The 57,671-nt window shown below is 65.4% G+C and carries 46 protein-coding genes and 2 pseudogenes (1 of these 48 running past the window's edge); 23 read left to right on the top strand and 25 right to left on the bottom strand.

What is annotated here, in order from left to right; translation table 11 throughout:
* Positions 1 to 351: pseudogene (locus J7024_RS02620) on the top strand (tyrosine-type recombinase/integrase); its annotated part reaches 173 nt to the left of the window's first position; the annotation flags it as partial.
* Positions 352 to 385: 34 nt separating this feature from the next.
* On the opposite strand, the gene J7024_RS02615 reads toward J7024_RS02620, so the two are convergent.
* From J7024_RS02615 to J7024_RS02605, 3 genes are all read right to left on the bottom strand, one after another.
* Positions 386 to 865, bottom strand: a complete 480-nt coding sequence (locus tag J7024_RS02615; protein ID WP_124897790.1) for an RES family NAD+ phosphorylase — start codon at positions 863 to 865, stop codon at positions 386 to 388.
* Positions 862 to 1,317, bottom strand: a complete 456-nt coding sequence (gene parS, locus J7024_RS02610) for a type II RES/Xre toxin-antitoxin system antitoxin (RefSeq protein WP_124897789.1) — start codon at positions 1,315 to 1,317, stop codon at positions 862 to 864. Before parS ends, J7024_RS02615 begins: the two co-directional genes overlap by 4 nt.
* A 280-nt stretch (positions 1,318 to 1,597) precedes the next feature.
* A complete protein-coding gene (locus tag J7024_RS02605; protein ID WP_175761635.1) occupies positions 1,598 to 2,239 on the bottom strand; it encodes an HD domain-containing protein in 642 nt (213 codons plus the stop codon).
* 223 nt (positions 2,240 to 2,462) lie between these two features.
* Here J7024_RS02605 and J7024_RS02600 point away from each other — a divergent pair, with 223 nt between their 5' ends.
* The 3 genes from J7024_RS02600 to J7024_RS02590 all read left to right on the top strand — a co-directional run bounded on the left by J7024_RS02600 (position 2,463) and on the right by J7024_RS02590 (position 5,208).
* Complete coding sequence (locus tag J7024_RS02600; protein ID WP_234744775.1) at positions 2,463 to 3,428, top strand: GlxA family transcriptional regulator; 966 nt, start codon at positions 2,463 to 2,465, stop codon at positions 3,426 to 3,428.
* A 466-nt stretch (positions 3,429 to 3,894) separates the two neighbouring features.
* Positions 3,895 to 4,206, top strand: a complete 312-nt coding sequence (locus tag J7024_RS02595) for a DUF4148 domain-containing protein (RefSeq protein ID WP_124897786.1) — start codon at positions 3,895 to 3,897, stop codon at positions 4,204 to 4,206.
* Positions 4,207 to 4,494: 288 nt separating this feature from the next.
* Complete coding sequence (locus tag J7024_RS02590; RefSeq protein ID WP_124897785.1) at positions 4,495 to 5,208, top strand: dienelactone hydrolase family protein; 714 nt, start codon at positions 4,495 to 4,497, stop codon at positions 5,206 to 5,208.
* A 102-nt stretch (positions 5,209 to 5,310) separates the two neighbouring features.
* Here J7024_RS02590 and J7024_RS02585 read toward each other — a convergent pair whose 3' ends face one another.
* The 3 genes from J7024_RS02585 to J7024_RS02575 form a co-directional block, all read right to left on the bottom strand.
* On the bottom strand, positions 5,311 to 6,282 hold the full coding sequence (locus J7024_RS02585; RefSeq protein ID WP_124897784.1) for an aliphatic sulfonate ABC transporter substrate-binding protein: 972 nt from the start codon (positions 6,280 to 6,282) through the stop codon (positions 5,311 to 5,313).
* Between the two features lie 339 nt (positions 6,283 to 6,621).
* Positions 6,622 to 7,563 (bottom strand): LysR family transcriptional regulator, encoded by a 942-nt coding sequence (locus J7024_RS02580; protein ID WP_124897783.1) that lies wholly within the window; start codon positions 7,561 to 7,563, stop codon positions 6,622 to 6,624.
* A gap of 247 nt (positions 7,564 to 7,810) precedes the next feature.
* Positions 7,811 to 9,100 (bottom strand): adenylosuccinate synthase, encoded by a 1,290-nt coding sequence (locus J7024_RS02575; protein WP_124897782.1) that lies wholly within the window; start codon positions 9,098 to 9,100, stop codon positions 7,811 to 7,813.
* Between the two features lie 141 nt (positions 9,101 to 9,241).
* Between J7024_RS02575 and gcvA the strand changes: the two genes are divergently transcribed.
* Positions 9,242 to 10,144: a transcriptional regulator GcvA gene (gene gcvA / locus J7024_RS02570; RefSeq protein WP_124897781.1), complete on the top strand. Its 903-nt coding sequence runs from the start codon at positions 9,242 to 9,244 to the stop codon at positions 10,142 to 10,144.
* A 241-nt stretch (positions 10,145 to 10,385) separates the two neighbouring features.
* Here gcvA and J7024_RS02565 read toward each other — a convergent pair whose 3' ends face one another.
* Entirely contained in the window at positions 10,386 to 10,700 is a 315-nt protein-coding gene (locus J7024_RS02565; RefSeq protein WP_124897780.1) for a DUF4148 domain-containing protein, read from the bottom strand.
* Between the two features lie 2,549 nt (positions 10,701 to 13,249).
* On the opposite strand from J7024_RS02565, the gene J7024_RS02560 reads away from it, so the two are divergent.
* Positions 13,250 to 14,566: a replication initiation protein gene (locus tag J7024_RS02560; protein ID WP_098553041.1), complete on the top strand. Its 1,317-nt coding sequence runs from the start codon at positions 13,250 to 13,252 to the stop codon at positions 14,564 to 14,566.
* Between the two features lie 88 nt (positions 14,567 to 14,654).
* On the opposite strand, the gene J7024_RS02555 is transcribed toward J7024_RS02560, so the two are convergent.
* The 3 genes from J7024_RS02555 to J7024_RS02545 form a co-directional block, all read right to left on the bottom strand.
* Positions 14,655 to 15,689 carry a ParB/RepB/Spo0J family partition protein gene (locus J7024_RS02555; RefSeq protein ID WP_124897779.1) on the bottom strand — a complete coding sequence of 345 codons (1,035 nt, stop codon included), beginning with the start codon at positions 15,687 to 15,689 and terminating at the stop codon, positions 14,655 to 14,657.
* Positions 15,682 to 16,377 carry a ParA family protein gene (locus tag J7024_RS02550; protein WP_105784933.1) on the bottom strand — a complete coding sequence of 232 codons (696 nt, stop codon included), beginning with the start codon at positions 16,375 to 16,377 and terminating at the stop codon, positions 15,682 to 15,684. The genes J7024_RS02555 and J7024_RS02550 overlap by 8 nt, the downstream gene beginning before the upstream one ends.
* A gap of 1,763 nt (positions 16,378 to 18,140) precedes the next feature.
* Complete coding sequence (locus J7024_RS02545) at positions 18,141 to 19,265, bottom strand: MBL fold metallo-hydrolase (protein WP_175751558.1); 1,125 nt, start codon at positions 19,263 to 19,265, stop codon at positions 18,141 to 18,143.
* An 83-nt stretch (positions 19,266 to 19,348) separates the two neighbouring features.
* On the opposite strand from J7024_RS02545, the gene J7024_RS02540 reads away from it, so the two are divergent.
* Both J7024_RS02540 and J7024_RS02535 read left to right on the top strand, forming a co-directional pair.
* Positions 19,349 to 19,984 (top strand): TetR/AcrR family transcriptional regulator, encoded by a 636-nt coding sequence (locus J7024_RS02540; RefSeq protein WP_124897462.1) that lies wholly within the window; start codon positions 19,349 to 19,351, stop codon positions 19,982 to 19,984.
* 153 nt (positions 19,985 to 20,137) lie between these two features.
* Complete coding sequence (locus J7024_RS02535; protein ID WP_124897463.1) at positions 20,138 to 20,629, top strand: flavodoxin family protein; 492 nt, start codon at positions 20,138 to 20,140, stop codon at positions 20,627 to 20,629.
* A 134-nt stretch (positions 20,630 to 20,763) separates the two neighbouring features.
* On the opposite strand, the gene J7024_RS02530 is transcribed toward J7024_RS02535, so the two are convergent.
* A complete protein-coding gene (locus J7024_RS02530) occupies positions 20,764 to 21,348 on the bottom strand; it encodes a DUF2889 domain-containing protein (RefSeq protein WP_124897545.1) in 585 nt (194 codons plus the stop codon).
* A 673-nt stretch (positions 21,349 to 22,021) separates the two neighbouring features.
* On the opposite strand from J7024_RS02530, the gene J7024_RS02525 reads away from it, so the two are divergent.
* Positions 22,022 to 22,684, top strand: coding sequence for a ProQ/FinO family protein (locus J7024_RS02525; protein WP_175751565.1), 663 nt, complete (start codon positions 22,022 to 22,024; stop codon positions 22,682 to 22,684).
* Positions 22,685 to 23,336: 652 nt separating this feature from the next.
* Positions 23,337 to 24,398 carry a DMT family transporter gene (locus tag J7024_RS02520; RefSeq protein ID WP_124897464.1) on the top strand — a complete coding sequence of 354 codons (1,062 nt, stop codon included), beginning with the start codon at positions 23,337 to 23,339 and terminating at the stop codon, positions 24,396 to 24,398.
* A gap of 109 nt (positions 24,399 to 24,507) precedes the next feature.
* Here J7024_RS02520 and J7024_RS02515 read toward each other — a convergent pair.
* The 9 genes and pseudogenes from J7024_RS02515 to J7024_RS02475 form a co-directional block, all read right to left on the bottom strand.
* Positions 24,508 to 24,890: pseudogene (locus J7024_RS02515) on the bottom strand (bleomycin resistance protein); the annotation flags it as partial.
* An 81-nt stretch (positions 24,891 to 24,971) separates the two neighbouring features.
* Positions 24,972 to 25,562, bottom strand: a complete 591-nt coding sequence (locus J7024_RS02510; protein ID WP_124897465.1) for a nitrogen fixation protein NifQ — start codon at positions 25,560 to 25,562, stop codon at positions 24,972 to 24,974.
* Positions 25,563 to 25,648: 86 nt separating this feature from the next.
* Positions 25,649 to 26,074, bottom strand: coding sequence for a TOBE domain-containing protein (locus J7024_RS02505; protein ID WP_124897466.1), 426 nt, complete (start codon positions 26,072 to 26,074; stop codon positions 25,649 to 25,651).
* A 268-nt stretch (positions 26,075 to 26,342) separates the two neighbouring features.
* Entirely contained in the window at positions 26,343 to 27,842 is a 1,500-nt protein-coding gene (locus J7024_RS02500) for an efflux transporter outer membrane subunit (RefSeq protein WP_234744774.1), read from the bottom strand.
* Complete coding sequence (locus tag J7024_RS02495; protein ID WP_234744773.1) at positions 27,839 to 28,801, bottom strand: efflux RND transporter periplasmic adaptor subunit; 963 nt, start codon at positions 28,799 to 28,801, stop codon at positions 27,839 to 27,841. Before J7024_RS02495 ends, J7024_RS02500 begins: the two co-directional genes overlap by 4 nt.
* Before the next feature lie 2 nt (positions 28,802 to 28,803).
* A complete protein-coding gene (locus J7024_RS02490) occupies positions 28,804 to 29,016 on the bottom strand; it encodes a DUF1656 domain-containing protein (protein ID WP_124897469.1) in 213 nt (70 codons plus the stop codon).
* A 34-nt stretch (positions 29,017 to 29,050) separates the two neighbouring features.
* Positions 29,051 to 31,192 carry an FUSC family protein gene (locus tag J7024_RS02485; RefSeq protein WP_234744772.1) on the bottom strand — a complete coding sequence of 714 codons (2,142 nt, stop codon included), beginning with the start codon at positions 31,190 to 31,192 and terminating at the stop codon, positions 29,051 to 29,053.
* Positions 31,189 to 31,668 carry a MarR family winged helix-turn-helix transcriptional regulator gene (locus J7024_RS02480; protein ID WP_234744771.1) on the bottom strand — a complete coding sequence of 160 codons (480 nt, stop codon included), beginning with the start codon at positions 31,666 to 31,668 and terminating at the stop codon, positions 31,189 to 31,191. The genes J7024_RS02485 and J7024_RS02480 overlap by 4 nt, the downstream gene beginning before the upstream one ends.
* 555 nt (positions 31,669 to 32,223) lie before the next feature.
* Complete coding sequence (locus tag J7024_RS02475) at positions 32,224 to 33,120, bottom strand: LysR family transcriptional regulator (RefSeq protein WP_124897472.1); 897 nt, start codon at positions 33,118 to 33,120, stop codon at positions 32,224 to 32,226.
* Between the two features lie 110 nt (positions 33,121 to 33,230).
* Between J7024_RS02475 and J7024_RS02470 the strand changes: the two genes are divergently transcribed.
* From J7024_RS02470 to J7024_RS02455, 4 genes are all read left to right on the top strand, one after another.
* Positions 33,231 to 34,559: an MFS transporter gene (locus tag J7024_RS02470; protein WP_390679401.1), complete on the top strand. Its 1,329-nt coding sequence runs from the start codon at positions 33,231 to 33,233 to the stop codon at positions 34,557 to 34,559.
* A 129-nt stretch (positions 34,560 to 34,688) separates the two neighbouring features.
* A complete protein-coding gene (locus tag J7024_RS02465; protein WP_175751552.1) occupies positions 34,689 to 35,579 on the top strand; it encodes an amidohydrolase family protein in 891 nt (296 codons plus the stop codon).
* Between the two features lie 7 nt (positions 35,580 to 35,586).
* Positions 35,587 to 36,474, top strand: coding sequence for an isocitrate lyase/PEP mutase family protein (locus J7024_RS02460; RefSeq protein ID WP_175751550.1), 888 nt, complete (start codon positions 35,587 to 35,589; stop codon positions 36,472 to 36,474).
* 85 nt (positions 36,475 to 36,559) lie between these two features.
* Positions 36,560 to 37,879 carry an MFS transporter gene (locus J7024_RS02455; RefSeq protein WP_124897476.1) on the top strand — a complete coding sequence of 440 codons (1,320 nt, stop codon included), beginning with the start codon at positions 36,560 to 36,562 and terminating at the stop codon, positions 37,877 to 37,879.
* An 83-nt stretch (positions 37,880 to 37,962) separates the two neighbouring features.
* Here the strand turns inward: J7024_RS02455 and J7024_RS02450 are convergent, their stop codons facing one another.
* Together J7024_RS02450 and J7024_RS02445 are read right to left on the bottom strand one after the other, a co-directional pair.
* Positions 37,963 to 39,672 (bottom strand): dihydroxyacetone kinase family protein, encoded by a 1,710-nt coding sequence (locus tag J7024_RS02450; protein WP_124897477.1) that lies wholly within the window; start codon positions 39,670 to 39,672, stop codon positions 37,963 to 37,965.
* Positions 39,673 to 40,339: 667 nt separating this feature from the next.
* The gene (locus tag J7024_RS02445; protein WP_124897478.1) at positions 40,340 to 41,494 is read right to left on the bottom strand and encodes a sigma-54 interaction domain-containing protein; all 1,155 of its coding nucleotides are present in this window, start codon (positions 41,492 to 41,494) and stop codon (positions 40,340 to 40,342) included.
* 508 nt (positions 41,495 to 42,002) lie between these two features.
* On the opposite strand from J7024_RS02445, the gene msuE reads away from it, so the two are divergent.
* Positions 42,003 to 42,563: an FMN reductase gene (gene msuE, locus J7024_RS02440; protein WP_124897480.1), complete on the top strand. Its 561-nt coding sequence runs from the start codon at positions 42,003 to 42,005 to the stop codon at positions 42,561 to 42,563.
* Positions 42,564 to 42,598: 35 nt separating this feature from the next.
* Complete coding sequence (sfnG, locus tag J7024_RS02435; RefSeq protein ID WP_124897481.1) at positions 42,599 to 43,702, top strand: dimethylsulfone monooxygenase SfnG; 1,104 nt, start codon at positions 42,599 to 42,601, stop codon at positions 43,700 to 43,702.
* 164 nt (positions 43,703 to 43,866) lie between these two features.
* On the opposite strand, the gene J7024_RS02430 is transcribed toward sfnG, so the two are convergent.
* The gene (locus J7024_RS02430; protein WP_124897482.1) at positions 43,867 to 44,514 is read right to left on the bottom strand and encodes a LysE family translocator; all 648 of its coding nucleotides are present in this window, start codon (positions 44,512 to 44,514) and stop codon (positions 43,867 to 43,869) included.
* Between the two features lie 106 nt (positions 44,515 to 44,620).
* Between J7024_RS02430 and J7024_RS02425 the strand changes: the two genes are divergently transcribed.
* Positions 44,621 to 45,472 carry a LysR substrate-binding domain-containing protein gene (locus J7024_RS02425; protein ID WP_124897483.1) on the top strand — a complete coding sequence of 284 codons (852 nt, stop codon included), beginning with the start codon at positions 44,621 to 44,623 and terminating at the stop codon, positions 45,470 to 45,472.
* Between the two features lie 33 nt (positions 45,473 to 45,505).
* On the opposite strand, the gene J7024_RS02420 is transcribed toward J7024_RS02425, so the two are convergent.
* Positions 45,506 to 46,396, bottom strand: a complete 891-nt coding sequence (locus J7024_RS02420; protein ID WP_234744770.1) for a LysR substrate-binding domain-containing protein — start codon at positions 46,394 to 46,396, stop codon at positions 45,506 to 45,508.
* 152 nt (positions 46,397 to 46,548) lie between these two features.
* Here J7024_RS02420 and ydiJ point away from each other — a divergent pair, with 152 nt between their 5' ends.
* The 6 genes from ydiJ (at position 46,549) to J7024_RS02390 (ending at position 56,588) form a co-directional block, all read left to right on the top strand.
* Entirely contained in the window at positions 46,549 to 49,599 is a 3,051-nt protein-coding gene (ydiJ, locus tag J7024_RS02415; protein ID WP_175751544.1) for a D-2-hydroxyglutarate dehydrogenase YdiJ, read from the top strand.
* Positions 49,600 to 49,902: 303 nt separating this feature from the next.
* Complete coding sequence (gene aldA, locus J7024_RS02410) at positions 49,903 to 51,327, top strand: aldehyde dehydrogenase (RefSeq protein WP_124897486.1); 1,425 nt, start codon at positions 49,903 to 49,905, stop codon at positions 51,325 to 51,327.
* 211 nt (positions 51,328 to 51,538) lie between these two features.
* Entirely contained in the window at positions 51,539 to 52,843 is a 1,305-nt protein-coding gene (locus tag J7024_RS02405; RefSeq protein ID WP_124897487.1) for an MFS transporter, read from the top strand.
* A gap of 52 nt (positions 52,844 to 52,895) precedes the next feature.
* Positions 52,896 to 54,146, top strand: a complete 1,251-nt coding sequence (locus J7024_RS02400) for a mandelate racemase/muconate lactonizing enzyme family protein (RefSeq protein WP_124897488.1) — start codon at positions 52,896 to 52,898, stop codon at positions 54,144 to 54,146.
* Between the two features lie 6 nt (positions 54,147 to 54,152).
* Positions 54,153 to 55,766 carry a GMC family oxidoreductase gene (locus J7024_RS02395; protein WP_124897489.1) on the top strand — a complete coding sequence of 538 codons (1,614 nt, stop codon included), beginning with the start codon at positions 54,153 to 54,155 and terminating at the stop codon, positions 55,764 to 55,766.
* Positions 55,767 to 55,811: 45 nt separating this feature from the next.
* The gene (locus J7024_RS02390; protein WP_124897490.1) at positions 55,812 to 56,588 is read left to right on the top strand and encodes an IclR family transcriptional regulator; all 777 of its coding nucleotides are present in this window, start codon (positions 55,812 to 55,814) and stop codon (positions 56,586 to 56,588) included.
* 110 nt (positions 56,589 to 56,698) lie between these two features.
* Here J7024_RS02390 and yddG read toward each other — a convergent pair whose 3' ends face one another.
* On the bottom strand, positions 56,699 to 57,634 hold the full coding sequence (gene yddG, locus J7024_RS02385) for an aromatic amino acid DMT transporter YddG (RefSeq protein WP_175751540.1): 936 nt from the start codon (positions 57,632 to 57,634) through the stop codon (positions 56,699 to 56,701).
* Between the last annotated feature and the right edge of the window lie 37 nt (positions 57,635 to 57,671).

Here is a 57,671-nt window from a genome sequence, read left to right as displayed (position 1 = left end):
GACGATCGCACTCGCCGCGTTCGCGCGGGCGCCGCTCGCCGCATGGCGATCGATGTCGACCGATGCGCACGCATCGGGACGACTGTTTCCTGCCCCCGCGGTGGTGGCGCAATGAACGACATGTTTCTGCTGCTCGTCGTGCGCGATGCGCTGACTGCGATCGGCTTTCATGCGACGGACATGAGCCCGCGCGTGCTGCGCAATACGTATGCGCGCCGGCAGTTGCTCGATGGCCATCCGCATGCCGCCGTCAGCGCGATGCTCGGCCTGGCCAGCTCGCGAACGGTCACGCGGATTGGTCAGACGCTGGCGCCCGATGCGGCTGCGGATCGCGCCGCACGCGAACGCTGATCGCGCTGGGGCACACGGCGATGCGTCGCAGCGCCTATTCGCCCGTGTTCGACTGGACAAGCCGCAGGATACGGCTGTCGTACGGCGGCTGCATGACTTCGGCGATGCGGATTACGGATGCGTCCGGGTGCAGCGGATTCAGCAGGAAATTGTGCGCATGCGGCACGACGACGCTCGGTACGCGCAGCAGTGCACTCGGCTGCGTGTGCAGCCATTCGGTGCCGGCGCTGCGAGTCCAGTCGAAGTTGGTTCGCCAGTCGGCCGGCGCATCGCCTTCCACGATCTCGGCGACGTCCACCGATTCGGGCGCCTCGATGCGAAGCAGCTGGTAACCGCTCGGCAATTGCGCAACGGTGGTGATTTCGAAGTGCACGAGCGTCTCGAGCAGCGCGAGCGCCGGGTGCTCGGCAAGATAGACGACGGGCTGCCCGGCAAAATGCCAGCGCCCGCCGGCACGCAATCCGCCGATGCCTTTGAGGTCCGCGTAATTGCTGATCCGCCACAACGTCGTCAAGCGAAGTACCCCTCGTCAACCTGCGTGAGGACCTCTTCGACGAGTCGCGCGCCATGCTCGGTACTCGACATGTCGAGCGACGTGCGGCCGCCGAAGCGCTGGAGCCCGGTGCGCAGCCACGCCATCGCCTTGTCCTGGTCGCCGAACGTGGCCGTCGCCTGCGCGACGATGCGCGCAAGACGGATCGCCTTGTCGGACTCTTCCGGCGACAGGCGCTCGTGCGCCTGACGACGATGACTCAGCGTGCGTCGCGGGATGATGAACGCGAGTTCGTCCGACTTCAGGCCATGCTCCGACAGCCGGTCGATCACCGCGACGTCGACCCGAGAGCTCGCCAGCTCGGCAAGATCGGCGCCCGAGCGGACGCGAATCGCGAGCAACTGCTCGAGTATCGTGAATTCGGCCTGACGCGGATGCGCGACGCCCGAAGGATGGAACGCAATAGTGCTCATAACCCCTCTCCGGCAATTTGCCCAATCATTATAGGCGTTTTGCCGAAAAGGACGAGGATGTGTCCGGTGCCGGAGGACAGCAGCATCGGTGGGCCGTTGCCTGCCGGTGCTGGCAGGTCGTTCCCCGTCATGTTTCGTCGGGGTTGTGCGAATCGGAGATTCGCCCAAGAGGGCGATTCCTGAAATTCAGTATATAAAGTCGATGCCAACGTCACGCCGTTGTCACGTAACAAATTTTCTAACGGATAAACGCTTCTCTCAGTCCCCCGGCCCACCGTCGTCAACCCGGCCACGCCGACGATCGAATCACGCTGCAGAAGTTGCCCGCGTGGAAATGCGGATCCTTGTCGGCCAGCACGTCAGCCTTCACATTACCGAACGTCGTATCGGGCTTATGACGGATGCCGTCGTAGAACGCCTGGATGATGTCTTCCTTGAAGCGCGGCGTCCGCGGATGCGCACGGACGACCGCGTCGCGCTCGACGTCGCTGTACTCCGCATGGGTCAGCCCCAGTACGTCCATCTCCACCCCGGCGGTCACGAGCGCGACGACCGGATGCATGTGCTGCGGAATGCCCGGTGTGGTGTGCAGCGCGATCGAGGTCCATACGACGTCGATGTCCTGCTGCGAAATACCCCTGCTCGCCAGGAACTCGCGCGCGGCGTTGGCGCCGTCCACTTCGAATCGCTCGCATGCGCTGCTGTGCCGATGCGTGAGCCCCATGTCGTGAAACATGCAGCCGCAATAGAGCAGTTCCGGATCGAACTCGAGTCCGCGGCGCCGGCCAGCCAGTGCACCGAAGTAATAGACACGGCTGGAGTGATGAAACAGCAATTCGGACTCGGTATCCCGGACGAGCTCGGTGATCTCGCGAGCCAGTTGGCTATCGGGAATGGCGATGCCGGCAACGTGCATAGTCATGATCGACCTCCATTGAAGACAGCATCGAGTTTCCGGAGTCCGACATGCGGCATCAATCGACGTAGTACGCCAAATTCTGCCATTTCGCTCGCACGACGGCCATGAGTGCCGAAACCGTGAAAACGCACCCGCGACACACGCGGACGACAGCGCATCGCGTCGTGCCGCGCGTCTATACTGCTACGCGTCACGTTCGACACATCGATACAACCCGCAACCGATCATGCCGAAGGTCGTTGGTATTCTCGCGGTACCGGGCGTACAACTGCTCGACGTCGCCGCTCCACTCGACGTATTCGCACAGGCAAACGCCGAATGCGGCAAGCCGTTCTATACGACACGGATCATCGCGACCGGGTCCGGTCCGATCCGCTGCTCGTCGGGCGCGCAATTGCTGGCCGACTGGACCGCGCCGGACATCCCCGATCGCATCGACACGCTGCTCGTCGCCGGTGCGCCCGGCGCGCCCCGCATCGTACTGCGGACCGACGTTCTCGCATGGCTCAGATCAGCCGCCGTGCAAAGCAAGCGCTACGGGTCGATCTGCACGGGCGCATTCATCCTCGCAGCGACCGGGCTGCTGAAAGGACGACGCCTGACGACACATTGGGCCGCCGCCGACGCGCTCGCCGACGCCTATCCGTCGCTCACTGTCGAAGCAGACGCGCTGTACGTGCGGGACGGCAAGCTGCGTACCGGTGCCGGCGTCACGGCCGGCCTCGATCTCGCGCTCGCGCTGGTCGAAGAGGATCTCGGCCGGGAAATCGCGCGGCGCGTCGCCGCGCAACTGGTCATGTTCTTCAAGCGCCCAGGCGGGCAACTCCAGTTCAGCCGTAGCGGCGAGGCGCGCCCGGCCGGGCGCTCGGTCCTGCAGGAAGTCCAGCGCTGGATCTCCGGTCATCCGGAACTCGAACACTCGGTGGCCGAGCTCGCGAAGCATGCGGGGATGAGCCCGCGCCACTTTGCGCGACTCTTTCGCGCGGAGGTCGGGATGACGCCCGCCGCCTGGGTCGAAACGACTCGCATCTCGGCGGCTCGCCAGTTGCTCGAAAACGGACATGACACGCCGAAGCAGGTCGCCGCGAAATGCGGCTTCGCGAACGTCGATACGCTCCGAAGAGCGTTCGTCCGGCATGTCGGGATCACGCCGGCCGAATACCGGAAACGGCAGCCGGTCGTTGAAGCGTGATCCGGCGTGGGGCGGCGAGACGGTATGACCGTTCCGCTTCATGCGTGAAGGTAGGCAATGCGATTGTGTCGGGACATTTCCGCTCCCTATTGCAATTCTTCGTTATCCGATTCAATTTAACGTCGTGTCGACCCTACTCGGCATGCGATCACGATACGCCCCTGCCCCGAATCGCACCGGCAGATCGCCAACGCGCAATCCGGGCGCTTCGCCACCGGGCACGAGAAGTGAATTAAGTCGCGCCTCGGCAATCGCGCATGCAAGCATGCACCCCTCGCAAGATCCCGATTGCCCTTCACCCCCTTTAATCATCAGACGAAATCCCGCGCGCCATTCCAATCGTTTACCCAGTTGCAATAATCATTCGCTGGAACGCCTATTTCCGACCGGCAACGCGATCGCTACGATGCAATCAACCGCTGAACGCAACGAGCGAAGCGCGAAATCTACTAAACCGGAGGTCACCATGAAGTCGTTCATCTACGCAGTCGCCGCTGCCACCGCCCTCACCGCATCCTTTGGCGCGTTCGCCCAATCGAATCCGTCGGGCGAGCTCACGCGAGCCCAGGTTCGTGCGGAACTGGTTCAGCTCGAACAGGCCGGGTACAAGCCGGAAGTTTCCGACGCTCACTACCCGAATGCACTGCACACCGCGCAAGCACGCGTGACGAACAACGACGCAACCGGTTACGGTGCACAGGCTGCGGCCAGCGTGCGTGCCGGCCGCGCGATCGCGGTCAAGCAGGACGCTCGCGACTCGATCTATTTCGGTCAGTAAGTCCCACGCACGCGGCGCGTATCCCGTCACGCCCGCTGCCTACGAAACACCCCGCTCCCGTTCATCGGGGCGGGGTGTTTCGCTTTCGGTGCATGAAACCGCCGCGCCACGACCGGCGATCGACGCGCCACACCGTTCACGCAGACCGCGGGCGTTTGCGCATAGAATGGCCGCGTGGTCGGCGCCGGCCAAAGCGAACGCGAGCGACGCCTCGAATCACCGGGCATACCGCACTCACTGGCCGACCCGATGCCGCACTCATCGCATTTTTCGAAAAGGAGCGGTTTCATGTCTCAAACATCCGGTTCCATGATCAAGTTTCGCCGCCCGGACGGCCAGGAACTGCAGGGCTACCTCGCCACGCCGGAAAAGACCGAAGGCGCGCCCGCGGTCGTCGTCATCCAGGAATGGTGGGGATTGAACGACCAGATCCGCGGCGTCGCTGACCGGCTCGCGCGCTGCGGCTACTTCGCGCTCGTGCCCGACCTGTATCGCGGCAAGTCGACAGTCGAGGAGGAGGAAGCGCACCATCTGATGACCGGGCTCGATTTCGGCGACGCCGCGTCGCAGGACATCCCCGGCGCGGTGCAATACCTGAAGACGCGCGCGTCGCGCGTTGCCGTCACAGGCTTCTGCATGGGCGGCGCACTGACGCTGCTGTCGCTGCAGTTCGCCGACGCGGACGCCGGCGTCACGTGGTATGGCTTCCCCCCGCTCGATTACCTCGATCCGTCGAAGATCAAGGTGCCGCTGATGGGCCACTGGGGCACGCAGGATGCGTTCTTCTCGATCGATCAGGTCGATGCGCTGGAGAAGAAGCTGACCGATGCCAAGGTCGACGTCGAGTTCCACCGCTATCTCGCGCATCACGCGTTCGCGAACGAAACAGCCGTCGGGCCCGGCCGCATCGGCGGCACGCAGTTCGATCCGGTGTGGTCGCAGTTCGCATGGGATCGCACGCTCACGTTCTTCGGGCGCACGCTCTGGGGCTCGCAGCGCTGATGCGGTGCTCTTCGCTGCACACGACTTCCATGCAGCGGGGCACATAAAGCAAGACGCCACGGATTTACGTCCGTGGCGTTGTCGTTTACCGGAAAGGATTCGTCACGCGAGCGTGGGCGGCGCTGCCTGGCTCACGTCGACACGCTTCGGCAAAATCCCCGCCTGGTAGAACACGTCCGCGATGCGCTGCTGGTACGCAAGCGTGTCGCGCGTCACGGGTTCGACGCCGAAGCGCGCACGGCTGAATGCGAGCGCGACCGCCGGCTCAGGAATGCCCCATAGTTTCGAGAACTCGGCCGCGCCCTGCGCGCGATTCGCGTCGAGCCATCGCTGGACGGCCGTCAGCTCGGACACGGCCACGCCAAGCACGTCGGCATTGCGCTGCGCATACGTGCGCGACGCGAAGTAGTAGCTGCGGTTCTCGACGAGCCCCGAGCCGTCCGCGACGATGCGCGCACCCAGCGTCTGCTGGACAACCGCGAGAAATGGATCCCAGATGATCCACGCATCGACCGAGCGGCTTTCGAACGCGGCACGCGCGTCGGACGGCGACAGCCAGACCGGCGTGACATCCGCATACCGAAGCTTCGCCGCCTGCAGCAACCTGACCAGCAGGAAGTGCGTGTTCGATCCCTTCACGAGCGCGATGCGTTTGCCGCGCAGATCCGCGAACGTCTTCACTGGCGAGTCCTTGGCAACGACCACGGCCTCGGTCGTGGGGCCCGCCGGCGTCTGCGCATAATAGACGAGCGGTGCGCCCGCCGCGAGCGCGAAGATCGGCGGCGCCTCGCCGACATCGCCGAAGTCGATCGACCCCGCGTTCAGCGCTTCGAGTTGCGGCGGCCCCGACGGGAATTCGGTCCACGTGACGTTGACGCCCAGCGGAGCGAGCTTGCCCTGCAGCGAGCCCCTCGCCTTCAACAGGCTCAGCGGCCCCTTCTGGTAGCCGATGCGCAACGTGCGCGTGCCGGCCGCATCGGCGAACGCGAAGCGCGGCTGGGCGACAGCGCCCGCGGCGATCGCCAGGCCGGCCTGGATGAGCCGGCGGCGGGATCTGGAAAGTCGGTCTACCATGGTGTCCTGTGTTCGATCGGAAGGAAGCGGAAGAACGCGTTGCGCGCTTGCGGTTCGCGACATCTCGCGACATCGATACCGGCGTGTCGAACCGCTCGCGCGAGTCGAATCGATTCTAGGGGGTCAACGCCTTGTACCGAACCAACGATGTCCGATATCGAAAGCAGGGGTTTTCATAAAGGCGTGCAGCTGACGACGCGGCCGATCGGCGCGATCGCATCACACCTTCCGCATTTATCAATTCGTTGTGCGAATCATCTGGATCGAACGAAAATCGATTCATGCGCGACAACACGATGAGCCGCGTCATCAGGCGCGGCATGCGTCGTTACCGTTCGCTCAGGACTCGCTGGGCACGCACAACGCGGCCTCGTCGGCGGACAGCATTTCGGGCACGCATTCGCGCAGGAAATCGACGAAGGTACGAATCTTCGCGTCGAGGTACTGGCGCGACGCATACAGCGTATAGACCGTCAGCTTCTGCAGCCGGTACTCGGGCAACACGCGCACGAGCGCGCCGCTTGCCAGCGCCGGAACCGCGCTCGACATCGGCAGCGAGCCGATCCCGAGGCCGGCGCGCAGCGCACCGCCGAGCGCATCGGCGATGTTGACCTGAAAGTCCGGCGGCGGCAGTTCGAACGTCTCGCGACCGTTGGGGCCGTCGAGATGCCAGCGGTCGCGCGGAAACACGGGCGTGACGATCTGCAGGCAGGCATGCGCTTCGAGATCGCGCACGGTACGCGGCGTGCCGCGTTCCTTCAGATAGGCGGGCGACGCGCACAATACGCTGTGCACATCGCCGAGCCGCTGCGATACCAGTCCCGAATCGGGCAACTCCGTCGAGCTCAGTTGCAACGACACGTCGTAGCCTTCGTCGATGATGTCGGGCACGTGCTGCGACAGCGTGAGCTCGACCGCCACGGACGGATAGCGCTGCCGATATCGCACGACCGCGGGCACAAGATATGCTTGGCCGAAACTCGTCGTCGCGTGAACATGGAGCCGCCCCGACGGCTTCGCCTGCGCGTCGGCCGCCTCGGCTTCCGCTTCGTCGATATAGCCGAGGATGCGTTGGCAACGGTCGAGGTAGCGCTGTCCGGCATCGGTCAACGCGATGCGGCGCGTGCTCCGGTTGAGCAGACGCGTGCGCAGATGAGTTTCGAGTTGGGCGACCGAACGCGATGCGTAAGCGGTAGTGATGTCCAGACGCTGGGCCGCGCTCGTAAAGCTGCCCTCCTCCGCCACCCGGACGAAAATGCGCATCATCTGTAACGTGTCCATCGACATGTCCCCGGGATTGAAATCGCTTCGCAGCGGCGCCCGCCCCGGCACGGGCCGGTCTGGCGCGAATTGTGCGGAACAGTACCGCAGCGATGCAGGCGTGTCCAGTTTGCCGTGTACAGGGAAGGCGGACGATCGTTCACGCGACGGCGCACGCCCGAGAGGCGACCGCATCGGGTCGGTGCGGGCCGCCTGGCGACGGCCTGCCGGGCCCGCATTGCGCGGGCCGCGTCGTGCTTGCTCGTGCTTACGCCGGGTCGAAAGGATTGCTCAGGACGATCGTGTCGTCACGCTCGGCGCCGGTCGTGATCATCGATACGGGCGCGCCCGCGACCGCCTCGACGCGTGCGATGAAATCCTGCGCGGCACGCGGCAACGCCGTACGTTCGCGCACGCCTTTCACGGTGCCGCGCCAGCCGTCGAACCGTTCGTAGACCGGTTTCGCGCGAGACTGCGCATCGAGGCTGGCGGGCAGGTGGTCGACGCGTGCGCCGTCGAGTTCATAGCCGACGCACAGTTCGATCGCGTCGAAGCCGTCGAGCACGTCGAGCTTGGTGAGCGCGAGAGAATCGATCCCGGAGATCCGGACGGCCTGACGCAACTGCGCGGCGTCGAGCCATCCGCAGCGGCGCGGCCGGCCGGTGTTGACGCCGAATTCCTGGCCACGCGCGCGCAGCGTTTCGCCGGTTGCGTCGGTCAGCTCGGTCAGGAACGGGCCGCCGCCGACACGCGTCGCATACGCCTTGGTCACGCCCAGCACGTGGCCGAGTCTGGACGCGCCAAGGCCCGTGCCGGCTGCTGCTGCCGATGCAACGGTGCCGGACGACGTCACGAACGGATACGTGCCCCAGTCGATGTCCAGCATCACGGCCTGCGAGCCTTCGAACAGGATGCGCTCGCCTCGGTCGGTGGCGTCGTTGAGGTCGGCCCACACGGGACGCACGAATGGCAGGACCTTCGGCGCGATGTCGACGAGGGTCGCGAGCAGGGCGTCGCGCGAGTACAACTCAAGCCCCAGCCCGCGAAACCATGCGTTGTGGTGATCGACCAGCACGTCGAGCTTCTCGGCGAGCCGGCTCGGTTCCGCCAGATCGCCGACGCGCAGCCCGCGGCGCCCGACCTTGTCCTCGTAGGCCGGCCCGATCCCGCGCAGCGTGGTGCCGATCGGCTCGCGACGTTGACGCTCCTGCGCGTGGTCGATCGCACGGTGGATCGGCAGCACCAGCGTCGCGTTTTCGGCGATCGACAGATTGTCCGGCGTGACCGACAACCCGAGCTCGGCCATCCGCGCGATTTCCGCGAGCAGCGCCTCCGGATCGAGCGCCACCCCGTTGCCGATCACACCGCGCTTGCCGCGCACGATGCCGCTCGGCAGCAGCGCAAGCTTGTACGTCTTTCCGCCGACGACCAGCGTATGACCCGCGTTGTGGCCGCCGTTGTAGCGCGCGACCAGATCGGCCTGCGCCGCCAGCCAGTCCACGACGCGCCCCTTGCCTTCGTCACCCCATTGGGCGCCCACTACGACCACGTTCGGCATGTTCCATACTCCATGTGAGAAATCCAGACACGTATTCAGGCCGCATCGGCCGTTTGTGTGGGATATTGGCGAAGCTGGATCGCATGATCAAACGATTAAATCTGAGCATTCGCGTGAGTAAATTTCACGCGAAATGAGAAAATGGCCCGACGACTCCCTCCGTTGAATTCGCTGCGCGCGTTCGAAGCCGCGGCCCGGCTCGGCAGCTTCACGCATGCCGCCGACGAGTTGTGCGTGACACACGGCGCGATCAGCCGGCACGTACAGCAGCTCGAGACATGGCTCGGCCGGCCGCTCTTCGAACGGCATAACCGGCGCGTCGAGCTGACGGATGCCGGCCGTGCGTATCTCGCCGAGGTCGGCGCATCGTTCGACCGGATCGCGCTCGCCACCGCACAGCATTTCGGCCGCGCGCAGCAGCGCGTGCTTCGCGTGAGCGCGCCCGCGACGTTTTCGCTGCGCTGGCTCGTGCCGAAACTGTCGTCGTTCCAGGTCGCCCATCCGGCGATCGAGGTGCGGCTGTCGACATCGAACGAGCCGATCGAGAAGTTGCGCGACAAGGTCGACCTGATCGTCCGTGGCGGTCCGCAGACGATCGACGGCTACGTCGCCGACGAATTCCTGTCCGAAGTCCGGTTGCCTGTGTGTGCGCCGAAGCTGCTCGAGGGGCGACCGTTGCGCACGCCGGCCGATCTCGCCGGCTTCACGCTGCTGCATGCGGCGACTTATCCGGGCATGTGGCCCGAATGGCTCGCGGCGGCCGGTTACGCGAATCTCGTGCCGCGGCACTCGCTGACGCTCGAGCACTTCTACCTGACGTTGCAAGGTGCGCTCGACGGACTCGGCGTCGCCATGGGGCCGATCGCGCTAGTCGCGGACGACATTGCCGAAGGCAGACTCGTGCAGCCGTTCAGCGAACCGGCATTGCCGCCGTGGCGGTATTTCACTTATGTGGCGGCCGCACGTGCGGAGGACGAAGCCGTGCGCGCGTTCAAGGATTGGCTGAAGGTGACGGGCAGCACGGCGGCGGGCGTGCAGCGCTGAATCGGACGGCCGGCGTTCTTATCCGGAGGGTCCCGCTTTGACAAAGCGTCCGATTTGCGTCGGCGAGCGGGACAGATGGTGAAGATCCTGCCGACACAGCTTCCGCTCACGCCCTGAAAACATAGGATCCCGAATCAATCGATGCGGACTTTCAGTCTGCATTTTTCACGAACACGAGCGCGTTTTCGTGGCACACGCGCCAGACCGCGGATCGAGCCGAGGCCTGGCGTGCGGGTGACGCTTACTGGCTTGCGCCGGCGCCGGCAGCTTTCTTCTGGGCGTTCTGCAGATTCTGCGGATAGTTAGGATCGTTGGCCGCCGGTTTGTAACCGGCGTCTTCGAGTTTCTTCAGTTCGGCGGTGTTCTTCGCGCGCGCTGCCTTGTGTTCGGCTTTGCGTTTTGCCCGGGCTGCCTTGCGCGCCTCACGCTTTGCAGCCTTGGCATCCTGTGCGGCCGGAGCGCTGGCGTCGGTCTGCGCGAACACCGGAGCTGCCGAGCCGAAGAGGAAAGCTGCTGCCGTAGCAGCCAGCGTGAGTTTTCTGATCTGGATTCGCATCGCTGAACTCTCTTTTCTGATTGATCACGGATTGAAAGCACGTCGAGATACCGCCCCCTGCCCCCGACTGGCCATCAGGTCACGATCAGGGCCTTTGCATCATAACCGTGTTGTGAAAAAAGTGGCGCCGTCGTAACCGCAGTTCCCGGGTAGACGTATATGGGAAACATCGCATTGCAGTTGTTCGCCATGCGTCCCGCGATCAGCGGCTGACAAAGGTAGCAACGGTGCATCGTTTGACACTATGCGCGCGGTGCCCTTGATCCAAGGTAACCGATCGACGAACCGGATCGCTCCGTCAATACTGCACCGGTTGTCGATAGGGGCGCGCTCCGTTTCTGTGCACGGTGCATTCGCACGTCCTCGCTGTTTCAACGATGGCGTTCGCTACTCGTACGACGGAGTCGTCGCTTCGCAAGCGGGCTCGCCACAGGAAGGGCTTGCGCGCGAACCGACGTCCCGTTCAATGTCGCGCGAGTGTCGCGCTCTCCCATAAATGACCACGAATCACTCTGTGCCGAATTCCTGCTTATTCCTTGTACGGCGATATCGTTCGACGCGAACGATCGGGTAACCGCTCGATGCGCGCATGGCTACCTGTTCGCAGCCCTTCCTCGCGGCTCGTCGGGTCCGACGTGCCTGTGGTGATGAGACATCCCGGCATAGGGTCACCACATTTGATCAACGCTCGCTACTCATACACACGCATGAGCGCCGTGCAAGCGTTCCCGGATTCGGACGCTGCGATTTCATGCGCTGCCCACGTCGCAACGAGTCTTATGCCTGTGTGTGACGCCACCGACATGCGCTCGATCGTCCGGATTCTTCACAGCTTTTCCGTTGGGCCCATGGTGTCCCGCGCGGACTATTCATGCAGACAGTCGAGCCACTTTATCGGTGAGCCTTTACAGGACTCAACGGCTTTTCAGGGTGAGAATGTTCGGGATTCAGGCATCGATCGGATTACGGTGAGCTTCGTCGGCGGCTGGAACCTCACGTTCAGGACGACGCGCGAATCGCGATGGACGACCACAGGCGAGAGGTCTGGTTTTCCGCCAAGCGGTGGACGGATCCTCATCTGCCGCTCGCGATAGAGCACCGATTTCGGCACAGGTCCAAAGGTAGAAAATCATGAGGCCGGTGAGGGATCGCTCGAACTCGGCAACACTTGTCTGTGAGGGACCCACAGCTCGCGGTCACGGATTCGTCCGTATATATCTGTCGGAAACTTATCCGAGGAACGGCTCGGACAGGCGCCAAAAAAATCGCTTGGCGCCACATTCGAGCGATTTCTGACTGCTGTGATGGCGTCAGCCACATTCAGGTGTCGAGTGCGATGGCACAGGCCCGCAACGATTCCCGTGCGGCGAGCTACCAGCTCCGGCCAATTTTGGGCCCCATAGGTGGGTACCTATATCCGGAAAGCGCCGATTTCCTCCCATAAGTTTCTACGTTTGCGGGTTTGTAAGTAGGCGCTCACACCCGCTGGAAGCCTTGTTGGGCTTGAAACATGGTGAAGTGGCCTGCGTTTCACAGCGTTTGGAGGCTTATTGCTGTGCTCGCAGGCCACGGGCAGATCACTTTGGTAGTGGTTTATGGGGCTTGTGTTTCTGCACAGGCACACGTGTGTTTACATCTTTGGTAAACGACGTTTACTACTTTAACTACCTTTAGACGGCTCACAGCCTTACCTGACAAGGGTTTGACCGGTGTTCGGTACCCATTTATGGGAGCACAGGTGGAAGGGTCTGGGGGTTTAGGTCTGTGGATTTGGGGAATTGGGTACCGTGCTGTGGGAAATCGGGGTTGTGGATATGGGGCGCACGTAGACGGTTATGGGATTTTGTCTCAAAAACGCTTCAGGTAGCCTTCTATGGGGAAATGTTTGGGTAGCCGTTTATGGGCTGCTTTTCCGTGGTGGCCGATGAGCATGACCACAGCGTTTTATGTGGGGTTGCCTGTTATGGGGGCACGCACAGGTAGTCAGATATGGGGCTTGTTTGGCGCTTACCGACTTGGTATCGTGCGCCGCTTCTGTGGGACCATCCCATAAACAGTATCGTTGCCGCTCACAGGTATCCTCCTATGGGGAAATTTGAAGGTATCCACTTATGGGAGAGATTTCGGTCGTCGAGACGGCGATGAAGACAAAAAGCGGAGCCGACGCCTTTTCACAGGTACCCATTCATGGGAAGCCCTAAAGGTAGCTCGTTATGGGAGGGAACGCGGACCCTGTTGCAAGGCACCATGAATCTCCCCTGACAATCCATTTCCACCCGATTGCTTCCCATGAATGGGTACCCTCAGCCCGGCAAATCCCGTGCCGGATCTGGCTGACGTACTCGACAGGTAGCTGGTTTTGGGAGGGTTTTTGGCAGAAAGGTATATGGATATGGGAATTTTCAACGTTCAAAAAATATAATTTTTCCCTTTATCAACAAATGGTTAGGCGTGATAGTGCAAGTAATGCTGGAGAAAGAGGCGTTGCTCGTCAGCCGGAAAAGGTATAAAGTCAGACCCCAACACGGTCACCTTATCCGGACATCACGATGCCGCGCAAGCCCGCAATCAAAGGCTCCGACAAGCAGGTTTCGCTATTTCAGACGCCCGAGCCTCCCGATCTGTTGCGCAAGGCGGTCCAGGCAATTCACATTGCTCCGAAGTCCGGAAAGATCGGTTTGCAGCAGCGCAAGATGTTCAGCTCGCTGATCAAGAACGCGCTTCGCCAGGAAGCGTTCGAGCCGGGGCGGACCAGCTTCTCGATCTCGATCGCTGCGCTGTCGCACGAGAGCGGACTGAACAGCAACAACACGAAGTATGTGAAGGACACGGTCAACTCGCTGATCAGTACCGTCGTCAATTGGGACTATCTGGCTGCGGACCGCTCGACGGTGTGGAAGGCATCAGGCCTGCTCGCCGGTGCCGAGCTCGAGCAATCGGTGCTGAAGTACAGCTTCTCCGACCAGATTCGCAGCGAGCTGCTCAATCCGGAGATCTACGCGCTGATCGACATGCGGATCGCGCGCGAGTTTCGGCGATCGCACTCGCTTGCGCTGTGGGAAAACACAGTGCGCTACGAGGGGATCGGCATCACTGCGAAAATTCCTCTGCCGAAATTTCGCGATCTCATTCTCGGCCAGGACAAGGCGTCCCAATCGTACAAGGAGTACAAGCTCTTCAAGAGCAAGGTCCTGGTGCCGTGCATTCAGGAGGTGAACGAAGTTTCCGACCATACGCTCGAGCTGATCGAACACAAGTCGGGCCGCAGCGTGGAAGCCGTTCAGTTCAAGGTGACGCGCAAGCCGAGCGCGGATACGGTCGAGGAAGGCGACGTCAAAAATGAAGCGCTGGTCGAGGAGGTCGCGAAGTTCGGCATTCCTCGCTCGGAGGCGCGCCGGTTGATCACACAGTACGGCGTGCAGCGCATCAAGGCAGCGATCGCCTATACGCTCAATCGGACTACGAAGAAGAACGCGGCGCCTGTCGACAATGTCGCCGCGTATTTCCGCAAGGCGCTGACTCACGGTTATACGCTGGCCGACGGGCAGGGCACGGAGGCGGCTGCGCCGGCAAAGGAATCCGCGCAGAGCAAGCAGGAACAGATCCGCGACAAATACCTGGCCGCGAAGGTCGACGAAGCCGGTGCGTATTTCCGCGAGCTGGAGATCGACGACCAGACCAAGTTGATAGAACGCTACAACGAGACAGTTGCCGGTTCGAAGGATCTCACGCTGTCGCCGAAGAAGAAGGCCAGCAAGCTGGCGCAGACCAGCTTCTTCCGGTGGCTGGCACTCGACACGTGGGGCGAACCGACCTCGGACGACCTGCTGGAATTCCTGCTGAAAAGCAGTCTCGCGACCAACTGATCAAGGCCTCGCAGCCAGGATGCGCGGTGTGCCGGATATCATCCGGCGGCGCCGCGCAATGCCGGAGCGAGGTCTTTTGCTTGGACGCTTACTTTTGCGCTGCTGCAGCCAGTTCGGCGACGTATGCGTCGATGACGGTCTTGAGCCGATCGGCAAGCGCCTCTTGGTGGGACGCATCCACGCCTTTGAGTTGCAGATCCAGACGCCCGTCCGGATACGTCTTCAACTGACCGATCGCGCGCGATTCGAGCGCGAAATCGTGGCGAACGCTGTAGCGCGTGCGCCCCGTCTTCTTGTTGCCGTCGCTCTGCGCACGCAGGAAGTTCTCGAGATCGCGCACCGACTTCTTGCGGTCGATCACGGCCGTGAGCAGACGGTCGGCGGCAGGTTCGCCCAGACGCTCGAAAATCAGCTTCAGGAAATACGCTGCCTGCAGGCCGACCACGTCGTTCGCGCTGGCCATCCGCTCGAGTAGCGTGTTCGGCAGTGCGTTCAGCGACAACGTCTTGCTGATCGATGCCTTGTCCTTGCCGATCTTTTCCGCGAGCGTGTTCTGGTCGGGGAAGACCTTTTCGTCGAGAAGACGCTTCCACGCGACCGCATCGTCGAAGATCGTCTGGCGTTCATGGTCGTGGTTGGCGCGATACGCGATCGTATAGAGCTGCTCGGGCGTGTGATCCGTGCGGAACGTCGCGTTGATCGTTTCGTCGCCGTTGATGCTCGTCGCGCGCAGCCGGCGTTGTCCGTCGATCACGACGAGCTTGCCGGGGAATTGCGGGAGCCGTGTGACCTTGATCGGTTCGATCTGCCCTTCCCGCTTCAACGTCAGTGCGAGCTCGTGCAGGCTCGATTCCGAATAGAAGACGCGCGGGTTGAACGGGTTCGGGATGCAGTCCTTGACCGCGACCCTTTGCGGCGCGCCGAGATCGGGGGTATCCGCGGGTGCCGGTGCGCTCGGGGCGGCGGTTGTCGTGGTTTCGACAGCGATATCCAGTGCCGGCGGCACTGGCTCGGGCAGCCTCGTCTCCAGCGCCGCGTTTTCCTGCGCGAGCCCGCGCAGCAGGCCGGCGGCGAGATGCAGGTTGCCCGTCGGCTTCTTTTCTTTCGATGTGTCTTTAGCCATGAGCGGCTCCGGTAGCGCGCGTCGATGCGATGTATTGGGCCATTTCCGTGACGAGCCTTTCGATCTCTGCGCGGGCTTCCTTCAACCCCTTCAGGTACCGGTTGTGATGATGGATCGTGGTGCCGAGCGCGAACGTCTGGCGATAGACCTCGCGTTGCGCAATCTGGCTGTCTAGCAGATGCTCCCCTATTTCTTCAGCTCTTAGAATTTTTAAAATTTCTTCACGCATTTTAGTTTTTCCATTGACGCTATTGAGCATCAATGCAGAAGAAAGATTTGGGTTACGAACGGTGCGCATCGACTCGATCATGCGGATCATCGCGACGGTGCTGTACAGATCGGCCGGCGATGGGGACAGCGGCACGAGGCAGAAATCGGCGACTTCGAGCACGGATGCGATGCGGGGATCCTCAAGGTTGCCCGGACAGTCGACGACGATGACGTCGAAGTTTGCATCCTGCTTCTTGATTTCGCCGCCGATGCCGCGGCCGGCGGGTGCCAGTGACAGTACCGTCATCGGAAGTGTGTTTTCTCCGCTCGTGACCCATCTGACCGACGTGCCCTGAGGATCGGCATCGATCAATGCGACCTTGTTGCCGCCGGCCTCGAAGGCCGCCGCGATATTGACGGAGATGGTGGTCTTTCCAGTCCCACCTTTTTGATTGCTAACGGCGATCTTGAAAGCCATTAAAGTCCTCCACGGAGTTTTGCGTAATATATGTAGTTGTTATCGAAATGTCCAGAAAAAGTGTTCGATGACGGTATGAATTTGTAGATCGAGATGATTGTCACGTGACAAGTGGACCGAATGGCTATCTATCTTGTGGTTCTGAATTTACGAAAAACAGATGCTCATTTTCCGAACTACCAACGAGAGATTTCAGTTAAATAGGATTCACTTGGATTCGCATCAAAAAAAATCTCAAGTTTCGATTTCTGTGAGTGAGCTGAGTGTCGTCTCGGGAACGTTGTTGCGATCACATGATCGTTCGACAGTGGGGGATACGGTCTTGTGCAGTTGTCACGTGACAAGTTGGGGATCTCGGGGCATTGATGCGCGTGAGCTGGCGGCATCCCGATCAGGGTTGTGATTTTAAGCTCTCGAATTCGTTCCTCATTCGGGATATTGGCCGCAGACCAGATGCTAAGAATGCGGCCATGAGAGATTGTCACGTGACAACCGGCACGGGAGACTATTCGCAAGGTGGGTAGCAGCCAATTTAGACACATTCGTTATGGCGGCCGTGGAACTGGTAATTGGTCTCCGGCCCGCTAATCGATCGACGTGATCACCTGAAATTTGAGTTGAGCTGTCGTGAGAGATGGGGATCCGAGTTGTCACGTGACAACGCCACTAGCTGAATTGGCCGAATAATATACGCCAGAACGGCAGAGCCGACTCATAAGCCGCGATGGCTGGCGCGTTGCGAGAGCGGCGGGGCTCCGGATCCTGACGATTGGAATTGGTCATCAAGGCCCATCGATCAGTGTTAGCGAGCGCGGCCGCTAGAAGCCTTGAAGGGTGGTGTTGTAGATTCCCCGGTCATTGATATGGCCCCATTTATATCCGCTATGCACCTGATTGCTTCACTATTGTCCCGGGCAGGGGAGGGGGGTGTTCGTCGCACTGACGTTATTGAGCGGTACGATGATCGCGAAGGTTCGTCGTGAGACGGCTCCGGGTACCCGTACTGCATTCAATCTGGGTACGACCAGAGCGAGCGGCAACGCCGCAGTGCACGTTCGTGAAACATTTCCGAAAAATGGGGTATCTCCGTAAACCCTTGTCAGGCAACGAGTTGTGGCACTTTCTTCATGTTGTTTCACGAAAGACGAGCCAGGTTTGCGGTGTAAATGGGGGGCGTATGAAGTTGGTGCGAGAAATTGACTACTGGCGAAGGTGATTTAGATGGAAATGTGTTGTTTGAAATGTGTTTTGTAGTATTTGATACGTATTTGTGTGGCCGCTCACGAAACTGTCTGTTTGGTTGGGTGCCTGTGACATGCCTGGAGTGAATCCACGACGAGGCAATAAAGACTCGTTCATATGGAGTTGTCACGTGACAACGCCGTTCTTCACCGAAGTAGGATTTTGAAATTACTGACTTTGGTGCGATCGAAGTGCCTTGATTTGATGTTGGATCGACGAGATGCGGCCGCAACAGATTTTCTATGACCGCGCCGATTTTCGAAGGGGAGGGAGATCGGACCGATGGTTTTGAAGCGCTTGGTCGGCGGCGGCTGTAGGCGAGCGTGGTGCGGGGGGCCGCATTGACCGCCCGATTCGCACGACGATATTCGCCCGGTAGGCTGAAATTCCGGTGGGTGGCTGAAGCGCTTTTCCGTCGGGCCTATTGCGTTGACGACGCGCCCGCTACTTTGCGTCATTCCGTGACGGAGTGCACGTCTCCGCCGCGCTTCTCAAGAACGCAAAGCGCGGCGCCGGCGACCCTACTTTGTCACCTGCGTTGTGCACAGCTGCCAGCGACGCGATCTCGTCGCTGGCCTCTCGGCAAGTTCATCAACCGTCCTCCACCATTGCTCGCCGCGATGCGGCTCGTTCAAATCGAGCCGCTCGCCGATCCTTGGTGTCGACAGCCCGACGCCTCGCACCATGGCCAATGCGGTGACCCGCTCGAACGGTTCCTGCCACCGGTGCATCGCGAGATCGAACGTGCCGTTGTGAATCGGCATCAGCGTGCGGCCGCGTAGATCGATGTGTGCCTGCACGGTCTCTTCCGGCTGCATGTGTACGTACGGCCATTGCGCGTCGTACGCGCCGGTTTCGATCAGCGTCACATCGAACGGCCCCAGTCGTTCGCCAATGGCCCGGAAGCCATCGAAGTACCCGGTGTCGCCGCTGAAGAACACACGCAAATCATCGTCGACGATGACCCACGACGCCCACAGCGTGCTGTTGCCGTCGAACAGGCTACGCCCGGAGAAGTGCTGCGCCGGTGTCGCGGTCAGCGTCAACCCGCCGACGTCGATGTCTTGCCACCAGTCGAGCTGGCGTACCTTTTTCGCGTCGATACCCCAGTCGATCAGGCGATCGCCGACACCCAGCGTCGTGATGAACACGTCGGTGGTAGCCGCGAGCGCAAGCACCGTGTCACGGTCGAGGTGATCGTAGTGATCGTGCGACAGGATCACGCCGCGCAATGGAGGAAGATCCTCGAGTGCAATCGGAGGAGCATGAAAGCGCTTGGGGCCGAGGTGCCGGAATGGCGATGCGCGCTCGGCAAACACTGGGTCGGTCAACCAGAACTCGCCACGCAGCTTCAGCAGCAGAGTTGAGTGCCCAAGCCGGTACAGGCTCCGGTCGGGAGCTGCGTCGAGTTGTTCCCGAGTCAGTGAATCAATAGGCAGAGCGCCGGTCGGCGTGGTGTTGCGCGGTTTGTTGACCAGCATGTTCCATGCGATCCCGAGCGTCTTGCGGAAACCTTCGGTTGGCCGCGGTGCGACGTTGCTGAAGCGCTCGCCGGTGTGTTGGGGCGACCCGTTGGATAACGCGCGGCCGCGTCTGGCGGCAGCGAAACCCAGAGCACGATGAAGGAAAACGAGAGGCGAAGCCATGTCGATTCGTCCGGAAAGAAAAGTACACCGGGTAGTGTAGTTTATCCCTGGGAAAAGTAAACTCAGCGGTGTAAAATTTCCGTATGGATACGAGTACTTCTCCTCCGCGCCTGACCGATCGAAAGCGCGCGGCGATCATCGACGCTGCGATCGAGGAATTCCTCGCCGCGGGTTACGACGCAACCAGCATGGATCGCATCGCCGCGCGCGCGGACGTGTCGAAACGCACCGTCTACAACCACTTCCCGAGCAAGGAAACCCTGTTCGCCGCGATTCTCCATCAGCTATGGGATGTGACCCGGACGGCCAGCCCACCCGCCTACTGTCCGGACGTCCCGCTGCGCGAGCAACTGCTCGCCCTGCTGGGTCGCAAATTGCGCTTGCTGAACGACGAAGCGTTTCTTGCGCTCGCGCGCGTCGCGATCGGCGCGGCCATTCATTCTCCGGAGCGCGCGCGCGACATGGTCGAACGCCTCGGCGAACGTGAAGAAGACCTGACGGTCTGGATTCGCGCGGCAGCGGCGGCCGGCCGTCTGTCGGCCACGGATCCCGCATTTGCGGCTCATCAACTGCAAGGCATCGTGAAAGCTTTCGCGTTCTGGCCGCAAGTGACGATGGGCCAGCCGCCACTTGGCATGCAGGAGCAGCAGAAGCTTGCCGAATCCGCGGCCGACATGTTTCTTGCGTACTACGCGCGCCAGGGCGCCGACGCTGCGTGACTGACCGTGCGTCGCCGACTCAATGCGTGCTTCACCCGCAGCATCGAAGAAGCGGTGAACAGCAACTGACGAATGCGGACCGGGCCGGGCATGTCGACGTAACCTGTCCCGATCCAGACCGGCGTATATGCAGCTGAACGCGAGTGAACCCACATGAAGACGCTGTTGATCGTCTACCACACGATGACTGGCGGTACGCAACAGATGGCCGAAGCGGCAGCGAGCGCCGCGCGCGAGCAATCCGGCGTGGAAGTGAAGTTGCAGCGTGCGGATGCGACGAGCGCGGGCGATGTGCTGGCCGCCGACGCTTACCTGTTCGCGACACCGGAAAATCTGGCTGCGATGTCCGGTTTGATGAAGGATTTCTTCGATCGCTGCTACTACGCCGCGCTCGATCGTGTGAATGGCCGCCCGTATGCGGCGATGATTTGCGCGGGCAGCGACGGACAGAACGCACTGCGCCAGATCGACCGGATCGCAACCGGATGGCGGCTCAGGAATGTGGCGCCGGGCCTGATCGTCTGCACCCATGCGCAAACGCCCGAGCGCATCCTCTCCCCCAAGACGATCGGCAGCGAGGATCTCGCGCGCTGCGCCGAAATTGGCGCGGGTCTCGCCGCAGGGCTGGCGCTCGGCGTATTCTGATCGACAGCGATCGAACCTGCCGAAGTGTCGTGAATGCTGTCGTCTGCGAGCGCCGACCCTTCCGACATCGCCGACGCGTAAATCCCGCAGCGACACCCATCCCGTACCGTACTGCAGTGCGCACGACCGACGCGTCAGTCCCCTTTGACCGACACCGACGGCTGATGATATTCAGGCCACAGGTTTTTCACGAGGTCGCGCGACGCGCCATACGCATAGCAACTGTCGATCTTCGGCGGTTTTCCTTCGCTGTTGCGGTCATTGAGTGGGGACGTCCGTACACCGACCATCGTTTGATAGGCCGTCGTGGCGACCGGACCGAGAATTTCCTTCAGATGCGTGCAGGTGTCGCAAGACGGCAGACGCTTGCGGATCTCGCTGTTCCAGCCGGCGCCGATACGCAATCCGACGAGCGCCTGCAGCGAGTCGCCGCCACCCGGGCATTGCGCGTACGGATGCGACCTGATGAACGTGGATACCGCGCGCACGATCATGTCGACGTCGAAAACCAGCGTGACGCCGAGATCGTGAATCGGGGCCAGCGCCACGACGGTGCGCGTGCCGCCCGGTGGCGTGAAGTCGCGCGTCTTGCGGTCGGCGAGACAGGCCGTTACTTCGAACAGGCCGTCGCTGCGCCGATAGCCACGCATGTCGATCTGCCGATGGTGAATTTCTTCGCGGGTAATGCCGTCGTGGGGAATGTCGTGTCGGGAATCCATGTATTCGCTCCGTTTCATGCGATCGGGGCCTCTTTGCATTCGATAGCGAAGTCGTCTGCTGGCGGCGCCAGTGTGAAATCCTCCGTGACAGGCCGCGGCCGACGTCGATCCGGCCATACTACGCATTTTCCTGCGCGGTTGTACGATCGCGGATCGATGCGGACGCAACTAATAAGATGCCGGTAGCGATCGGTGTGCAAACCGGTGCGTTGCATTCATCGCACCCTGAAATCCGGTCTTTCCGGATAGCGCAGATCCGTAGCCGCGAACGTCTTCGCTCCCTGTACCGACGCTCGCATTCCGTAGTGTGGAATAACGCATGCGTGGCGCGGCCCGAATATCGAAGCCCGGGCGCACTGAAAACCGTAACGCGTGTGTCGATCGCGCATGAAAACGCCGCCATAATGCGCACCACGACCGTGTGGACACCTTGTCCGCTGCCGGAATCCGTCGAATGCGAACCGGTGAGTCAACCGACTGCCGCGCGTACCGGTATACTTCCACTCCTGCCTTCTCCGGCATCGTGGCCGGGTGCCTGAAACAGCGGTGGGTGCGATGCGGCTGCAGTGTATGTTCCGCGTCGGCGGCAGACGGGCTGCAGGCAATGCGGCGAAACGCCGATGTGCGGAATGGCCGCACGAACCACACCTTATATTCCTGGTGGATTGAATTTATGGGTTTTGAACAACTTGCCGAATTGCGGGCGCAGCTCGCAGCAAAGGCCAAGCAGGAGCGCAACGCGAAGCGTCCGGCTACGCAGACGGACATCGGCGCGAAGCCGAAGTCCGGCGACCGGCCGGCTCGTAGGGCCAAATCGGGTGCCGGTACCGGTGCCAAAGCGGCATCCGGCGCGAAGCCCTCTTCGGCGAAACCGTCGACGCCGGTCGATCCGGTCATCGTCGCGATCGGCAAACTGCAGCGCCGGTTCCCGCGCGCATTCCCGAAGAATCCGGCCCCGAAAGTGCCGCTGAAGGTCGGCATCTGGGAAGACCTCGCCCGCGAGGCGCAGGCCGTCGGCCTGAGCGAAGCCGAACTGCGTGATGCGATGTCCACGTGGTGCCGCGGCAACCGCTACTGGTCGTGCCTCGTCGAAGACGCGGTGCGCGTCGATCTGCAGGGCACCGAAGCAGGGCGCGTGACGCGCGACGACGCAGCGCGTGCGCGCCGTCTGAAGTCGCGCCGTCCGGGCAAGGGTGCCGGGCAACCGGCGAAGGGTGCACCGCAGCAGCCGCAGGCCGAAGTACAGGCCGACGCCGCCGCGCCGCAACCGGCCAACATCGAAGTACCGGCCGACGCAGCACCGCAGGCCGAGCAGCAAACCACCGCGAGCGAGTAACGCGCGATGCGTCGCCGTGCGACTGCGCGGCGGCGACCTGCATGCCCTGCCATGCAGCGAATCACATGACGGATCGACCTGCCCTTATCCGGGCAGGTCGCCGCTGTCTCTGCGGGTAGCACTGCCCGTTCGCGTGTCATCACGCCTCCGCCACTGAATCTCCAAACGACTGCACGACGAAAGCTCGTCAATGGAGGTTGCTTGCGCGTGTGTTGCCCATATCGCGTGGACATTGAGACCTGATAGCGATTGTGGGCGCCATGAATGACGAATTCACGGACGCTTCACCCGAATGATTCGGTTTCCTAAAATAACGGGCCGTAGATTCCTTTGATCAATCGAGAAGGAGTTGCCGGATTCGCGCTTGTCCATGCATGTCGCGCACGAAACGCTACCGTCGTCGCAAAACCGACGAGACGAGATGAACCAGCACGTTGTTGCCGTCGTTCACCAGTCAGTTGGCGAGCCGCGAAGCAACCGCGATAATCTCGCGTGCCGATGCACATTGCCGGGAGTGCCCGGCACGACAGGAACGTGAAAGCCTGCATGGCTCACCCCGCGTTCCGCGAAATCGAAAGCATTCGGCAAGCCGGGCGCACCACGGCGTCACGCGAAGCCCGCCGATTCCCGACACGGACACAACGCCCGCATCATGAATCCGAGACACTCGGCGATTCTCGTCGCGCTCACCGCCGCCGCGCTGTTCGGCGCTGCGACGCCGCTCGCCAAGGCATTGATCGGCGCGATGTCGCCGTTCATGGTCGCCGGCCTGCTTTATCTCGGCAGCGGGATCGGCCTGGGCATCGGAATCCTGCTGCGCGGACTGCACTGTCGCCGCATGCCGGCCGAGGACGCCGCGCCGCTGCAACGGACCGATCTGCCGTGGCTGGCAGGCGCGATCGCGGCCGGCGGCGTGGCGGGCCCGGCGCTGTTGATGCTCGGGCTGTCGAGTACGCCGGCCGCGACGAGTGCGCTGTTGCTCAATCTCGAAGGCGTACTGACGGCTGTCATCGCGTGGGTCGTGTTTCGCGAGAACGTGGACTTTCAGGTGTTTCTCGGCATGGTGGCGATCGTCGCGGGCGGCACGCTGCTGTCGTGGGTGCCGGGGCGTGCGAACGTGCCGGTCGGCGCACTCTTGATCGCCGGCGCATGCCTGTGCTGGGCGGTCGACAACAACCTGACCCGCAAGGTTGCCGCGAACGACGCGATGATCATCGCGTGCGCGAAAGGCCTGATCGCCGGGCCCGTGAACATCGGTATCGCGCTCGCGACTGGCGCGGCGCTGCCCGCTGTCCCGGCCACGGCTGCCGCGATGCTGACCGGTCTCGGCGGCTACGGGATCAGCCTCGTGTTGTTCGTCGTCGCGCTGCGTCATCTGGGCAGCGCGCGAACCGGCGCGTATTTTTCCGTCGCGCCGCTGTTCGGCGTCGTGCTGTCTCTGCTGATCTGGCCGGCGCTGCCGTCGGCCACGTTCTGGATCGCGACCGCGTTGATGGCGCTCGGCATCTGGCTGCATGTGCGCGAACGGCACGAACACGTGCATGCGCACGAACGGCTCGAGCACACACATCGGCATCGGCACGACGAACATCATCAACACGCGCACGATTTTCCGCACGACGGCGACGAACCGCACACGCATCCGCATGTGCATCTGCCGATCACCCACAGTCACGCGCATTTCCCGGACATTCATCACCGCCATCGACACTGATCGTGCTGCAAACGGGGAACGGTGGCCGGCCGCGCGCGGCATGCACGCCAAGGTAACCGTTTATGGGGGCATCGAACCTTGTATGCCGCGCTGGTGATCGGCGCGGCTTCAGCCAAATCAGCGAACTGTCCGGGTCGATCGGCGCGCCGGCGGTACTACGCCGTGCTTCGCGTTTCGGCCGATGCGTGCGCGGCCAGCTGGTTGCTTGCGCCGGAATGCTGGCGGCGAGCACGTCGTCGAAAAACGCGCCGACGTCGGCGAGCCGCAAGCAGCAACTGAATCCGCTCGTGGAAGGATCGAGACCGGGTGCGGGAAGAACTCCGGCAGCAGCCCGTCACGCCTCAGGATCATCCAGCCGGCGTCGCGCCAGGTTTCGGCGAAACCTGGCTTCGCGTAGAACAGCGGCGTCGTTTCGACATTGTGCGACGGCAGGTTCGGGCTTGCGAGGTCGACCGGGACGGTTTCTCCGGGGGGCGCTGCGATCGGATGCATCGACGGGAAAGAAGCGGACGCGCGTACGCATGATCGGTACGAACGATACGTACGGACAAGCCGCGCAGGCCGCCCGCGTGACTATTTTTCGCGAGGAAAACAGAACCCGAAATCCTCGCAGCCCGGACATCCGGGGGCCGGCCCCGGCGGCAGGCCAAGCGATACGGCCACCTCCTGTGCGAGGAATTTCTTCCAGCGCAGATTCGCGACGTTGCGTGCGGCGAGCGCGGGAAAATAGCGGTCGAGCATCGCGGATACCGCGCCGCGTCCGTCCAGGCCGAGATCGCGCCACAGGTGGTCGGGGCGCAGGCACGCATGCGCGATGATCGCTGCGACGCAGTCGGCATCGTCGTGCGCGACGGCAGGATGCGCGTCGTGCATCAGCAGCGTGTGCAGCGTCGCGACGAATTGCGCACGCGAGGGCGGCAGCGGCGCGATGGTGTCGATCGACACGAGTGTCGACGCATCGGCTGGAGGCAGGTGCGGAAACTGGCGGGCAAGCAGGCCGCTCAACTGAGCGGGAGACAGGCCGAGCAGCGCGAGCTCGCTGCGGCACGCGCGTGCCGAAACGAGTGCGCCAAACAGATGCGCGTCCGGGGAGTCGGCGTCGGCCGCCCCGGCGAGCAGCGACCGCAATGCGCGTTCACGCGCGTGATCGAGTGCGGACGTCATCGTGCGCGCCCGCACGTTCGACGAGCACGGTAGCTCCCGTGAAGACGCGACGAAAGACGCAGCGTCATTGCAACCGGGTCGGACGCTTACTCGACGCCGACGATCACGCTCGACGCCTTGAAGATCGCGGACGCGGCCTTGCCGCTCGCGAGCCCGAGACGATCGACGCTGTCGTTGGTGACGATCGCGACGATTTCCGCGCCGCCTGCGGCCTTGATCACGACTTCCGAATTGATCGCGCCTTTCGCGACCGACGACACGGTGCCCGCGACGCAGTTGCGGGCCGATACCTTGCTGCTGTCGACGTCGACCATCACGATGACCGACGACGCCTTTACGAGCGCGAACGCCTTCGTGCCGGCGGCGAGACCCAGCGATGCGGCGCTGCCGTGTGTGATCACGGCGACGATGTCGAGGCCCTCCTGGGTGCGCAGCGTGATTTCGTCGTTGACGGCACCGGGCTTGACGGCGCCGATCCGGCCGGCGAATTGATTGCGGGCGCTGGTTCGCATGATGACTCTCCGGGGAAACGGGCCGCCCGGCGGGCGGCGAGCGAATGACGGAAACTGCGGACGAGTGTACCGGCAACGGCTGCGAAGCGCGACGTCGGCATCGACATACCGGACATGCGAGATCGCGAACGGTCGTGCGGGACGGTGGCCAGCGCCCGCATGCCGTGCTGTACTGCGAGACGGGTAGTCAGTGCCCTGCGTGCACGGCCGGCGATCGGGCTGCCGGCTCGCGTGGAGGGCAGACGCGGTCAGGCGCCGTGCGGGACGATCACTTGGCGCTGGCGGCTGCGGCGACCGGCGCATCGGCCGCCGGCGTCTGCGGCGCGACAGAGGTCGCCGCCTCGCCTTCCCACCCGCCGCCGAGCGCGAGGAACAGCCGTACCTGGTCCGCGGCGACCTGCCCTTCGGCCGCGGCGACCTGCGCGTGCACGCTGGTCAGCGTGCGCGTCGCATCGAGATCGGAAATGAACGATTCGCGGCCAGCCGTATAGAGCCGGTGCGTTTCGTCGGCGGAACTGCGCGCCGATTCGTAAGCCGTGCGCAGTGCGTCGGTACGCTGCACGTCGGCCGCGTAAGTCGCGAGGCTCGACTGCGTTTCGCGCAGTGCGTTCAGCACGACGCCGTCGAAGTGCGCGAGCGCACCGCCCGTCGCGGCTTCGGCTTCCTGCACGCGGGCACGCTGGCCGTTGACCGGGAACGACCAGCTGATCAGGGGGCCGAACGACCAGCGGTTGGTGGTCGACGAGAAGAGATCGCCGGCGATACCGACCGAACCGGCCGACGCGCCGATGCTGATCGACGGGTATAGCGCGGCGGTCGCGACGCCGATGCGCGCGGTCGCGGCGGCGAGCTGACGCTCCGCTTCGCGGACATCGGGGCGGCGGCGCAGCAGTGCGGCGCCGTCGCCGATCGGAATCGGCTGGCGCAGCTTCGGCAACCGCTCGCATTCGCCGACCGCCTTCGGCAGATCGGCGGGCGAACGTGCGAGCAGCGCGGCGAGCTGGTATTGCGCGACCTTGCGGCGGCCCTCGAAGCGCGGGATGTCGGCCGACAGCGTGCGCACCTGCGTCACGCCGCGCGTCACGTCGGTCTGGTTGCCGCGCCCGGCGTCGCGCAGCCGCCGCGACAGCGTCACGCGCTGCTGCTGGAGCGCGAGCGACTGCTTCGCGATCGCGAGCTCGTCTCCGGCGGAGCACGATTCGACGTAGGCGCGCACGACATCGGCGACGACCGTGATGCGCGCCAGGTCGGCAGCCGCCTTGACGGCGTCGCTGTCCGCGCGCGCGGCCTCGACGCCGCGCCGCAGCTTGCCGAACAGGTCGAGTTCGTACGACACGCTGATGCCGACCGTGCCTTCGTTCACGACCGGCAGCTTGTTCTCGAGCAGATATTGCTCGGCCGATTCCTGCGCGCGCTGCACGGCTGCTTCCGCGCTACCGGAGAAGCCGCCCTGCTGGTTCGCGACTTCCAGCGCCGCACGCGAGCGCGCGAGGTTGGCCGCGGCGACGCGCAGGTCGGTGTTCGATTTCAATGCGCTGCGCACGAGATCGTCGAGGATGGGATCGTCGTACAGCTGCCACCAGTTGCCGGGCACCGCGTCGCGCGACACGAGCGTGCCGTTCGCGTCGTCGAGCGCATGGTTCGCGAGCGGCGCGTTCACGTACGCCTGCTGCGGCAGCGTGTAGTCGGGGCCGACGGATTTGCACGCGCCGAGTGCGAGCGTGAGCGGCGCGAGCGCCGCCGCGAGGCGCAGGCCGTGTCGCTTCATTGCGAGGCCCCCGCTGCGCTTGCGGGCGCGGGCGACGACGCCGCTACAGCGGTCGAAGCGCCGGCGGCCGGCTTCGCGTTGTCGTCGCGGCGCGTATCGGTGCGTATCGCGACGGTCGCGGTGCGGCCGGCAATCATCCGGAAGTCGTCGGGCACTTCGTCGAGCGCGACGCGCACCGGCACGCGCTGCGCGAGCCGCACCCAGCTGAATGCGGGGTTTACGTTCGGCAGCAGGTTCGCGCCCTGTGTGCGGTCGCGATCCTCGATCGCGGCGACGATGCTCTGCACGTGGCCGCGCAGCGGACGCGGTTCGCCCATCACGACGATGTCGACGGGCTGGCCGATATGGATGCCGCGCAGCTTGGTTTCCTCGAAGTAGCCATCGACGCGGAACGAATTGCGGTCGACGACCGACAGCACCGCGCGGCCGGCCGGCACGTATTCGCCGACGCGCGGCGCGCGGTCGTTCAGGTAGCCGTCGACGGGGCTCACGATCGTCGTGCGCTGCAGGTTCAGCTTCGCGGTGTCGAGCGATACCTGCGCATCGGCGACGGCGGCTTCGCCCTGCTCGACACGCGTGCGGCTTTCCTCGACCTGCTCGCTTGCCACGAGGTTGCCGAGCTGCAGGTTGCGCGCATATTCGCGTTTGGCCTGCGCGAGCGTCGCGGTGCGTTGCGCGAGCGTCGCCTCGGCGAGCCGCTCCGCGAGCGTGTAGCGCGCCTGGTCGATCACGAACAGCACCTGGCCGCGCCGGACTTCCTGGTTGTCCACGACCTGCACGGCGGTGATGAGCCCGGACACGTCGGGCGCGACCTGGATCATGTCGGCGCGCACATGCCCGTCGCGCGTCCACGGCGAGAACATGTAGTAGTTGATGATTCGCCACAGCACGAGGGCAGCCACGACGACGACGATCAGGGTGAGCAGGATCTGCCCTGCCGAGAGCCAGGTTTTTTTCACGATTAGGTAGCCACGAGATGGTGAGACACGATCACGACCGCAGCAAACACGAAGACGTAGATGCCGAGGTCGAAGATCGAACGGTGCCAGACGAGGCGGTAAAAGCCGACGCGTTCGAACACTGCGCGCACGACGATGCTGATCAGATAGGCGATCAGCATCAGCACGAGCGGAGCCGGCACGAATACGCCGAAGATGTCGATTTCGCCGATCATGGTCGCGGTCGGAAAGACAGGTTGGAAAGCGGGATCATGCGCGTGCTCCGTCCGGCGATGCGTGCGGAGGTTGCGCAGACGCGGCTGGATACAGCGACAGGCGCAGGCCGACGAGCGCGTGCAACGTGTCGCGCAGCCAGCGATGCGTTGCCGGCGAGGTCGGTGCGGCCGGAGGCGGCGTCGAGCCGTCGTCCGGCGTTGCGGCGCCCGGCAGGTTGCGGCCGGCCACGCGCTGCAGCGCGTCGTCGATCGACGCGAGCAGCGCCGGCGGTGCGGGCTGGCGCGCGTTCGCGGCCGCACAGCGCGTGTAGTGATCGGTCACGCCGGCCAGCACGCGGTCGATTGCATCGGGCACGTCGCCCGACAGCTTGCGGCGCGTGCGGCGCAGGTCGAGTGCGTTCAGCGCGATGCGCAGGTCGCGGAAGCTCTCGATCGACGGGTGGCGGTGATCGTCGGAGGCGCCCAGGCGCGGCAGCAGTTGCGTGACGCGATCGAGCATCCGCGACGCGTGGTTGCGCTGGTCGTCGAGCGGCTGCGTCGACGCGGAACGCGCGACGTCTTCCCAGCCCGAGCGCAGCAGGCGCCGCACTGCGAGTTCCGCGCCGAACGGGCGCGTCGCGCGCGTCCAGACGTAGGCGAACAACAGCCCGGCGACGCCCGCGAGGTTGCTGTTCAGGAACACGAAGAAATCGGCTTCGTACGCACTCTGGATGCTGATGAAGGTGGCCGTGTTCACCGCGACGAGCATCGTCACCATGTTGAACTGCGGGCGTGGCAGCAGCGTGCCGATCAGGATGAACGGCCCCGCGAACATCAGCACGAGCATCGGGAAGTCGTGCACGTGCGGCAGCACGGCGAACAGGTACAGGCCGGCGAACACGACGCTCGCGGCGGTCGCGAGGAAGAACTTGAACACCAGCGGCGCAGGCTCGTCGAGCGCGGCGAAGAAACTGCAGGCGACGGCCACGAGCGTGACGGCGCCCGCGCCGTCGTGCCAGCCGGACTGGATCCACAGCCAGCAGGCGAACACGATCGCGCCGACCACGGTCAGCGTCGAGAACAGCATCATCCCGCGATCGAAGAAGCGCTCGGTGCCGCCGAGCCGCCAGTGCCGGTAGCGCGGCTGCCAGACGCCCGACTCGTTCGCGATCAGCGCGCGCAGCGAGCGGCAGTCCTGCCAGATGTCGACGACCTGGTGCAGCCGCCACAGCGCGTTCGACAGCAGCGCGCCGTCCCAACTCGTCAGTGCTGTGTCGGGCGGCTGCAGCGACGCGATGCGCGCGCGCAGGTTGTCCGCGACCGGATCGTTGGCCATCTCGCCGTCGGTGCCGGCGGTGCCGGCCGGCAGCGGCGCGTCGAACCACTTCGCGGCGTCGGCGAGCAGCGCGTCGAGCGCGGCGGGGCGCACGTGCAGGTCGCGCATCAGCGCGATCAGCGGATCGGCGAGCGACGACATCAGCGGCAGGAACAGCTGCATCCGGCCTGCGAGCGCCTGCGCGCGGGCCAGCACGCGCGGGTGTGCGTGGTCGTAGCTGAGCTGGCTCAGCAGGAACTCGAGGCCGGTGATGGTTGCGGCGAGGCGTTGCCGGCACGCGGACAGCGCCTTGCCGGCGAGATGCCCAGACAGCGTCTCGCGGCCGTAGAACGCGGCGTCCCGGAACCACGCGTCGGTGCGCTCGATCAGCGTCGGCGCGAGCCGGTTCGGGAACACGGCGCTGCCGACCACGCTCGCGCACACGATGCCGAGCACGATTTCCTCGGTCCGCGCGATGGCGACGTCGAAGATCGTCGACGGATCGGTCACGGTCGGCAGGGCGACGAGCGGCATCGTATAGCCGGCGAGCATGAACACGTAGCTGCGCGCGGTGCGGTCGGAGATCGCGAGGTAGAGCAGCGTGCCGCACCACGTCGCGACGATGATGCTGAACAGGAGCGGCGTCTCGACGAACGGCGGCACGAACAGGATCGCGGCGGCCGCGCCGAGTGCGGTGCCAAGCGCGCGATACAGCGCCTTCGAGCGCGTCGCGCCGACGAACGGGTTCGACACGATATAGACGCTCGCCATCGCCCAGTACGGGCGCGGCAGCTGGAAATACAGGCCGAGGTACAGCGCCAGCATCGACGCGGCGAACGTCTTGCCCGAGAACAGCCAGTCGCGAAGGCTCGGATAGGTCATGACGCGGATTCGGCGGTGTGGGGCGGGCGCGACGCCGGATGGTGCGCATCGGCCGCGTTGAATGCGTTGAGCACGCGCAGCGTCGCTTCGAGATCGGCGCGCGTAATGCCCTTGAGCACCTGGGCGCGCAGCACGCGCAGGTCTTCTTCCATCCGGGTGGTGACCGCGCGGCCGGCGGCGGTGAGCGAGATCGTTTTCGCACGGCGATCGTGCGGATCCTCGTCGCGGCGCGCGAGACCGGCTGCGCACAGCTGGTCGAGCAGGCGCACGAGCGACGGCCCCTCGATGCCGACGTGTTCGGCGAGCGTGCCCTGGCGCACGCTTTCGCCAAGGCGGGCGGCGATCAGCAGTGGCGTCGCGCAGGCCTCGGACACGTTGTAGGCGGTCAGCACGTCGTCGCTCGTGCGGCGCCACTTGCGGGCAGTGAGCACGAGCAGGCTGCTGACGGCGAGGCGGAGGTCGTGCAGATTGGTCATGGGCGAGATGATAGGGGCAAAATTATTCGATAGCAAACTATCGTTTTATTGTCACCCGGATGTCATGCGGTACGCCGGGCTGCCGACCTGCAACGAGCAATTTAGGCGGGGTACCGGGGATGGTCAAGCTGTAAGGTTGTGGCCGTGCGGCGGACCCCGATGTCGCGGCAATCCGGTGGATGGGGCAGACCGCCGTGCCTTGTCCGGCAGGGCGATGGTCCGGCGAACGCTGGAACGCACGGACGTCGGGATATGGAAGCCGGACGTAATCCAGGCAGGTCGCGCATGGAGTATGCCGAATGTGCCGCGTCAAGCCGCTCGCGCCGTCCCGCTCATGCCGGCGCTTGCATCGGGACGCGGCGGAAACGGAAGCCCGCGACGGCATGTATCGCATGAGGAATCCTCGCCATCAGCATGCGCCCGGGCGGGCGCCGACGAGGATCACGGTAATCCCGCCAATGGGCGGCCCCGATGCCACGGGACTGTGTGGGGATCGGGATTTTCCCGTGCCGGGGCCAGCGATTCGACGACGTGGCGGTTGCCCGGAAGCGAACGTCATGCATGCAAGTCGGCGGAGGGCAGCAGCGCGGCGAAGCGGTCCGCGAGCGTCGGCCGCGATCGTGCGGGCCAGATCGCGCTCAGCTCGAAGTTCGGCAGCGCGCCGCCGTCGCGCACGGGGCTGTACGCGACGCCGTCGAACGCGAACGCGTGGATCGAGCGCGGCAGCAGCGATACGCCGCAGCCGGCGGCCACGCATGCGACCACGGTCAGCGTGCGATTCACGTCGAGCACGATGTCCACCGGATGGCCGGCCTGACGGAACGCGCTCAGAATGCCCGCGCGGATCAGCGGCAGTTGATCGTGAGGAAACCATACGAGTCCGGCCGCGGCGAGATCGGCTAGCGTCACGGTGCCGTCGGGCTGGCGCGGAAAATCCTTCGGCAACACGGCGACGAGCGGGTCGTGCCGGATCAGCTTCTCGCGCATCCGGCCGTCGACTGCGACCGGCGTATGCAGCAGCCCGATGTCGATCTCGCCGCGCTCGAGCGCGATCGCCTGCTCGGCATTGCTCATCTCGCGCATCACGAGTTCGACGTCGGGCGCGTTTTCACGCAGCGCACGGATCGCGCGCGGCAGCGTGTCGAACAGCGCGGCGCTGACGAAGCCGATCGTCAGCCGCCCGGCGCGCTGCGCGCCGATCTCGCCGGCCCGGTGTGCGGCCGCGTCGAGCTGCGCGACGCTCAGGCGCAGATCGTCGACCATCGCGAGCCCGGCGGGCGTCAGGGTCGCACCGCGCCGGGACCGGTCGAACAGCCGGACCCCCAGTTCCTTCTCCATACGGTTCAGCGCCTGGCTGAGGGCCGGTTGCGCGATGCCGAGCTCGCTGGCCGCGCGCGTGAAGCTGCCGGAATCCGCGATCGCGAGGAAGTAGCGGACGTGCCTGATTTCCATAAGCTGACGTTATGAATAATTATTCGAAACATGGTAGCGAATTATCCCAATGATTCATAGGATGCACATCGAGACGCGTCGCCGATGACGGCGGCGACCCCGGCGGCGCAATGACGCGGCGCAACGGCTGCGACACGAGGAGACCTTCGTTGAACTGGACGCGCGAACTATCGACGACCGAACGGCGCGCGTTGCGCGGCTGCTTCGCGGGCTGGGCGCTCGACGGCCTCGACACCCAGATGTTCAGCCTCGTGATTCCGGCGCTGCTGGCGACCTGGAGCATCGGCAAGGGGCAGGCCGGCCTGATCGGCGGCGCGACGCTCGTGGCGGGGGCGCTCGGCGGCCTGCTGGCCGGCGCGATCGCCGACCGCTACGGCCGCGTGCGCGCGTTGCAGATCACCGTCTGCTGGTTCTCCGCATTCACGTTCCTGAGCGCGTTCGCGCAGAACTTCGAACAGTTGCTGGTGCTGAAGGCGTTGCAGGGGCTCGGATTCGGCGGCGAATGGACTGCGGGCGCGGTGCTGCTCGCGGAGACGGTAGGCGCGCGCCATCGCGGCAAGGCGATGGGGATCGTGCAGAGCGCGTGGGGCTTCGGCTGGGGCGCGGCGGTGCTGCTGTACATGATCGTGTTCGCGTGGCTGCCGCAGGAGTGGGCATGGCGCGTGCTCTTCGCGATCGGCGCGCTGCCCGCGCTACTGGTGCTGTATATCCGCCGCGCGATTCCGGAGCCGCCGCGTGCGGCACCGGCGCTGGCGCCGGCGAGCGCGAGCGCCGACGATATGCCGACGGTCGGCATTTTCGACCGGACCGTCCTGCGTGCGACAGTGGTCGGCGGTCTGATCGGCGTCGGCGCGCACGGCGGCTATCACGCGATTACGGTCTGGTTGCCGACCTACCTGAAGACCGAGCGGCACCTGTCGGTGCTCGGCACGGGCGCGTATCTCGCGGTCGTGATCGTCGCGTTCATCTGCGGCTGCTTCGCCAGCGCGTATCTGCAGGACCGGATCGGGCGGCGCCGCAACGTGATGCTGTTCGCCGCGTGTTGCGCGGTGACGGTGAACCTGTACGTGTTCCTGCCGCTGAACGACATCGCGATGCTGCTGCTCGGCTTTCCGCTCGGCCTGTTCTCGGCCGGCATTCCGGCGACGCTCGGTACGCTGTTCAACGAGCTGTATCCGCGGAACGTGCGCGGGCGAGGCGTCGGCTTTTGCTACAACTTCGGCCGCATCGTATCGGCCGGTTTTCCGGTGCTGGTCGGACGCATGGGCGAATCGCTGCCGCTCGGCACGGCGCTCGGCATCGATGCGGGCATCGCGTACGGGCTGGTCGTGATCGCGGTGTGGTTTCTGCCGGAAACGCGCGGGCGCCGGCCGGTCGACACGGCGACGAGCAGCGACGTCGATGCCGAGCGCCGCTCGCGCGCCGGGGCGTCGCTGTAGCGGCCGCCGCGCTTTCACACCGTTTCTTCACGCTGCGTGGCTGCGTCGCCTGGCGACACCGCTTCGTCGCGCCGCTTCATCACTCAATCGCGCCGGCCGCACCGGTCGAGCGCTTCTTGCAGACTCATCATGGATCGAGCCGTCAAGCACTTCGCCGAACAGGTCAGGACCGCCCCGACGATCGACGCGTGGTATGCAGCCGGCCCCGCCGTGGCCGCCGTCGATGCGCATGCGCACGTGTTCGCACGCGGCCTGCCGCTGGCGCCGGTCGTGCGTCATGCGCCCGACTACGACGCGTCGCTCGACACCTACGTCGCGCATCTCGCCGCGCACGGTATCACGCACGCGGTGCTGGTGCAGCCAAGCTTTCTCGGCACCGACAACGCGTTCTTCGTCGACGTGCTGCGTCGCTACCCGCGCCGCTTTCGCGGCGTCGCGATGGTCGATCCGGCGATCTCCGACCGCGATCTCGACGCGCTCGACCGGGCGGGCGTGGTCGGCATGCGGCTGAACCTCGTCGGGCTGCCGATCCCGGATTTCGATGCGCGCGCGTGGCGGGCGCTGTTCGCCCGCATCAACGCGCTCGGCTGGCATGTCGAGATCCATCGCGGCATCGAGGATCTGCGCGCGATCGCCACGCCGCTGCTCGCGCAGTCGTGCACGCTGGTGATCGACCATTTCGGCCGTCCGTCGCCCGCACTCGGCGCGCGCGCGCCGAGCTTCCGCGAGCTGCTGTCGCTCGCGGATACCGGCCGCGTGTGGGTCAAGCTGTCGGCCGCGTATCGCAACAGCGTGAGCGGTGACGGCACGACCGACGCACTCGATGCCGCGCGTGCGCTGCGTACCGCGTTCACGGCCGAGCGGCTCGTGTGGGGCAGCGACTGGCCGCACACGCAACATCGCGAGCGCGTCGACTTCGATGCCGCTTACGCGGCGCTCGCGCGCTGGCTGCCCGATTGCGGCGAGCGCATGCGCGTGCTGCGCGACTCGCCACGCACCCTGTTTCGTTTCGACCAGTGAGGACCGCATGACCGATCACACCGCACTTCGTCGCGCCGCGTTCCGGCGCAGCATCGCCGCCCGCCAGGGGCTGCTCGTCGCCGGCACGTTCAATGCGCTGAGCGCGCGCATCGCATCCGATGTCGGGTTCGGCGCGCTGTACCTGAGCGGCGCGGGCGTCACCAACATGTCGCTCGGGCTGCCGGATCTCGGCTTCGTCGGGCTCGGCGAGCTGGCCGAGCACACGGCGCGCGTGCGCGACGCGGTCGACCTGCCGCTGATGGTCGATGCCGACACGGGCTTCGGCAATGCGCTGAACGTGCTGCATACGGTACGCACGCTCGAGCGCAGCGGCGCGGATGCGATCCAGCTCGAGGACCAGGTGCTGCCGAAGAAGTGCGGCCACTTCGCGGGCAAGGAAGTGATCCCCGCCGCGGAAATGGTCGGCAAGCTGAAGGCGGCCGTGGACGCGCGCGTCGATCCGAACCTGCTGATCGTCGCGCGCACCGATGCGGCCGCCGTGCACGGCATCGACGACGCGATCGAGCGCGCGTACCGCTATGCCGCGGCCGGCGCCGACGTGCTGTTCATCGAGGCGATGGAGGCGCCGGAGGACGTCGAGCGGCTGCCCGCGCTGTTCGATACGCCGCAGCTCATCAACATCGTGATCGGCGGCAAGACGCCGACCCGTTCGCGCGACGCGCTTGCGCAGCTCGGCTACGGCGCGGCGCTGTATGCGAACGCGGCGCTGCAGGGCGCGGTGCACGGCATGCAGGCCGCGCTGACGACGCTGCGCGAGACGGGCCGGCTCGACGAGGATCCGGCGCTCGTCGCGCCGTTCGCCGAACGGCAGCGGCTCGTCGACAAGGCGCGCTTCGACGCGCTCGACGCGCGTTACGCGGCCGAGCAATCGTAAGCGGCGACGCGGCGAAGGGCCGCCGCCCGACGCCCGTTGTCACATCGCATCGCAGCACTCGATACACGATAAACAGGAGACGATCGTGACACCTTCCTCACCCGGGGCGGCCGGCGCGCCGCCGCGCATCGGCTCGATCGTCGGCGGACTGGCCGGCAACCTGATCGAGTGGTACGACTTCCTCGCGTACAGCATCTTCTCGATCTATTTCGCGCCGTCGTTCTTTCCCGCTGACCGGGCGACCGTGCAGCTGATGAACACGGCGGCGATCGCCGCGGTCGGTTATGTCGCGCGCCCGGCGGGCAGCTGGCTCGTCGGACTCTATGCGGACCGGCGCGGACGCAAGGCCGCGCTGACGAAATCCGTGCTCGCGATGTGCGCGGGCTCGATGCTGATCGCCGTCACGCCGGGCTACGCGACGATCGGCGTGCTCGCGCCGGCGTTGCTGGTTGCCGCGCGGCTGCTGCAGGGGCTCAGCATGGGCGGCGAATACGGCACCAGCGCGACCTACCTGAGCGAGATCGCGCCGCCGAACCGGCGCGGTTTCTATGTCGGCTTCCTGCAGGTGAGCGTGGTCGCCGGCCAGCTCGTCGCGCTCGGCCTGATGCTCGCGATGCAGCGGATCTTCGCGGGCACGCACGACATCGAGCGCTGGGGCTGGCGGATTCCGTTCTTCGTCGGCGGCGTGCTCGCGCTGTTCGCGCTCTACATGCGCCGCAACGTCGTCGAGAGCGATGCGTTCATCGCGAGCCGTGCGCGTGCGGCGAAGGCGCGCGTGTCGGCCGATCTCGCGGCCCACTGGCGCGAACTGCTGCTCGCGATCGGCATCACGATCGGCGGCACCGTCGCGTTCTATACGTACACCGTCTACATGCAGAAATACCTCGTCAATTCCGTCGGACTGCACAAGGAAACGGCGACCTGGATCTGCACGATCGCGCTGCTGCTCTACATGCCGCTGCAGCCGCTGTTCGGCCTCGTGTCGGATCGCGTCGGGCGCCGGCCCGTGCTGCTGTGGTTCGGGATCGGCGGCGCGCTGCTGCCGGTGCCGATCTTCACGGCGCTCGGCCACGTGCACGGGCCGCTCGCGGCGTTCGCGCTGGTGTTCGCGGGGCTCGTCGTGCTGAGCGGATTCACGTCGGTGCACATGCTCGTCAAGGCCGAACTGTTTCCGCCACAGATCCGGGCGCTGGCGGTCGGGCTGCCGTATGCGCTGACGACGGCGATCCTCGGCGGCACGACCGAATTCGTCGCGCTGCGATTGAAGGTGGGCGGCAACGAGTCGATGTTCTTCTGGTACGTCGCGGCCTGTGCGGCGATTTCGCTGATCGTGTACTGGCGGATGCCGGAGACGCATCCGGCGAAGCGCGAGCGCGTGACGGGGGAGGTCGCGCGTGCGATGTAGGCGGTCGCGCCGATCGGCATCGCGCGCGACCCCGAAGTGATGCGGCGGCGCCGGTTCGATCCGGCGCCGCCGTGAAGTGCCGCTTACCGCACGTGCGGCAGCAACGCGCGCAGCCAGTACGCGACCGCCACCGCGCCGCCATCCGGCGTGCCGATCGCACGCTCGCCGAGATAGCTCGCACGGCCCGCGCGCGGCGTCATCCCGGCCGTCTGCTGCGCGCCGTGTTCCGCGGCTTCGACGGCCGCCGTCCATGCGCTTGCGTGATCGCGGTCGTCGTCGAGTGCACGGCCGAACGCAGCGGCGGCCGGCACCAGCGCGTCGAGCATCGTGCGGTCGCCGGCGTGCGCGCCGCCCAGTTCGCTGATGGCATCCACCGCGTTGCGGAACGCCGCGGCCCAGTCGCGCGCGGACGGCTCGGCAACGTCGGCGGACTCGCCGAGACGCCGCGACGCACGCAGCAGCGCGGTGGCGTAGAACGGCCCCGAACTGCCCGCGATCGCGCGGCGCAACGCGGCGCCCAGCGCCGCGAGCGTACCGGCCGGCGTGCCGTAAGCGGCTTCCGGCAAGTCGAGGATCGCCTGCGCGGCGCGCCGCATGCTCGCCCCGAGATCGCCGTCGCCGGCGGCCGTATCGAGTTCGGTCAGCGTCGCTTCGTGGTCGATCAACGCCTGCGCGACCGTATGCAGCGCCGGTTGCAGCCGCGCCGCCCACGCGCGGCCGGCCGCATCGAGCGGCGGCAGCGGCTGCTCGTGCACGGCGGTCTCGGCCGTGCGAATCCGCGTGTTGACCGCGCCGCCGCCCGGCCACGCGCGTGCCTGCGTCGGCGCGTCGAGCAGCGCGGCCCGCTCTTCGTTCAACCGCAGCAACGAGATCGAGCACCCGGGCATGTTCAGCGCCGACAGGAACGTGCCGGCCCACGCACGCGCGACGGTGATGCCGCGCCGGCTCAGGTTGTCGTGCGCGGCGCGCAGCACAATCGCCAGTTCCATGTCGGGCGTCGCGCCGAGGCCGTTGACGAACAGGGCGACGCGTTCGTCGCGATCGAGCACGAGGTCGGCGACGATGCTCGACAGCAGCGTGTCGACGAGCGCGTCGGCGGGCTGCGGTGCGGTGCGTTCGACGCCTTTCTCGCCGTGGATGCCGAGGCCGAGCTCGATCTCGTGATCGGCGAGGCTGAAGCCCGCCTTGTCGGCGCCGGGGATCGTGCAGCCGTCGAGCGCGACGCCCATCGTGCCGAGGTCGGCCGCTGCGTCGCGCGCGATCGCCGCGACGCGGGCCAGCGACAGCCCGCGCGCGGCAGCCGCGCCGGCCAGCTTGTGGATCAGCACGGTGCCGGCGATCCCGCGTCGCTGCCCGCGCTCGACGCGGCCGCGCAGCGATACGTCGTCGGCGACGATCACCGTCTCGACCGGAATGCCCTCCGCGCGCGCGAGCTCGGCGGCCAGCCCGAAATTGAGGCGGTCGCCGGTGTAGTTCTTCACGACGAGCAGCGCGCCGTTCGGGCCGGCGCTCGCGCGGATCGCGGCCAGCACCGCGTCGGTCGACGGCGACGTGAAGACTTCGCCGCAGACGGCCGCGCTCAGCATGCCTTCGCCGACGTAGCCGCCGTGCGCGGGTTCGTGGCCGCTGCCGCCTCCGGACAGGATCGCGACGGGGCGCAGCGCTGGATCGGGCAGCGGCTGGCGGACGAGCACGTGCTCGTCGCCGAGGATCGCGAGATGCGGCGACTGCCGCGCGATGCCTTCCAGCATTTCTCGCACGACATCGGACGAGCGATTCACAAGCTTTTTCATGGCAGCGGTTTTCCTGACGGTGAGACGGCGGCACGGCCGCGCGACGTACTGTGAATGGCAGGCGGCGTGACCCGGGAACGGCACGCCGCACAGTCAGCGTTACGCAACATCCAGACATTCGTAGCACGAATGTAACTAAAACCGCGCCGCTCATGGGGGCGAAAAACGCCGCTCGAACGACGGGAAAGCACCCATGCGAACGCGTGGAGGCTTGCCTGGCGGGCGAGATGCCGGTTCGTGCGAGGCAATGGCATGGAAAGTGCGGATTGCTCCCCGGTCCTGTTCGGAACCTGCGGGCCTCGGGAACCCGGCGGCCGACCTGCTCGGACAGGTCGGCAGTGCACTGTGGACGGCGGGCTGGCGCGTTCGGTGGCGTGTTGTCGGCGCTCGGTTCGACACGATCCGGTTCGATGACCGATGCACTCGGCGGCACCGCCGGCGCGGCGAATCCGCTCGCCCGGTAACGTCGCTGCTCGGCGGGGTGTTGGGCGGCGTCGCGAAATAGCCGTGCACGGTGCGGCGAGCGTCGGGCGCTGCTCGCCGCCGGGCGTGCTTCGCACCACGCGTGATCGGCTCCTCCTTCTCGGTCGGCCTCAGGCGACAGCGAAAGCGGATTCCGGCGAGCCCGCGTCGCCGCTATAGGCATTGCGCCAGCGCGCGTGCCTGATTACTTGATTGCCGCGATCGCCTTCGCGCGAATCAACCGGGCCCGCAACACATTGCGGCTGATGCCGAGCAACCGGGCGGCCTGGATCTGGTTGCGGTGACTGAAGTCGAACGCGACGCGCATCACGGTGTCCTCGATTCGTTCGAACAGGTGCTCGTGTTCCTCGTCGAACAGCGCGCGCAGCGCCTGTTCGAGCGCTTCATCGGCCGGCACCCGGTTCGCCGGCGCCGTCACGCGCGTGGCCGCCACCGGTGCGCATGACGACGACAGGTTCAGGTCGGTTTCCTGCAGCGCGTCGTGGCGGCCCACCAGCAGCGCGTGATGAATCACGTTCTCCAGCTCGCGGATATTGCCGGGCCACGCATGCGCTTCGAGCCTGCGCGCCGCGCGCGGATCGATGCTGCGCGGCCCGTGGCCGAGGCGGCTGCGATAGTCGTCGACGAAGTGGCGTGCAAGCGGCAGGATGTCGGCCGGCCGTTCGCGCAAGGTCGGCACGTCGAGCTGCACGACGTTGAGCCGGTAGAACAGGTCGCCGCGAAACCGTCCGTCCGCCACGGCCTGCCGCAGATCGACATTGGTCGCGGCCACCACGCGCACGTCGACCGGCGTGCCGGTGCGCGAGCCGAGCCGCACGACTTCACGCTCCTGCAGCACGCGCAGCAGCTTCACCTGCATCGACAGCGGCAGATCGCCGATCTCGTCGAGAAACAACGTGCCGCCGTTCGCGGCCTCGAACCAGCCCGGCTTCGCGCAGAGCGCGCCCGTAAACGCCCCTTTTTCATGGCCGAACAGCTCGCTGTCGACGAGCGTATCGGACAGCGCGCCGCAGTTCACGGCGACGAAAGGGCCGTCGCCGCGGCGGCTGATGTCGTGAACGCGGCGCGCGATCAGCTCCTTGCCGGTACCGGTCTCGCCGGCGATCAGGACATTCGCGTCGCTCGGTGCGACGAGCCGGACGCGTTCGAGCAGCGCGAGCGAACGCGGATCGACGAACACGTGCGCGCGCATGCGGGCCGATGTCTGGCGCTCGGGCAACGCGAGCACGGGCGCGACGTGTTCGGCCGCGGTGCCGCGCGGCTGCGCGCGCCGCTCGTCCGGGGACGCAGCGACGACATGAAGGTTGACCGGACACGACGAGGCAATAAGGGATGTCATGGCGATGAAGGCATGGATCGGTCGAACGGATCGGGCGCGCGCCGACGGGCGCGCTTCGGTTGCTGCCTGATCAGCAGAGTGTTCAGCGTTTTGCCTCGCGCGGGAAACATCGATTTCTGATAACCAAAGCGGGATTGCTGCGCAGCGCGCGGCGGCGCCGGACAGCGGCGCTACGACGGCGGATTGGACGTCATCGCGTTCGACGCGGCAGCCGTGCAGCCGTCGCGATCGCGCAAGCCGCGCCGCGATGCTGCTGATCGAGCAGCACCGTATCAGCAGCGCTGTTGGCTCCGGTTCATCTCGCTGCGGAATATCGATGTGATGCGCTTTCGGGAACGCTTGCCCCATCCGTGTATTTGGCCCGGACGCCCGTCATGCGGGCGATTGATCGAAATTTCGTGATGCAGATTACTTTGCATTGCTGCTCGCATGAGGAATGGCACGTTCCTTGCGATCCCGAAACGGTATCGGCGCGGCGACGCGCGGCTCGACGACGGGAACGCATGGAATGAGCAACACAATCAACGTAGTCGCAATATCGGGCGGGCTGCAACGGCCGTCCCGCACGCTGGCGCTGACCGACGCGATCGTCGGCGCGCTCGGCGACGCACTGCCGATCGACACGCAGCGGATCGAACTCGGCGAGATCGGAAACCGGCTGGCCGGCGCGCTGAAGCGCGCGCAGGTGCCGCCGGATCTCGAAGCGCTGATCCGTGCGATCGAGACGGCTGATGCGCTCGTCGTTGCGAGCCCCGTGTATCGCGCGTCATACACCGGCATCTTCAAGCACCTGTTCGACCTCGTGCATCACGAGTCGCTGATTGATGTGCCGGTGCTGCTCGCCGCCACCGGCGGCAGCGAACGCCATGCGCTCGTGATCGATCATCAGCTCCGGCCGTTGTTCAGCTTCTTCCAGGCGCGCACGCTGCCGATCGGCGTGTATGCATCCGAAAGCGATTTCGATCGCTACGAGATTGCGAGTCTTGCCCTGCGCGCGCGCATCGCGCTCGCGGTGGACCGCGCGGTGCCGCAACTGCGCCCGCGCGTGCTGTCCGCCGTCGCGGCGTAATGCCTTTCGTTTTCTCCTTCGATCAGGATAGTGTCATGAGCATTCAAGAATCTTCGGCCGCCGGCGTCAAATTCGCGTACTGGGTGCCGAACGTCAGCGGCGGGCTCGTCGTCAGCACGATCGAGCAGCGTACCGACTGGAGCCTCGAATACAACCAGAAGCTCGCGCGCACGGCCGAGGCGGCCGGCTTCGACTACGCGCTGAGCCAGATCCGCTTCACGGCCGGCTACGGCGCCGAATACCAGCACGAGTCGGTGTCGTTCAGCCAGGCACTGCTGCATGCGACGACGAAGCTCAAGGTGCTCGCCGCGATTTTGCCGGGGCCGTGGCATCCGGCGGTGGTCGCGAAGCAGCTCGCGACGATCGACCATATTTCGAACGGACGCATCGCGATCAACGTCGTCAGCGGCTGGTTCAAGGGCGAGTTCACCGCGATCGGCGAGCCGTGGCTCGAACACGACGAGCGCTATCGGCGTTCGAAGGAATTCATCCAGGCGCTCAAGGGCATCTGGACGCAGGACAACTTCACGTTCAAGGGCGACTTCTACCGCTTCAACGATTACACGCTGAGCCCGAAGCCCGTGCAGAAGCCGCATCCGGAGATCTTCCAGGGCGGCAGCTCGCGCGCGGCGCGCGACAACGCGGCGAGTGTGTCGGACTGGTACTTCACGAACGGCAATACGCCGGAGAACCTGAAGACCCAGATCGACGACATTCGCGCGAAGGCGGCGGCGAACAACCATCGCGTGCGGATCGGCGTCAACGCGTTCGTGATTGCGCGCGACACCGAGGAAGAGGCGCGGGCCGTGCTCGACGACATCATCCGGCACGCGCACGTCGAGGCCGTGCATGCGTTCGGCGATGCGGTGAAGCAGGCGGGCAGCGCGTCGCCGGAAGGCGAGGGCAACTGGGCGAAATCCACGTTCGAGGATCTGGTGCAGTACAACGACGGGTTCCGCACGAACCTGATCGGCACGCCGCAACAGATCGCCGAGCGGATCGTCGCGCTGAAGGCGATCGGCGTCGATCTCGTGCTTGCCGGTTTCCTGCATTTCATCGAGGAAGTCGAGTACTTCGGCAAGCGCGTGCTGCCGCTCGTGCGCGAACTCGAGGCGCAGCAGCAGGCGGTGGCCGCTTGATGCGCGACGACGGTCCGGGACGCGATGCGAACGATTGCATGACCGGGTGAACGCGATGGCCGGCGATGCGTGTCGCCGGCCTCGATGAAGCGGTGCCTCGCGGCGGACGGCGCGGCCCGCGCGTCACGTCATCCGCGTTCTCACGACATACCTCACGGCGCGCATCACGCCGCGCCCGCCATCCGCGATGCGTCGACGAGCATCTCGACGCCGAGGCCGCCCAGCACCATTCCCATCGCCCAGCGCTGCGCCAGCAGCAGTGCCGGACGCCCGTGCAGGAACTTCGCGATGCCGCTCGAGCAGATCGCGACCATCCCGTTGGCCGATGCGAACGCGGCGATCAGCAGCGAGCCGAGAAAGAGCGACTGGCCGAACACGCTGCCTTGCCGGTAGTCGATGAACTGCGGCAGCAGCGACACGAACAGCATCGCGAGCTTCGGATTGAGCACGCTGGTCGTCGCGCCCATCGCGAGCAACCTCAGCGGCTGTTCGCTCGGCAGCGCCTTCACCTCGAACGGCGAACGGCCGCCGGGGCGGACCGCCTGCCACGCGAGGTACAGCAGGTATGCGGCGCCGACCACGCCGAGCACGGTGCCCGCGTACGGCACGCTCAGGAACAGCGTGGTGATCCCGAACGCCGCGCCGAACATGTAGAACAGGTAGCCCATCATCACGCCCGCCAGCGAAATCAGCCCGGCGGTGCGCCCCTGCGCGATCGAGCGCGACATCACGTAGACCATGTTCGGCCCCGGCGTGACCGCGAGCATCCCGCCGATGGCCAGAAATCCGTAAAGCGAGCCGGAGGTATGCATGGTTGTCGTTTCCTGCGATGAACGTCGATGGCATTCATTGTCCGACCGTGGAGGCGCACAGTAAAACGGGATAAACTGAATCGATTGATCAGATTTTCTGAATAACATGAAAAAGCTCGATCTCGATGTGCTGGCGATGGTGGTGGCCGTGACGGAGTCCGGTTCGTTCGCGCAGGGCGCGCAAGCCGTGCACCGGTCGCCGTCGGCGGTGAGCATGCAGATCAAGGCGCTGGAAGACGCGCTCGGCAAGCCGCTGTTCATCCGCGACACGCGCAACGTCACGGCAACCGACGACGGCCGCATGCTCGCCGAGTATGGCCGCCGGATGCTGGCGATGCGCGATGAGGCGTGGGCGTCGGTCGTGCGCCCGGAGATCAGCGGCCGCGTGACGATCGGCGTGCCCGACGACTACATCTCGTCGCTGCTGCCGCAGGTGCTGGGGAAATTCGCCGCGATGCATCCGCGCGTGGAAGTGCGCGTGATCGGCCAGCCGAGCAGCGCGCTCGTGCCGATGCTCAAGGACAACACCGTCGACCTCGCCTGCCTCACGCGCATCAAGGGCGTGACCGGCGAACGGGTCCGGCTCGAGCCGATCGTGTGGACGGGCTCGGCGAAACGCAACGTGTGGGAGGAGCGGCCGTTGCCGGTCGCGTTCTTCACGCACGGCGGCAGCATGGCGCGCGACCATGCGGTCAAGGCGCTGAACCGGCGCAACATCCCGTACCGGATGTCGTACGAAAGCCCGAGCTTTCTCGGCCTCCTGAGCATGGTTGAGGCCGGCCTCGCGGTCGCGCCGCTCGCACGGTGCAGCATTCCAGCGCATCTCGTCCAGCTGTCGCAGAACGAAGGGCTGCCGCCGCTGGGCGAGCTCGAAGTCGTGCTGGCGCGCAGCGCGCAGTCGGCGCGCCCGCCGTGCGACTACCTCGCCGAGCAGATTCTCGACGAATGGCGAGCATGACCGCGCAGCCGCGGCGTTGCCTTTTGCCGAGACTCAGCACGACTTCAGCAGCCATTCCTTGAATGCCGCCAGCGACGGCAACGTGTCGTTTTCGGGCGGATAAACGAGGTAGTAGCTGCGCTGGCTCGTGATCGTGTCGCCGACCGACACGATCTCGTTGCGGCCCAGCTCGTCTTCCACCAGCACCTTCGGCACGAGGCCGATCCCCATCCCCGCGCGCACGGCCTGGATCAGGTGCGACGTCAGCTCGAAGCTGGGGCCGATCCGCATCTCGCGATGATCGAGCCCGAAATGCGAGAACCATTCCGCCCACGCATGCTGATTGCTCGTCACCCCGAGCAGCGTTTGCCCGGTCGCCCACGCCGGCGCATGCGGGCCGGCCTCGCGGCCGCCGCCCGCGTCGGGGCTCGCAATCGCGATCAGGAACTCGTTGTGCAGCCGGTGCGCGTGCAGGCCGGGCCAGTCGCCCGCGCCGACGGTAATGGCCGCGTCGAGATCGTCGGTATGGAAATCGATGCCGCCGATCCGCGAGTGCAGGTGCACGGTCACGCCCGGATGGGTGGCGTAGAACTCGTGCAGGTGCGGCAGCAGCCATTTCGAGCCGAAGGTCGGCAACGTGGCCAGCCGCAGCGTGCCGGCCCCGGCGTGGTGCGACATGGCTTGCAGCGTCGCGCCGCGAATGCGCCCCAGTGCGCCGCTCAGCTCGATGAAGTAACGGCGCCCGACCTCCGTCAGCTTCACGGAGCGGCCCTCGCGCCGGAACAGCGGCACGCCGAGCTGATCCTCCAGCGTCTGGACCTGTCGGCTGATTGCGCTCTGGCTGAGCGACAACTCGTCGGCCGCACGGGTGTAGCTCTCGTGCCGGGCGGCCGCCTCGAATACGAGCAGCAGCGACATGGAAGGGGTGAGACGACGGTAATTCATGAGTTTTACGCAAGTTTTGCCGGGGGAGAATTCGTTTGTTTCTCGTGCAAATTAGCAAGATACTAAATTTTCGGCGTGCATGAAATCTTGCTCAAAACTCATGATTTTGATCTGACGGTGCGCCGATCCGACCCCTCTCTCGCGTTTATTCCATGTCGATTGCCCCGTTGCCCCGTCCTGCCAGCCAGCCCGAAAGCCGTTACCGCGATTTTCTCGCCGCCCTTCAGGCCGCCGGCTTCGCCGGGGAAATCCGTGCGGATCACGCGAACCGGACCGTGCAGGCCACGGACAACTCGATCTACCAGCGGCTGCCGCAGGCGGTGATCTGTCCCGCGCACGCGGACGACGTGCGGCTCGTCGCACGGCTGCTCGCCGAACCCGCGCATCGCGACGTCGCGGTGGCGGCGCGCGGCGGCGGCACCGGCACCAACGGTCAGTCGCTGACCGACGGCGTGGTCGTGGACCTGTCGCGCAACATGAACCGGATCCTGGAGATCAACGTCGCCGAGCGCTGGGTGCGCGTGCAGGCGGGCGTCGTCAAGGATCAGCTCAATGCCGCGCTGAAGCCGCACGGCCTCTTTTTCGCGCCGGAGCTGTCGACGTCGAACCGCGCGACGGTCGGCGGGATGATCAACACCGACGCGAGCGGGCAGGGCAGCTGCACGTACGGCAAGACGCGCGACCACGTGCTCGCGCTCGACTTCGTGCTGATGGGCGGCGAGCAGTTGCACAGCGACGCGCTCGCGGACGACGAACTGGCGCGCCGCTGCGCGCGGCAGGACCGGATCGGCAAGGTGTATCGCGCCGCGCGTCGTATCGCCGACGACAAGGCCGCGCTGATCGACGCGAAATTTCCGAAGCTCAATCGCTGCCTGACCGGCTACGATCTCGCGCACCTGCGCGAGCCGGACGGCCGCTTCAACCTGAACAGCGTGCTGTGCGGTGCCGAAGGCTCGCTCGGCTTCGTCGTCGAAGCGCGCCTCAACTTGCTGCCGATACCGAAGTATTCGGTGCTGGTGAACGTGCGCTACGCGGGCTTCATGGACGCGCTGCGCGATGCGCGCGCGCTGCTCGAACACAAGCCGTTGTCGATCGAGACGGTCGACTCGAAGGTGCTGATGCTCGCGATGAAGGACTTCGTTTGGAGCAGCGTCGCCGAGTATTTCCCGCAGGACGACCAGCGTCCGACGCTCGGCATCAACCTGATCGAATTCAGCGGCGACGACGCGCAAGACGTCGATGCGCAGGTGCGCCGGTTCGTCGACCATCTGCGCAACGATACGAGCGTCGAGCGGCTCGGCCATACGCTCGCGAGCGGCGACGACGCGGTCAAACGCGTGTATGCGATGCGCAAGCGCGCGGTCGGCTTGCTCGGCAACGTGCAGGGGGAAGCGCGCCCGCAGCCGTTCGTCGAGGACACCGCGGTGCCGCCCGAAAACCTGGCCGCATACATCGCCGAATTCCGCGCGCTGCTCGATGGCCACGGGCTGCAGTACGGGATGTTCGGCCACGTCGACGCGGGCGTGCTGCACGTGCGCCCGGCGCTGGACATGAAGGACCCGAAGCAGGCGGCGCTGGTGCGCCCGGTGTCGGATGCGGTGGCCGCGCTCACGCAGCGGCATGGTGGCCTGTTATGGGGCGAGCACGGCAAGGGCGTGCGCTCCGAATATGCGCCGGCGTTCTTCGGCGAACTGTATCCATCGCTGCAGCAACTGAAGGCCGCGTTCGATCCGCACAACCAGTTCAACCCCGGCAAGATCGCGACGCCGCCGGACCACACGATGCGGCTGCTGAAGATCGACGAGGTGCCCACGCGCGGCGAGCACGACCGGCAGATCGACGAGCGCGTGTGGCAGAGCTACGGTACGGCGATGCACTGCAACGGCAACGGCGCGTGTTACAACTTCGATCCGGACGACGCGATGTGCCCGTCGTGGAAGGCGACCCGCGAACGCGTGCATTCGCCGAAGGGGCGTGCGTCGCTGATGCGCGAATGGCTGCGTCTGCAAGGGCAGGCCGGCGTGGATGTGGTCGCCGCGGCGCGCGCCCGGCAGCCGTTGCTGAGCGGCCTCGCGACCCGCTGGCGCAACAGCCGCGCCGCGCGCAACGGCGAAGCCGATTTCTCGCATGAGGTGTATGACGCGATGGCCGGCTGCCTCGCGTGCAAATCATGCGCGGGGCAGTGCCCGGTCAAGGTCAACGTGCCCGAGTTCCGCTCGCGCTTTCTCGAGCTGTATCACCAGCGCTATCTGCGGCCGGTGCGCGACTACCTGATCGGCTCGCTCGAATACACGATGCCGTGGATGGCGCGCGTGCCCGCGCTATACAACGGGCTGATGCGTGCCGGCTGGGTGCGCACGCTGCTGGAGCGGCACGTCGGCATGATCGACAGTCCGCTGCTGAGCCGCTTCGATCTCGCGGCCGTGATTCGCCAGTGGAACGTGCGGCCCGCCGAGCCGCAGGCGCTCGCGGCGCTGACCGAGGCGCAACGCGCACGCAGCGTCGTCATCGTGCAGGACACGTTCACGCGCTATTTCGATACCGAGCAATTGGCGACGCTGATCGAGCTGGCGGCGCGCACGGGTTTCCAGGTGTGGCTCGCGCCGCTCGCGCCGAACGGCAAGGCGCTGCACGTACAGGGCTTCCTGCGGGCGTTCGAGCATGCGGCGATTCGCAACGCGACGCAACTGGCCGCGCTGGCGCGCTCGGGCGTCGCGCTCGTCGGCCTCGATCCGGCGATGACGCTCACGTATCGGCAGGAGTATCTGAAGGTGACGGGACTCGCCGAAGTGCCGAAGGTCGCGCTGCCGCAGGAGTGGCTGCTACAGGCGCTGCCGGAAGCGGACGCGGGCAGCGCATCCGGATCGTACCGGCTGCTGCCGCACTGCACCGAGAAGACCAACGCGCCGGACAGCGGCAAGCAGTGGGGGCAGGTGTTCGCGCGGTGCGGGCTGCGGCTGCAGGTGCAGGCGACCGGGTGCTGCGGGATGTCGGGGACGTACGGGCACGAGGCGCGGAATCTGGCGACGTCGCGCACGATCTATGCGCAGTCGTGGGCCGCGCACGTCGATGCGCCGGACGATGCGGGCGAAGCGCTGGCGACCGGCTATTCGTGCCGCAGCCAGGTGAAGCGCATGTCGTCGAAGCAGGTACGGCATCCGTTGCAGGCGCTGCTCGATCATGTGCGGGCGGCCCAGGGATGAGCGCGGAACGGATGAAACGACGGTTCGCCTGCCCGGCAGCCGCTGCATCACGCCGCGACGCGTGAGCGTCGCGCACGCGCTTGATTGCTGCCGCGCACACGTGCGCCAGGTCGGCGCACGACAGGAACCCGCATGTCGCGGGACCGGCCGGAATGAACCGCATCGCACCCACGACGCGTGTATTTCCATATATGGAAAAAAATTCCGGCCTATGGGGATCGATTGACCCCCTCCGAAACGCGCACTTATAGTCCCGGTGAACTCTGCAGGTCCGCGAGGACCTCAACGAACCGGGATGTCAACGTGCGCCACTATCAGAATTTTGCCGACAACCACTTCAACGAATCGGCCCGAACTCCTTCGATCGAAGTCTGCAATCCGGCTACCGGCGACATCGTGGCCACCGTCGACAGCACCAGCCCGGAAGACGCGGATCTGGCCGTTCAGGCCGCCGCGGCCGCGCAGAAAAAGTGGCGGCGCCTGCCGGCCATCGAACGCGCGAAAGTCCTGTACCGGCTGGCCGATGCGCTGATGGCGCGTGCCGATGCCATTGGTCACGCGCTTGCGCTCGAATCCGGCAAGAGTCCGCAGCATGCGCGTGCCGAGGTCCAGTACGCGGCGGAAGTGACCCGCTACCACGCGGAGTGGGCACGCCGCATCACGGGCGAGATTATCCCGAGCGACAACGCGGGCGAGAACCTGATGCTGTTCCGCGAGCCGATCGGCGTCGTGGTCTGCCTGATTCCGTTCAATTCACCGGTCTACACGCTGATGCGCAAGCTTGCGCCGGCGCTCATCACCGGCAACACGGTGGTGGTCCGGCCCAGCAGTTACACGCCGTGTTCCGCACTGGAAATCGCGCGTGCGGTGCAGGACGCGCACGTCCCGGCCGGCGTCGTCAACATCATGGCCATGAGCCATGTGGTGGCCGAGCAGATCTGCACGCATCCCGCCGTGGGCATGATCACGCTGACCGGGAGTGTCGGTGCCGGCCGCAAGGTGCTCGAATATTCGCAAGTCAATATCGCGAAAGTGGCGCTGGAGCTGGGCGGCAAGACACCCGCGATCGTCGAGCCGGATGCCAATCTCGAGCAGGCGGCAGCCGATATCGTGCGCTCCAAGACCACCAACTGCGGCCAGCTCTGTACCGCGGTCGAGCGTGTCTATGTGCACGAGGAGGTCGCCCCGAAGTTGATCGCGCTGTTGCGCAACCGCATGCGGGAGCGCCAGTGGGGTGACCGCAGCCAGCATCACGACTGGATGGGGCCGCTGATCCACGATAACGCGCGCCTCCATATTCACCAGATGGTGGAACGGGCGATCGACGACGGCGCGGTGCTCGAGTGCGGTGGGGCGATTCCGGCGGGCAAGGGCTTCTTCTATCCGCCGACGCTGCTAACCGGATGCCGCCAGGACATGGAAATCATCCAGGAAGAAACCTTCGGGCCGGTGCTGGGCGTAGTGACCTACCGGACGCTCGACGACGCGCTGGAGATGGCGAACGATCACCAGTTCGGCCTGGCGTCGATGATCTACAGCGAGAACCACCGCACGATCATGCGGGTCGCGAACGAGATCGAGGCGGGCGAGTGCTACGTAAATCGCGTGCCCGACGATCCGTACCAGGGCCATCACGGCGGCTGGAAGCGCTCGGGCATCGGCGGCGACGATGGCCAGCACGGGATGCTCGCGTTCACGCAGACGCGACTGGTGGTCGTGCCGTACTGATCGCGTAACGGCCTATCGAGGCACCGATCGGGGCGCGCTGCACGCAGCGTCGCCCGGGCCGCATGGATCGGAGCCGGGAAGCAACCGATATTTTCCGGACTGCTTATCAATTGGAGTGTGAAGCATCGTAGACGTAGCGCAGATTGTCGAGGTTGTCATGCAATACCGGTCCGGCGGACCGGATACGACGCAGTAAAAAAATGGAGACGTCATGACAGTATCAATCGATTCCCCCGAGCGGGCGCTGGCCGAGGCGTCCGGCGCCGGTTCCAGGCTGCTCCGCTATTTTCAGCTGGCCGTGCTCACGCTTGCAGCGGGTGCGCTGTATCCGCTACTGTACCTGCGCCAGAACTTCGAAAACACGCTGCTGCAAGCGTTCCACATTACGCCCGATCAGCTCGGCGAACTCTATTCGATACTCGGCATCGCGTATGTGGTGACCTACATCCCCAGCGGATGGCTGGCCGACCGCGTGAGCTCGCGCTGGCTGGTCCTGTTCTCGCTGGGCGCCGTGGGCCTGCTCGGCCTGTGGTTCGCCACCTATCCCGACGCGTCGATGCTGCGCTGGATCTATCTCGGCTGGGGTGTTGCCGGCGGGCTGACGTTCTGGTCGGCGATCCTGCGCGCCGTCAAGCTGCTGGCAACCGATCGCGAACAGGGCCGATTCTTCGGCATCCTCGACGGCGGACGCGGCCTCACCGAGGCCGTCCTCGCGTCGATCGCGGTGGCCATCTTCGCCCACTACGCGAGTCTCGCGCCGCAGCTCGCGCTGCGCCCGGTGATCCATATGTACGCGTATACCTGCCTCGGCATCGGCGTGCTCGCCGGGCTGATTCTGCCGAACGACCGCAACCGGGCCCGCGAATCCGGCGCCGCGCGGCAGGGCGGGTCGTCCGCGTTCGGCGACTTCCTCATGCTGATCCGGATACCGGAAATCTGGCTCGTCAGCCTGATCGTGCTGTCGGGCTACCAGCTGCTGTGGGCCACGTTCTCGTTCTCCAGCTACATCCAGGCGCACTTCTCGGCGTCGGCTGTGCTCGCCGGCGAACTGACGGTCATCAAGCTGTGGATGCGCCCGATCGGCGCGATCGGCGGCGGCTTTCTCGGCGATCGTTTCTCCAACGTCAACGTGCTCGGCGGCGGCATGTTCGCGGCCGCGATCGCGTGGATGCTGTTCGTGCTGGTGCCCGGGGCGGTTCCGGTGTGGCTGCTGGCCGGCTGCATCGTCGTGCTCGGGCTGATGACCTATTCGGTGCACGGGCTGTACTGGGCCATCGTCGATCGCTGCCGGGTGCCGGCGCGCGTGACCGGGCTGGCAATCGGGATCATTTCGATGGTAGGCCTCTCGCCGGACGTGTTCCTGCCGATGATCAGCTCGGCGATTTCTCGCCGGTTCCCGGGCGTGCTCGGCACTCAGCTCTACTTCACGTACATCGCCGCGTGCTGCCTGGCGGGCAGCGGACTCGTGTACGTCTTCAAGAAACGCACCGCGCATTACCGCTTTCCGGGCCGCTGACTGGTGCCGCCCCGCATGACGGTTCAACCATGGCACGTTACAAGGCAATCACATGAAAATCACCTCGCTTGAAACCTATGTAGTCGCCGTGCCGCCTCCGTACATCGGCGGCCGCTACTGGATCTTTGTCAGGCTGAAGACGGCGTGCGGCATCGAGGGGGTGGGCGAAGTCTACGCGGCCAGCTTCCATCCGGACGTGATGGAGGCTGCGATCGCCGACGTCTACCAGCGCTACCTCGAGAATCACGACCCGCACCACATCGAGCGCTTCTTCCGCGAGGCCTATTCGAGCGGTTTCACGCAGCGGCCCGACCTGAGCATGATGGGGATCGTGAGCGGCCTCGAGATGGCCTGCTGGGACATCATCGGCAAGGCGGCGAACAAGCCTGTCTACGAACTGATCGGCGGCAAGGTGAACGAGCGGCTGCGCTCGTATACTTACCTTTATCCGAAGACGGCCGACGGGGAGTACAGCCACGACTATGAGGATGTCGAACTGTCCGTGCGCTGCGCCGAGGAATACGTGAAGCAAGGCTTCACCGCGATCAAGTTCGATCCGGCCGGCCCCTACACCGCGTACTGCGGCCACCAGCTCAGCCTCGACCTGCTGGAACTGTCGGCGACGTTCTGCCGGCGGCTGCGCGAGGCGGTCGGCACCCGCTGCGACCTGATCTTCGGCACCCACGGGCAGATGACGCCGTCGGCTGCCGTGCGGCTCGCCCGCTACATCGAGCCGTACGACCCGCTGTGGTTCGAGGAGCCGGTTCCGCCGGGCCAGTCGGAAGCGATGGCGCGGGTCGCGCGGAAAACCAGCATCCCGGTGGCGACGGGCGAGCGGCTTACCACCAAGTACGAATTCTTCGACGTGCTGCGCAACAACGCGGCATCGATCCTGCAGATGAATCTCGGCCGCGTGGGCGGCATCCTGGAGGCGAAGAAGATCGCGAGCCTGGCCGAAGTGCATTACGCGCAGATCGCCCCGCATCTCTACAACGGCCCGATCGGCGCCGCCGCGAGCATCCAGCTCGGCGTGGCGTCGCCCAATTTCCTGATCCAGGAGAGCATCATGCGCTGGGAAGGCTTCCATGCCGAGATCCTGAAGCAGCCGATCGCATGGGAGGACGGCTACATCATTCCGCCGACGGAGCCGGGCCTCGGCGTCGAGCTCGACATGGACGTCGTCCGCGCTCACATGCCGTATACGAGCCGCCGCCTGCACCTGACCGTATCCACGCAGCCGTTCGACGTGAAGGCGGGCCCGTCGGAAAGCTGGAAGGCGCGCTACGCAGTCGACAAGGAGTAGGTACCGGTGGAGGCGACAAGTTTTGACTACATCATCGTGGGCGCCGGCTCCGCAGGCTGCATCCTCGCCGATCGCCTGAGCGAATCGGGCCGGTTCCGGGTGCTGCTGCTCGAAGCGGGCGGCGAGGACAAATCGATCTGGCTGCGCATGCCGCTCGGATTCGCGAAGCTGTTTCATCACCGCAAGTACAACTGGCGTTATCAGACGTCGCCGCAGTCGGAGCTGGCGGGGCAGCGCGTCTACACGCCGCGCGGCAAGGTGCTGGGCGGCTCGGGTGCGATCAACGCAATGATCTATGTGCGTGGCCAGCGGCGGGATTTCGACGACTGGGTCGCACAGGGTAATCCGGGCTGGGGCTGGGGCGATGTGCTGCCCTGGTTCAAGCGGCTGGAATCCCACCATGCGGGCGATACCGAATGGCACAGCGGCAGTGGCAAGATCCGCATCACGCGCGATCCCGTGCATCCGATCTGCGAATCGTTCTTCGATGCGTGCACGCTGCTCGGCCATCGCTTCAACGACGATTTCAACGGCGAGCGTCTCGAGGGCGTCGGCGTCTACGACATCAACACGCGCGATGGGCAACGGGATTCGTCGTGTACGGCCTACCTGCATCCCGCCAGGAAGCGCGCGAATGTCGTGGTGTACACGGATGCGCTCGTAGAGCGCGTGCTGTTCGACGACGCGCGCACGGCGACCGGCGTCGAGGCCCTGATCGGCGGGCACCGTCAGCGCTTCACCGCGCGCCGCGAGGTGATCCTTTCCGCCGGCGCCGTGGAGACGCCGAAACTGCTGCAGTGCTCGGGAGTCGGGGACGCGGCGCTGCTGATGCGGCATCAAATTCCCGTGGTCCGCCATAGCCCGGCGGTCGGCCGGAATCTGCAGGACCATCTGTGCGCATCGTATTACTTTCGCGCCACCCGCCCGACCGTGAACGACGAGGTGCGCGGCCTGACCCGGCAGGCACGGGCCATGCTCCAGTACCTGTTCCGACGTAAGGGGATCTTCGCGACGACGGCGAAGGCCGGCGGCTTCCTGCGCACCAGCGACGCGGAACCCGTGCCCAACATGCAGCTCTACTTCAATCCGCTTTCGTACGTGCTGCCGGAGTCGGGCGGCATGCCGCGCGTCGAGCCGTACTCGGGCTATACGATCTTTTTCTCGCCGTGCCGGCCGACGAGCCGCGGCTCCGTCGAGCTTACCAGTGCCGACGCGCATGAGGCGCCCCGGATCGATCCGAATTACTTGTCGACCGAACACGATCGCCGCGAGGCCGTCGCGGGCAGCCGGCTGGTGCGCGAGCTGACTGCGACGCCATGGCTCAAGCAGGTGACGGCGGAAGAAGTGCGCCCGGCGCAAGTCGTGTCCGATGACGAGAGCATGCTGCGGTTCTTTCGCGAGCAAAGCGGGTCGGTGTACCACCTGTGCGGATCGTGTGCGATGGGTCGCGACGTGGAGCGCACGGTCGTGAACAGTCGGCTGCAGGTGCACGGTGTCGCGAACCTGAGGGTGGTGGACGCGTCGGTGTTTCCGAACATCACGTCGGGCAACATCAACGCGCCCACGATGATGGTCGCCGAAAGGGCGGCGGCATTGATCCTGGCAAGGGCCGCCGACTGAAACGGCTCGACGGAGACGAAGGCAAAGCCGATAGAATGATCGCCCATGAATGCACCCGATCCACTTCCCGAAGCGAAATCCAGGACCCCGGCAGTGGACGGGGCGCTGGACATTCTGGAAACGCTGGTTCAGTCGACCTGGCCGCTCACGCTGACCGAGATCGCCGAGCGCGTGAGTCTCCCGGTGACGAGTTGCCACCGCATCATCGGTACGCTGCTCCAGAGGGGGATGGTGGTGCGCGACCTGCGCCGTCGGAAAGCCTATTGCGCCGGCGCGCGGCTTTTTCAGATGGCGTCCGTCGCCTATCTGCAGCAGCCGATCGTGCCGCTGTTCCACCCGATCGCCGATGTGCTGAAGAACGAACTGCACCAGAGCGTGAACCTGAGCGTGCAGGCGGGTTCCCATGCACTCGTGGTCGCGCACGTCGCGTGGCCGTTCGCTGACCCGTTCGGTGTCTACGTGGGCCTGTCCGATGCGCTGCACCAGTGTGCGGCCGGCAAGGCGATGATGAGCATGCTGCCCGCCAGCGTGCAGCAGCACTACTGGGCCGAGTTCATGGCGGGGCGGGGCGCGAGGGCTGTGTCCCGTGCGGCCGGTAGCGCGGAGTGGACGAGTGAGCTCGCGGAGATCAAGCGCGTCGGCTATGCACTGAGCCGCACGGAAGCGGGTTCCGACGTATGCCATCTCGCGGCGCCGGTACTCAACCGTCGCGGCGAGCCGCTGGCGGCGATCGGCGTTTCCCTTGCCGTGCAGCACGACGTTCGCCCGTATGTCACGCCGCTGATCCAGGCGACGTGGCAGCTTTCCGCCCGCCTCGGATAGCGGCCGGGCCGCGTCGTCGTTCCCTGCATGCCGCTTGCGGACCGGCTGGATCGTGCCAGCGCCAGGATGGATCCGGATATCCGCGGGCGACGGCCGCCCGTCACCTCCTGTCAATCGCTCCCGGCCGGCGCGCCGACCTGCTCGATCCGCACCGTTTCACGCACCCCGCCCCGCGTCGCCAGCCAGCACAGAATCGACCCGCCGCACACCATCACCGCGCCTTGCCAGAACTCGACCGGCAGCGGCGCATGCAGCAGGACGGCCGCCAGCGCCGACGCGAGCACCGGCGTGAAATACGATGCGCCGACGATCACCGTGACGTTGCCGTGCAGGATGCCCGCGTTCCACGCCGCATAGCCGAACCCGAGCGCCGCCGCGGCGAACACGAGGCTGACGATCGCATACAGATCGAACGCCATCGCGCCGCAGCCTTCCGCGACATACTTGATCCACAGCACGACGGAGACCGTCATGAAGAACGGCGTGACGGCGTTCTTGCCGTTCGCGATGCGTGCCGTCACCGTGCAATAGGCGGCCCAGATCAGCGCACCGACGAACGCGAGCCCGTAGCTCAGCGGATTGACGCGGACGTTCTCCAGCATGCCCGCGAAATCCAGCCCGCGCTCGCCGCCGAGCACCCAGCAGATCCCGAGCATCGACAGCACGAAGCCCGGCACGATCAGCAGGTTCGCGCGCTGCCGGTTGAACAGGATCGCCGCGGCGAGCGTGAAGGTCGGCCACAGATAGTTGACTATCCCCGCTTCGATGGCCTGCCGGCCGTTGCTCGCATAGCCGATGGACAGCGACATGCACAGCTCGTACGCGACGAACAGCAGCCCGCCCCAGACCAGATAGCTGCGCGGAAATGTGCGGAGCCGCGGAAAGCCGATCGTGAACACGAGCAGCACCGACGCGACCGTGTAGATCATCGCGGCGCCACCGGTCGCGCCGAGACTTTCGCTGACGCCGCGCACGAGCGCGATCACCGACGACCACAACAGGATGGCGACGAGGCCGAGCAGCGTCGCCTTATCCGTGTTCTTCATACTTGCCTTGCTCACTTCGAATGAAACGGATCCGCCG

The organism is Burkholderia sp. WTPI3, from assembly GCF_021483755.1.
In the GTDB taxonomy this organism is placed as follows: domain Bacteria; phylum Pseudomonadota; class Gammaproteobacteria; order Burkholderiales; family Burkholderiaceae; genus Burkholderia.
This window is presented reverse-complemented; position numbering and strand designations above follow the sequence as displayed.

Coding starts and splice junctions, on each gene's coding strand:
- parS (WP_124897789.1), bottom strand. CDS start 1,317: ATGAGCACTATTGCGTTCCATCCTTCGGGCGTCGCGCATCCGCGTCAG.
- J7024_RS02605 (WP_175761635.1), bottom strand. CDS start 2,239: ATGACTATGCACGTTGCCGGCATCGCCATTCCCGATAGCCAACTGGCT.
- J7024_RS02600 (WP_234744775.1), top strand. CDS start 2,463: ATGCCGAAGGTCGTTGGTATTCTCGCGGTACCGGGCGTACAACTGCTC.
- J7024_RS02595 (WP_124897786.1), top strand. CDS start 3,895: ATGAAGTCGTTCATCTACGCAGTCGCCGCTGCCACCGCCCTCACCGCA.
- J7024_RS02590 (WP_124897785.1), top strand. CDS start 4,495: ATGTCTCAAACATCCGGTTCCATGATCAAGTTTCGCCGCCCGGACGGC.
- J7024_RS02585 (WP_124897784.1), bottom strand. CDS start 6,282: ATGGTAGACCGACTTTCCAGATCCCGCCGCCGGCTCATCCAGGCCGGC.
- J7024_RS02580 (WP_124897783.1), bottom strand. CDS start 7,563: ATGGACACGTTACAGATGATGCGCATTTTCGTCCGGGTGGCGGAGGAG.
- J7024_RS02575 (WP_124897782.1), bottom strand. CDS start 9,100: ATGCCGAACGTGGTCGTAGTGGGCGCCCAATGGGGTGACGAAGGCAAG.
- gcvA (WP_124897781.1), top strand. CDS start 9,242: ATGGCCCGACGACTCCCTCCGTTGAATTCGCTGCGCGCGTTCGAAGCC.
- J7024_RS02565 (WP_124897780.1), bottom strand. CDS start 10,700: ATGCGAATCCAGATCAGAAAACTCACGCTGGCTGCTACGGCAGCAGCT.
- J7024_RS02560 (WP_098553041.1), top strand. CDS start 13,250: ATGCCGCGCAAGCCCGCAATCAAAGGCTCCGACAAGCAGGTTTCGCTA.
- J7024_RS02555 (WP_124897779.1), bottom strand. CDS start 15,689: ATGGCTAAAGACACATCGAAAGAAAAGAAGCCGACGGGCAACCTGCAT.
- J7024_RS02550 (WP_105784933.1), bottom strand. CDS start 16,377: ATGGCTTTCAAGATCGCCGTTAGCAATCAAAAAGGTGGGACTGGAAAG.
- J7024_RS02545 (WP_175751558.1), bottom strand. CDS start 19,265: ATGGCTTCGCCTCTCGTTTTCCTTCATCGTGCTCTGGGTTTCGCTGCC.
- J7024_RS02540 (WP_124897462.1), top strand. CDS start 19,349: ATGGATACGAGTACTTCTCCTCCGCGCCTGACCGATCGAAAGCGCGCG.
- J7024_RS02535 (WP_124897463.1), top strand. CDS start 20,138: ATGAAGACGCTGTTGATCGTCTACCACACGATGACTGGCGGTACGCAA.
- J7024_RS02530 (WP_124897545.1), bottom strand. CDS start 21,348: ATGGATTCCCGACACGACATTCCCCACGACGGCATTACCCGCGAAGAA.
- J7024_RS02525 (WP_175751565.1), top strand. CDS start 22,022: ATGGGTTTTGAACAACTTGCCGAATTGCGGGCGCAGCTCGCAGCAAAG.
- J7024_RS02520 (WP_124897464.1), top strand. CDS start 23,337: ATGAATCCGAGACACTCGGCGATTCTCGTCGCGCTCACCGCCGCCGCG.
- J7024_RS02510 (WP_124897465.1), bottom strand. CDS start 25,562: ATGACGTCCGCACTCGATCACGCGCGTGAACGCGCATTGCGGTCGCTG.
- J7024_RS02505 (WP_124897466.1), bottom strand. CDS start 26,074: ATGCGAACCAGCGCCCGCAATCAATTCGCCGGCCGGATCGGCGCCGTC.
- J7024_RS02500 (WP_234744774.1), bottom strand. CDS start 27,842: ATGAAGCGACACGGCCTGCGCCTCGCGGCGGCGCTCGCGCCGCTCACG.
- J7024_RS02490 (WP_124897469.1), bottom strand. CDS start 29,016: ATGATCGGCGAAATCGACATCTTCGGCGTATTCGTGCCGGCTCCGCTC.
- J7024_RS02485 (WP_234744772.1), bottom strand. CDS start 31,192: ATGACCTATCCGAGCCTTCGCGACTGGCTGTTCTCGGGCAAGACGTTC.
- J7024_RS02480 (WP_234744771.1), bottom strand. CDS start 31,668: ATGACCAATCTGCACGACCTCCGCCTCGCCGTCAGCAGCCTGCTCGTG.
- J7024_RS02475 (WP_124897472.1), bottom strand. CDS start 33,120: ATGGAAATCAGGCACGTCCGCTACTTCCTCGCGATCGCGGATTCCGGC.
- J7024_RS02470 (WP_390679401.1), top strand. CDS start 33,231: ATGACGCGGCGCAACGGCTGCGACACGAGGAGACCTTCGTTGAACTGG.
- J7024_RS02465 (WP_175751552.1), top strand. CDS start 34,689: ATGGATCGAGCCGTCAAGCACTTCGCCGAACAGGTCAGGACCGCCCCG.
- J7024_RS02460 (WP_175751550.1), top strand. CDS start 35,587: ATGACCGATCACACCGCACTTCGTCGCGCCGCGTTCCGGCGCAGCATC.
- J7024_RS02450 (WP_124897477.1), bottom strand. CDS start 39,672: ATGAAAAAGCTTGTGAATCGCTCGTCCGATGTCGTGCGAGAAATGCTG.
- J7024_RS02445 (WP_124897478.1), bottom strand. CDS start 41,494: ATGACATCCCTTATTGCCTCGTCGTGTCCGGTCAACCTTCATGTCGTC.
- msuE (WP_124897480.1), top strand. CDS start 42,003: ATGAGCAACACAATCAACGTAGTCGCAATATCGGGCGGGCTGCAACGG.
- sfnG (WP_124897481.1), top strand. CDS start 42,599: ATGAGCATTCAAGAATCTTCGGCCGCCGGCGTCAAATTCGCGTACTGG.
- J7024_RS02430 (WP_124897482.1), bottom strand. CDS start 44,514: ATGCATACCTCCGGCTCGCTTTACGGATTTCTGGCCATCGGCGGGATG.
- J7024_RS02425 (WP_124897483.1), top strand. CDS start 44,621: ATGAAAAAGCTCGATCTCGATGTGCTGGCGATGGTGGTGGCCGTGACG.
- J7024_RS02420 (WP_234744770.1), bottom strand. CDS start 46,396: ATGAATTACCGTCGTCTCACCCCTTCCATGTCGCTGCTGCTCGTATTC.
- ydiJ (WP_175751544.1), top strand. CDS start 46,549: ATGTCGATTGCCCCGTTGCCCCGTCCTGCCAGCCAGCCCGAAAGCCGT.
- J7024_RS02405 (WP_124897487.1), top strand. CDS start 51,539: ATGACAGTATCAATCGATTCCCCCGAGCGGGCGCTGGCCGAGGCGTCC.
- J7024_RS02400 (WP_124897488.1), top strand. CDS start 52,896: ATGAAAATCACCTCGCTTGAAACCTATGTAGTCGCCGTGCCGCCTCCG.
- J7024_RS02390 (WP_124897490.1), top strand. CDS start 55,812: ATGAATGCACCCGATCCACTTCCCGAAGCGAAATCCAGGACCCCGGCA.
- yddG (WP_175751540.1), bottom strand. CDS start 57,634: ATGAAGAACACGGATAAGGCGACGCTGCTCGGCCTCGTCGCCATCCTG.